50 protein-coding genes, 1 tRNA gene and 1 pseudogene (2 of these 52 cut by a window edge) are annotated in these 57,671 nt (G+C 70.6%); 25 read left to right on the plus strand and 27 right to left on the minus strand.

The annotated features are described in order from the left end of the window. The 6 genes from ABGB12_RS19365 to ABGB12_RS19390 all read right to left on the minus strand — a co-directional run. Positions 1–2,196: the 5' portion of a hypothetical protein gene (locus ABGB12_RS19365; RefSeq protein WP_347679819.1), read on the minus strand. 570 nt of this gene lie to the left of the window's left edge; 2,196 of the gene's 2,766 nt are visible here — the first part of the coding sequence; it begins with the start codon at positions 2,194–2,196; the stop codon falls past the left edge of the window. Beyond that, the gene (locus tag ABGB12_RS19370) at positions 2,193–3,308 is read right to left on the minus strand and encodes an AAA family ATPase (RefSeq protein ID WP_347679821.1); all 1,116 of its coding nucleotides are present in this window, start codon (positions 3,306–3,308) and stop codon (positions 2,193–2,195) included. Before ABGB12_RS19370 ends, ABGB12_RS19365 begins: the two co-directional genes overlap by 4 nt. Positions 3,309–3,318: 10 nt before the next feature. After that, a complete protein-coding gene (locus ABGB12_RS19375) occupies positions 3,319–4,593 on the minus strand; it encodes a VWA domain-containing protein (protein ID WP_347679823.1) in 1,275 nt (424 codons plus the stop codon). Beyond that, on the minus strand, positions 4,590–5,981 hold the full coding sequence (locus tag ABGB12_RS19380; RefSeq protein ID WP_347679825.1) for a hypothetical protein: 1,392 nt from the start codon (positions 5,979–5,981) through the stop codon (positions 4,590–4,592). The genes ABGB12_RS19375 and ABGB12_RS19380 overlap by 4 nt, the downstream gene beginning before the upstream one ends. Beyond that, positions 5,981–6,517 carry a hypothetical protein gene (locus ABGB12_RS19385; RefSeq protein ID WP_347679827.1) on the minus strand — a complete coding sequence of 179 codons (537 nt, stop codon included), beginning with the start codon at positions 6,515–6,517 and terminating at the stop codon, positions 5,981–5,983. Before ABGB12_RS19385 ends, ABGB12_RS19380 begins: the two co-directional genes overlap by 1 nt. A 99-nt stretch (positions 6,518–6,616) precedes the next feature. Continuing rightward, positions 6,617–7,264 carry a TetR family transcriptional regulator gene (locus ABGB12_RS19390; RefSeq protein WP_347679829.1) on the minus strand — a complete coding sequence of 216 codons (648 nt, stop codon included), beginning with the start codon at positions 7,262–7,264 and terminating at the stop codon, positions 6,617–6,619. A gap of 124 nt (positions 7,265–7,388) precedes the next feature. Here ABGB12_RS19390 and ABGB12_RS19395 point away from each other — a divergent pair, with 124 nt between their 5' ends. From ABGB12_RS19395 to ABGB12_RS19405, 3 genes are read left to right on the plus strand one after another with little or no spacing between them, the layout of a single operon-like run. Next, on the plus strand, positions 7,389–8,753 hold the full coding sequence (locus tag ABGB12_RS19395; RefSeq protein WP_347679831.1) for a cytochrome P450: 1,365 nt from the start codon (positions 7,389–7,391) through the stop codon (positions 8,751–8,753). Between the two features lie 3 nt (positions 8,754–8,756). After that, positions 8,757–9,848: a DUF1214 domain-containing protein gene (locus ABGB12_RS19400; RefSeq protein ID WP_347679833.1), complete on the plus strand. Its 1,092-nt coding sequence runs from the start codon at positions 8,757–8,759 to the stop codon at positions 9,846–9,848. Continuing rightward, complete coding sequence (locus tag ABGB12_RS19405; protein WP_347679835.1) at positions 9,845–11,077, plus strand: sulfotransferase; 1,233 nt, start codon at positions 9,845–9,847, stop codon at positions 11,075–11,077. Before ABGB12_RS19400 ends, ABGB12_RS19405 begins: the two co-directional genes overlap by 4 nt. On the opposite strand, the gene ABGB12_RS19410 is transcribed toward ABGB12_RS19405, so the two are convergent. Continuing rightward, a complete protein-coding gene (locus ABGB12_RS19410) occupies positions 11,078–12,172 on the minus strand; it encodes an MFS transporter (RefSeq protein ID WP_347680651.1) in 1,095 nt (364 codons plus the stop codon). 134 nt (positions 12,173–12,306) lie between these two features. On the opposite strand from ABGB12_RS19410, the gene ABGB12_RS19415 reads away from it, so the two are divergent. Next, the gene (locus ABGB12_RS19415; RefSeq protein WP_347679837.1) at positions 12,307–12,927 is read left to right on the plus strand and encodes an L-threonylcarbamoyladenylate synthase; all 621 of its coding nucleotides are present in this window, start codon (positions 12,307–12,309) and stop codon (positions 12,925–12,927) included. Between the two features lie 25 nt (positions 12,928–12,952). Here ABGB12_RS19415 and ABGB12_RS19420 read toward each other — a convergent pair whose 3' ends face one another. Continuing rightward, on the minus strand, positions 12,953–14,590 hold the full coding sequence (locus ABGB12_RS19420; protein WP_347679839.1) for a penicillin-binding transpeptidase domain-containing protein: 1,638 nt from the start codon (positions 14,588–14,590) through the stop codon (positions 12,953–12,955). Between the two features lie 109 nt (positions 14,591–14,699). On the opposite strand from ABGB12_RS19420, the gene ABGB12_RS19425 reads away from it, so the two are divergent. Continuing rightward, entirely contained in the window at positions 14,700–15,638 is a 939-nt protein-coding gene (locus tag ABGB12_RS19425) for a LysR substrate-binding domain-containing protein (protein WP_347679841.1), read from the plus strand. A gap of 91 nt (positions 15,639–15,729) precedes the next feature. Next, complete coding sequence (locus ABGB12_RS19430) at positions 15,730–16,617, plus strand: serine hydrolase (RefSeq protein ID WP_347679843.1); 888 nt, start codon at positions 15,730–15,732, stop codon at positions 16,615–16,617. Positions 16,618–16,656: 39 nt separating this feature from the next. Here the strand turns inward: ABGB12_RS19430 and ABGB12_RS19435 are convergent, their stop codons facing one another. The 5 genes from ABGB12_RS19435 to ABGB12_RS19455 all read right to left on the minus strand — a co-directional run bounded on the left by ABGB12_RS19435 (position 16,657) and on the right by ABGB12_RS19455 (position 24,551). Then, the gene (locus tag ABGB12_RS19435) at positions 16,657–17,508 is read right to left on the minus strand and encodes a formate/nitrite transporter family protein (RefSeq protein ID WP_347679845.1); all 852 of its coding nucleotides are present in this window, start codon (positions 17,506–17,508) and stop codon (positions 16,657–16,659) included. 185 nt (positions 17,509–17,693) lie between these two features. Then, the gene (locus ABGB12_RS19440) at positions 17,694–20,081 is read right to left on the minus strand and encodes a glycosyl hydrolase family 65 protein (protein WP_347679847.1); all 2,388 of its coding nucleotides are present in this window, start codon (positions 20,079–20,081) and stop codon (positions 17,694–17,696) included. 118 nt (positions 20,082–20,199) lie between these two features. After that, on the minus strand, positions 20,200–21,705 hold the full coding sequence (locus tag ABGB12_RS19445; protein ID WP_347679849.1) for a serine/threonine-protein kinase: 1,506 nt from the start codon (positions 21,703–21,705) through the stop codon (positions 20,200–20,202). Between the two features lie 233 nt (positions 21,706–21,938). Further along, positions 21,939–23,468: a DHA2 family efflux MFS transporter permease subunit gene (locus ABGB12_RS19450; RefSeq protein ID WP_347679851.1), complete on the minus strand. Its 1,530-nt coding sequence runs from the start codon at positions 23,466–23,468 to the stop codon at positions 21,939–21,941. Positions 23,469–23,780: 312 nt separating this feature from the next. Beyond that, positions 23,781–24,551: a DUF2249 domain-containing protein gene (locus ABGB12_RS19455; protein WP_347679853.1), complete on the minus strand. Its 771-nt coding sequence runs from the start codon at positions 24,549–24,551 to the stop codon at positions 23,781–23,783. Between the two features lie 81 nt (positions 24,552–24,632). On the opposite strand from ABGB12_RS19455, the gene ABGB12_RS19460 reads away from it, so the two are divergent. From ABGB12_RS19460 to ABGB12_RS19475, 4 genes are read left to right on the plus strand one after another with little or no spacing between them, the layout of a single operon-like run. After that, positions 24,633–25,313, plus strand: a complete 681-nt coding sequence (locus ABGB12_RS19460; RefSeq protein WP_347679855.1) for a helix-turn-helix domain-containing protein — start codon at positions 24,633–24,635, stop codon at positions 25,311–25,313. Next, positions 25,310–25,684 (plus strand): hypothetical protein, encoded by a 375-nt coding sequence (locus ABGB12_RS19465; RefSeq protein ID WP_347679857.1) that lies wholly within the window; start codon positions 25,310–25,312, stop codon positions 25,682–25,684. The genes ABGB12_RS19460 and ABGB12_RS19465 overlap by 4 nt, the downstream gene beginning before the upstream one ends. Further along, positions 25,681–28,221 carry a multicopper oxidase domain-containing protein gene (locus tag ABGB12_RS19470; RefSeq protein ID WP_347679859.1) on the plus strand — a complete coding sequence of 847 codons (2,541 nt, stop codon included), beginning with the start codon at positions 25,681–25,683 and terminating at the stop codon, positions 28,219–28,221. Before ABGB12_RS19465 ends, ABGB12_RS19470 begins: the two co-directional genes overlap by 4 nt. Continuing rightward, complete coding sequence (locus ABGB12_RS19475) at positions 28,218–28,655, plus strand: hypothetical protein (RefSeq protein WP_347679861.1); 438 nt, start codon at positions 28,218–28,220, stop codon at positions 28,653–28,655. The genes ABGB12_RS19470 and ABGB12_RS19475 overlap by 4 nt, the downstream gene beginning before the upstream one ends. Before the next feature lie 26 nt (positions 28,656–28,681). On the opposite strand, the gene ABGB12_RS19480 is transcribed toward ABGB12_RS19475, so the two are convergent. Together ABGB12_RS19480 and ABGB12_RS19485 are read right to left on the minus strand one after the other, a co-directional pair. Then, entirely contained in the window at positions 28,682–30,175 is a 1,494-nt protein-coding gene (locus ABGB12_RS19480) for a protein kinase (protein ID WP_347679863.1), read from the minus strand. Between the two features lie 156 nt (positions 30,176–30,331). Further along, on the minus strand, positions 30,332–31,540 hold the full coding sequence (locus tag ABGB12_RS19485; RefSeq protein WP_347679865.1) for a S8 family peptidase: 1,209 nt from the start codon (positions 31,538–31,540) through the stop codon (positions 30,332–30,334). Between the two features lie 264 nt (positions 31,541–31,804). Between ABGB12_RS19485 and ABGB12_RS19490 the strand changes: the two genes are divergently transcribed. The 5 genes from ABGB12_RS19490 (at position 31,805) to ABGB12_RS19510 (ending at position 34,198) form a co-directional block, all read left to right on the plus strand. Continuing rightward, positions 31,805–32,191: a DUF1330 domain-containing protein gene (locus tag ABGB12_RS19490; protein WP_347679867.1), complete on the plus strand. Its 387-nt coding sequence runs from the start codon at positions 31,805–31,807 to the stop codon at positions 32,189–32,191. Continuing rightward, a complete protein-coding gene (locus ABGB12_RS19495; RefSeq protein ID WP_347679869.1) occupies positions 32,188–32,331 on the plus strand; it encodes a hypothetical protein in 144 nt (47 codons plus the stop codon). The genes ABGB12_RS19490 and ABGB12_RS19495 overlap by 4 nt, the downstream gene beginning before the upstream one ends. 417 nt (positions 32,332–32,748) lie before the next feature. Beyond that, positions 32,749–33,177 (plus strand): hypothetical protein, encoded by a 429-nt coding sequence (locus ABGB12_RS19500; RefSeq protein ID WP_347679871.1) that lies wholly within the window; start codon positions 32,749–32,751, stop codon positions 33,175–33,177. Beyond that, entirely contained in the window at positions 33,171–33,404 is a 234-nt protein-coding gene (locus tag ABGB12_RS19505; RefSeq protein WP_347679873.1) for a helix-turn-helix transcriptional regulator, read from the plus strand. The genes ABGB12_RS19500 and ABGB12_RS19505 overlap by 7 nt, the downstream gene beginning before the upstream one ends. Positions 33,405–33,445: 41 nt before the next feature. Beyond that, positions 33,446–34,198 carry a DUF4386 domain-containing protein gene (locus ABGB12_RS19510; RefSeq protein WP_347679875.1) on the plus strand — a complete coding sequence of 251 codons (753 nt, stop codon included), beginning with the start codon at positions 33,446–33,448 and terminating at the stop codon, positions 34,196–34,198. 70 nt (positions 34,199–34,268) lie between these two features. Here ABGB12_RS19510 and ABGB12_RS19515 read toward each other — a convergent pair whose 3' ends face one another. Next, entirely contained in the window at positions 34,269–35,168 is a 900-nt protein-coding gene (locus ABGB12_RS19515; protein WP_347679877.1) for a LysR family transcriptional regulator, read from the minus strand. Positions 35,169–35,298: 130 nt separating this feature from the next. On the opposite strand from ABGB12_RS19515, the gene ABGB12_RS19520 reads away from it, so the two are divergent. Continuing rightward, positions 35,299–36,180: an NAD-dependent epimerase/dehydratase family protein gene (locus tag ABGB12_RS19520; RefSeq protein WP_347679879.1), complete on the plus strand. Its 882-nt coding sequence runs from the start codon at positions 35,299–35,301 to the stop codon at positions 36,178–36,180. Between the two features lie 562 nt (positions 36,181–36,742). Here ABGB12_RS19520 and ABGB12_RS19525 read toward each other — a convergent pair. The 4 genes from ABGB12_RS19525 to ABGB12_RS19540 form a co-directional block, all read right to left on the minus strand. Continuing rightward, positions 36,743–37,402, minus strand: coding sequence for a response regulator transcription factor (locus ABGB12_RS19525; RefSeq protein WP_347679881.1), 660 nt, complete (start codon positions 37,400–37,402; stop codon positions 36,743–36,745). Further along, a complete protein-coding gene (locus tag ABGB12_RS19530; RefSeq protein ID WP_347679883.1) occupies positions 37,399–38,553 on the minus strand; it encodes a histidine kinase in 1,155 nt (384 codons plus the stop codon). The genes ABGB12_RS19525 and ABGB12_RS19530 overlap by 4 nt, the downstream gene beginning before the upstream one ends. Continuing rightward, a complete protein-coding gene (locus ABGB12_RS19535) occupies positions 38,550–39,383 on the minus strand; it encodes a type II CAAX endopeptidase family protein (RefSeq protein WP_347679884.1) in 834 nt (277 codons plus the stop codon). The genes ABGB12_RS19530 and ABGB12_RS19535 overlap by 4 nt, the downstream gene beginning before the upstream one ends. Before the next feature lie 171 nt (positions 39,384–39,554). Beyond that, positions 39,555–40,454, minus strand: a complete 900-nt coding sequence (locus ABGB12_RS19540; protein WP_347679885.1) for an SDR family oxidoreductase — start codon at positions 40,452–40,454, stop codon at positions 39,555–39,557. A gap of 236 nt (positions 40,455–40,690) precedes the next feature. Here ABGB12_RS19540 and ABGB12_RS19545 point away from each other — a divergent pair, with 236 nt between their 5' ends. Continuing rightward, the gene (locus tag ABGB12_RS19545; protein ID WP_347679886.1) at positions 40,691–41,617 is read left to right on the plus strand and encodes a LysR substrate-binding domain-containing protein; all 927 of its coding nucleotides are present in this window, start codon (positions 40,691–40,693) and stop codon (positions 41,615–41,617) included. 566 nt (positions 41,618–42,183) lie between these two features. Here the strand turns inward: ABGB12_RS19545 and ABGB12_RS19550 are convergent. From ABGB12_RS19550 to ABGB12_RS19565, 4 genes are all read right to left on the minus strand, one after another. Next, entirely contained in the window at positions 42,184–43,959 is a 1,776-nt protein-coding gene (locus ABGB12_RS19550) for an amidohydrolase family protein (protein WP_347679887.1), read from the minus strand. A gap of 93 nt (positions 43,960–44,052) precedes the next feature. Further along, positions 44,053–44,985: an alpha/beta hydrolase gene (locus ABGB12_RS19555; protein WP_347679889.1), complete on the minus strand. Its 933-nt coding sequence runs from the start codon at positions 44,983–44,985 to the stop codon at positions 44,053–44,055. Next, on the minus strand, positions 44,975–45,646 hold the full coding sequence (locus ABGB12_RS19560) for a TetR/AcrR family transcriptional regulator (protein ID WP_347679891.1): 672 nt from the start codon (positions 45,644–45,646) through the stop codon (positions 44,975–44,977). Before ABGB12_RS19560 ends, ABGB12_RS19555 begins: the two co-directional genes overlap by 11 nt. Next, positions 45,646–46,992 carry an NAD(P)-binding domain-containing protein gene (locus tag ABGB12_RS19565; RefSeq protein WP_347679893.1) on the minus strand — a complete coding sequence of 449 codons (1,347 nt, stop codon included), beginning with the start codon at positions 46,990–46,992 and terminating at the stop codon, positions 45,646–45,648. Before ABGB12_RS19565 ends, ABGB12_RS19560 begins: the two co-directional genes overlap by 1 nt. A gap of 102 nt (positions 46,993–47,094) precedes the next feature. On the opposite strand from ABGB12_RS19565, the gene ABGB12_RS19570 reads away from it, so the two are divergent. Both ABGB12_RS19570 and ABGB12_RS19575 read left to right on the plus strand, forming a co-directional pair. Continuing rightward, a complete protein-coding gene (locus ABGB12_RS19570) occupies positions 47,095–47,274 on the plus strand; it encodes a hypothetical protein (RefSeq protein ID WP_347679895.1) in 180 nt (59 codons plus the stop codon). Then, positions 47,271–48,128 carry an SDR family oxidoreductase gene (locus tag ABGB12_RS19575; protein ID WP_347679897.1) on the plus strand — a complete coding sequence of 286 codons (858 nt, stop codon included), beginning with the start codon at positions 47,271–47,273 and terminating at the stop codon, positions 48,126–48,128. The genes ABGB12_RS19570 and ABGB12_RS19575 overlap by 4 nt, the downstream gene beginning before the upstream one ends. Positions 48,129–48,866: 738 nt before the next feature. Here the strand turns inward: ABGB12_RS19575 and rnhA are convergent. Next, a pseudogene (rnhA, locus tag ABGB12_RS19580) lies at positions 48,867–49,292 on the minus strand (ribonuclease HI); the annotation flags it as partial. 171 nt (positions 49,293–49,463) lie between these two features. On the opposite strand from rnhA, the gene ABGB12_RS19585 reads away from it, so the two are divergent. From ABGB12_RS19585 to ABGB12_RS19595, 3 genes are all read left to right on the plus strand, one after another. After that, on the plus strand, positions 49,464–50,381 hold the full coding sequence (locus tag ABGB12_RS19585; protein ID WP_347679899.1) for a DUF5655 domain-containing protein: 918 nt from the start codon (positions 49,464–49,466) through the stop codon (positions 50,379–50,381). Positions 50,382–50,505: 124 nt separating this feature from the next. Next, positions 50,506–50,955 (plus strand): hypothetical protein, encoded by a 450-nt coding sequence (locus ABGB12_RS19590; RefSeq protein WP_347679901.1) that lies wholly within the window; start codon positions 50,506–50,508, stop codon positions 50,953–50,955. Next, positions 50,907–51,869 carry a recombinase family protein gene (locus ABGB12_RS19595; RefSeq protein WP_347679903.1) on the plus strand — a complete coding sequence of 321 codons (963 nt, stop codon included), beginning with the start codon at positions 50,907–50,909 and terminating at the stop codon, positions 51,867–51,869. Before ABGB12_RS19590 ends, ABGB12_RS19595 begins: the two co-directional genes overlap by 49 nt. A gap of 120 nt (positions 51,870–51,989) precedes the next feature. On the opposite strand, the gene ABGB12_RS19600 is transcribed toward ABGB12_RS19595, so the two are convergent. Further along, positions 51,990–52,078: transfer RNA gene (locus ABGB12_RS19600), tRNA-Leu, on the minus strand. A gap of 125 nt (positions 52,079–52,203) precedes the next feature. On the opposite strand from ABGB12_RS19600, the gene ABGB12_RS19605 reads away from it, so the two are divergent. Next, complete coding sequence (locus ABGB12_RS19605) at positions 52,204–53,502, plus strand: M20/M25/M40 family metallo-hydrolase (RefSeq protein ID WP_347679905.1); 1,299 nt, start codon at positions 52,204–52,206, stop codon at positions 53,500–53,502. Between the two features lie 646 nt (positions 53,503–54,148). On the opposite strand, the gene ABGB12_RS19610 is transcribed toward ABGB12_RS19605, so the two are convergent. Then, positions 54,149–54,355, minus strand: a complete 207-nt coding sequence (locus ABGB12_RS19610) for a DUF5703 family protein (protein ID WP_347679907.1) — start codon at positions 54,353–54,355, stop codon at positions 54,149–54,151. A gap of 212 nt (positions 54,356–54,567) precedes the next feature. Here ABGB12_RS19610 and topA point away from each other — a divergent pair, with 212 nt between their 5' ends. Then, positions 54,568–57,210, plus strand: a complete 2,643-nt coding sequence (topA, locus tag ABGB12_RS19615) for a type I DNA topoisomerase (protein ID WP_347679909.1) — start codon at positions 54,568–54,570, stop codon at positions 57,208–57,210. A 28-nt stretch (positions 57,211–57,238) separates the two neighbouring features. Next, positions 57,239–57,671 carry the beginning of a dTMP kinase gene (tmk, locus tag ABGB12_RS19620; RefSeq protein ID WP_347679911.1) on the plus strand. The gene runs 1,556 nt beyond the window's last position, so 433 of the gene's 1,989 nt are visible here — the first part of the coding sequence; it begins with the start codon at positions 57,239–57,241; its stop codon lies off the right edge, out of view.

Consider the following 57,671-nt stretch of genomic DNA (forward strand, 5'->3'; position numbering starts at 1 on the left):
CGTCTTCGCGGGTGCCTCGGGGTGGGACTGGCGGACGGCGAGCTCCAGCTGGGTGTGGTCGCAGCCCAGGGAGAGGGCCAGGCCCTCCATGCCGAACAGGAAGCCGAGCGTGGCGGCCACCTGGCGGACGCCGCCGGCCTCGTCGGCGAAGGCGGTGGGCAGCAGCGTGCAGTAGTGGGCGTATCCGGTGGTGGCGAAGTCCTCGCACCAGCGGGGGAGCCGCGGCCCGGCGGCCCGGTGGTGGGCCAGCAGGCGGCGGATCCGGCGCAGGACCTCGGGGGCGTCGTCCACGGTGCGTTCGGCGGACAGCAGCTCCACGGCACGGGAGCCGAGCTCCTCGGGCAGTCGTCGGCCGGGCAGGAGCCGGATGGCGTCCTCGACGGCCGCCAGCGCGGTGGAGGCGGTGGCCCGGGGGTCCCGGACGGCCCGCCGCAGCCGCTGCTCCAGCACCTGCTCGACGGTGACGCCCTCGTAGCCGAGCTCGACCAGGGCCCGCTGGTCGCGGCCGAGGGCCAGGTCCCAGCTCTCCTGGATGGAGCGTTCACCCAGGCCGCGGGAGCCCATGATCGGACGGACGGTGCCCTGGGGCAGCAGGCGGTGCAGGATCCACAGCAGGTCGGAGCACGGGGCCAGCTCCGGGTCGGTCTTCAGGTCGAGCAGGGCCCGCTTGATCGTCCGGGCCCGAAGGTCGAGGCCGAGCGGTTCCAGCCGGTCGAGCACGTCGCGCGCCAGCGGGGGCAGCGCCTCGTAGCCGACCTGGCCGATCCTGTCGCCGCCCAGGAGGATCTCACACAGGCGGGCCACGTCCCGGCGGCCCGGCACGGTCTCCTTCTCGATGCAGGTGACCGCCGCGTCCTGGAAGTCGTACGGGGTCGGACGGGCGCGGTTGCGCATGCCCGCCAGCAGGACGGACGTCTCGAACACCGCGATGGCGTCGGCCGTGCTGGCCTGGTAGCCGTTGCGGCGGGCCAGGCGGACGATGTCGACGCACCAGCCGAGCAGTTCGGCCTCGTCCAGGTCGTCCTGCGCGGGCGGGCCGGTCAGGAAGCCGGCAAGCCGGTCGGCGGCGGGCTCCGGAGCGGCGAGCGCCGCCGCGAGTGCGGGTGCGAGTGCGGGCGCGGCCTGTTCGCGCGCGTCCTTCTGGCCCTGCAGCCGGAACGGCTTGACGCCGCTGCGCCGCACCGCCTTGCTCCATGTCGCCGTGGCGACCGACACCGAGCCGGGAGCCAGTCCGAACTGCGCCTCGATCGCCGAGTGGCTGGACGGGATGAGTCCGTACTGCCAGCGCGTGCCCGTACGCGGGGTGATCTCGTACGGCGCCGTCGAGGCCAGCCCGAACTGCTCGACCCGGCTCGCCGCGTGGAAGGCCCCGCACACGTACAGGCAGTCGGCCGGATCGACCCCGGACGCGGCGAGGTGCTCGCGCATCCGCGTCCACATGTACCGTTCGCGTTCCTCGTCGCGATGGTCGTCGCGGTCGCGGCGCAGTCGCCGGAACAGGCTGCCGATCATGACCATGACCTGCCGGTAGGTGTCGTGGTCCGCCCCGGACAGCGGCTGCTCCACGTACTGGTCCCACCACTCCGACCAGTGCCGGACCTTGCCGTGGCGCAGCAGGTGCTCCTCCAGTTCGGCGAAGCGGGGACGCAGGTCGCCGAGCTCGATGCCCACGGAGTCGCCGTGCAGGGCGGCCTCCTCGTCGGAGGCGGCGGCGCGCTCGGCGGGCTCCCGGGGCTCCCACTGGAAGACGTGGTCGCTCGACCGGTCGACCGGCACCAGTTCGACGCCCGGCGTGTCGAGCGCGTAGGCGATGGCCTGGTACTCGGCGGACGCCTCGGTGATGGGCGCGACCACGCTGAGCGGAGCCCAGGCGGCGGGGAAGCCGTCGAGGTCGGTCGCGAACGCCTGCAGCGCGACGGGCAGCCGGCAGTTGCGCAGTTCGCCGAGCAGCGGCCCGAGGTCGTCGCACAGCTCCAGGTAGACGACCTTGGGTCGCTTCTCCCGCAGCCTCCGCGCCATGGCCAGCGCGGAGGCGGGGGAGTGGTGGCACACCGGGAAGATCTCGAGTTCCTCGCGCAGTGCCCGGTCGACGTCGTCGACCATGCCCGCGAGGATGCCGGACAGGGCGTCCGGTCCTTCGGCGAACGTGCCGGCGGCGTCGAGCAGCTGTTCACGGAGTTCGGCGAAAGGCTTCATGACAGCTTCGCGATCGCCTCTCGCCCGCCCTCGAGGAAGCCCTTCCACGGGCCGTCCTCGTCCTTCTTGGAGCGGGGTTCGACGACGCCGTGCCAGAACTTGTTGAGGATCGCGAGGTCCTCGGGGCTGCGCCGGGCCAGCGAGCCGACCATCGAGTCGGCGAGTGTCTCGGCGCGCAGCGTGCGGTCGCCGAAGAACTGGCTGTGCAGGATGGCGTCCTCCAGCACGCCGATCTGCTCGGCCGTCGACAGCGCCGACTCCAGGCGTTCGTCGTCGCTGGAGGCCGAGGCCGCGGCCGTCCGCAGGTCGGCGAAGCTCTGCAGCAGGACGTCCAGCAGCGTGGGCGGCACCTCCAGCTCGATCCGGTGGCGGCGCAGCAGCTCACCGGTGCGGAACCGGACGATCTCCGCTTCGCTCTTCTTGCTCGTCACCACCGGGACGCGCACGAAGTTGAACCGTCGCTTCAGCGCGGACGACAGGTCGTTGACGCCCCGGTCCCGGCTGTTGGCCGTGGCGATGATCGAGAATCCGGGCTTGGCGAAGACGATGTTGTCGTCGTTCAGCTCGGGGATCGAGACGTACTTCTCCGACAGGATCGAGATGAGGGCGTCCTGCACGTCGCTGGTGGAGCGGGTGAGCTCCTCGAACCGGCCGATGACGCCCCGCTCCATCGCCGTCATGATCGGCGAGGGGATCATCGACTCGCGCGACTGCCCCTTGGCGATCACCATGGAGACGTTCCACGAGTACTTGATGTGGTCCTCGGTGGTGCCGGCCGTGCCCTGCACGACCAGGGTCGAGTTGCGGCAGATCGCGGCCGACAGCAGCTCGGCGAGCCAGCTCTTGCCGGTGCCGGGGTCGCCGATGAGCAGCAGTCCCCGGTCGGACGCCAGGGTCACGATGCCGCGTTCGACGAAGCCGCGGTCGCCGAACCACTTCTGGGGGATCTCGCGATCCAGTCCGTCGGAACGCTCGGAGCCGAGGATGAACAGCCGGACCATCTTGGGGCTGAGCCGCCAGGAGAACGGCTTGGGCCCGTCGTCGATCGACTCGAGCCAGTCGAGCTCCTCGGCGTACTTCACCTCGGCGGGGGCGCGCAGCATGTCGCTCATGGGGGTCTCCTTAGGCGAGGAAGTTCTTGAGCTCGAAGACGAGCTTGCGGATGTGGCCGGAGATCACGGGCGTGCCGAGATCCTTCAGGCGCTGGCGGTACCAGGGGTCGACGCTCTGGTGGCCGGAGCTGTTCACCGAGCCGACGGGGATGAACTTCACCCCCGAGCGGTGCACGGACGTGAAGTCGTCGATCAGTGCCCGGTTGTCGTAGAAGTCCGAGATCCAGACCAGGACGGTGTTGCGCGGATCGGTGATCTTCGGCCGGGCGAGGGACATCGCGACGGTGCCGTTCGTGCCGCCGCCGAGCGTGGTGCGCAGCAGCACCTCGAACGGGTCGTGGACCCAGGGGGTCAGGTCGAGCGCGCGGGTGTCGTAGGCGATCAGGTGCACGTCGACCTTGGGCAGCCCGGCGAAGATCGACGCCAGGATGGTGCAGTTGACCATCGCGTCGACCATCGACCCGGACTGGTCGACCACCACGATCAGCCTGGCGGGCGTGGTGCGCTTGGCCGTCTGCCGGTAGAAGAGCCGGTCGACGTAGAGCCGCTCGTCCTCGGGGCTCCAGTTGACGAGGTTCTTCCAGATGGTGCGGTCGAGGTCGAGGTTGCGGAACACCCGCTTGGGCGGCACCGAGCGGTCGATCTTGCCGGTGGAGGTCTGCTGGACCTGGGTGCGCAGTACTTCGGCGACCTCGTCGACGAACCGGCGGATCAACGCCTTGGCGTTGGCCAGCGCCACACCCGACAGGTTGGACTTGTCGCGCAGCAGTTGTTCGATGAGCGACATGCTCGGCTTGAGCTGCCGGGCCAGCGCCGGATCGGCCAGCACCTCGCGCAGCCGCATCCTGCGGACGAGATCGCCTTCCAGTTCGGCCAGGACGCCGCTCAGCCCGCCGGCGCACTCGGCGCCCATCGCCTGCTCGAGCCAGCCGCGGTCGCGCTGCCAGTCGGCCAGCCCGGAGGCCGTCACCTCACCCGTTCCGGTGGCGAACACGTTGAGCAGCGCCTTGGAGACCAGGGCGGCCCGGCGCACCTGCTCGCCGGGATCCTCGGCACCGGTCTCCCGCGGCTCCATGAGGCCCTGGAACTCGGGCCCCAGCTCGGGGAAGCGCTGCACCAGGTTGTCGACCGAGATCCCCGGGTCGAGCAGCGCGGGCGGCAGCCCGAGGTCGTCGACGACGGCCACGCTCGCCGCCTCCAGCGACGGCTGCTCCTCGGGGTCGAACAGCCGGGACAGCAGCCGCCAGTAGAGCACCTGCCTGCGGTTGGCGTCGGATTCGCTCACTTGCGCAGCAGCCTTCCCGCTCGTTCGCGCAGCACGGCCACCGAGTCGCCGGACCTGGCCTGGGCCTTCACGACCTTGGGGTCGGTGGGGCCCAGCGCCCAGTCGCCGTTGTGCGCCTCGACCGGCTTGCGTCCGACCGTCGCCCGAACGGCGAGGGGCTGCGCCTTCCAGCGGCCCGCGTCCCAGCGGACCAGCCCGATGCACGCCGAGGACGCGGCGACCAGTTCGGGGGTGAGCGGCCCGCAGGACGGCAGGCGGTCGAGATCGAGGTCGAGTCCGTGTTCGCCCAGTTCCAGCCTGCTTCCCTCCTTGACCGTGTAGTCCTCGATCAGGACGGGTTCGGCGATGCGCACCGGGTGGCGCTCCAGCGGAGGCACGGCGGGGGCGAGCGCCCCGGCGAGCAGGACCCGGGCGGTGGTGAAGGGGTCGGCGGGCTCGCCCGCGGCGGCCGCCTCGTCCTGCCACACCAGATCGCCCCCGGCCAGCAGCGGCATGTCGGAGATCTCCAGGACGCGCCGTTCGGCCAGCGCTCGCAGCAGCACCGGGTGGTCCGCCAGCAGCTTCCACACCGCCGGGCCGGCGATCGTGTCGACCTTCGCGACCGAGACGCTCACCCGCGCCAGCCGGTGCTCCCCGCCGCCGGAGGGCTCCAGGACCGCGTGCACCTGCGCCTGGACCGCGGTGTCGTGCTCGTGCACGTCGACCCCGAGCACCAGCAGCCGCCCCGACACCCGTTCGGCGGGCTCGGCCGCGCAGGCCCGCCCGCCGGCCTGGGACAGCAGCAGCGCGCGCGACCAGAGGTCGGCCCACCGCCGGACGGGAATCCGCTCGGCCGTCGCGACCGGGCACGACGCCCGCAGCTCCGCCGCCAGCCCGTCGAGCAGGACGGCGGGACGCCGCAGCGCCGGCACCGCGAGCAGGGACTCGATCGTCCGGTCGGCGGAGGAGACGAGGTCGTGGTCGACGCCCCGCCAGCCGGTGAGGGCCAGCTCGTGCAGCCAGGCCCGGCACCCGCCGAGGAGGTCCTCCCGCTGCGGGGGAGCGGGCTGAGTCCACCGGCCCCTGGCCCGGCCCAGCGCGGTGTCGAGCCCGTCGAGCAGCGCGTCGTGCACCGCCCCGAGCAGCGCGGCCCGGCCGCCGGCCAGCACCGCGAGGTGCTCCTCCGAGACCGAACCGGCGGTGATCTTCTCGACTGCCTCCCGCGCGGCGGCGCCGAGCGGTGAGGCGGCCAGCGATGCGGCCAGCGCGCCGAGCGCCGCGCCGCGCTCGGCGTCGAGCCGGGTGAAGCCGTGCACCAGGGCGTCGTCGAACCCGGACACCAGGTCGAGCGCCTCGTCCACCCCGGCGGGGGCGGAGCCGAGCAGTCCGGCGAGCTGTACCGCGAGCATCAGCGCGCCACCCCCGTCGAAGGGAACCAGTGCAGTTCGGGAACGGGCATCGTGGTGCCGGGGACCTCCAGGTACGACAGGTGCCGCAGGAACCGGCTGAACACGACCGCCGCGTCCGCGGACTCCGGCGCGCCGTCGAGGGCCCCCACCAGGTCGCCGCCTTCTTCGACCTCGACCCGCAGGTAACGCGCGACCCGCTGCGGCCCGTACTGCAGCACCGCCTCGTCGACGAGCGCCCGCAGGTGCTTGCACGGCGCTCCGCGCAGCCCGCCGCACGGCCGGTTGTTGTTGGTGCGGCAGTTGTAGCCGTGCTCCCCGGCGGAGATCGACGAGACGTACACCCGGCTGATGTCGGAGCCGCTCGACACGACCCCCTGCAACCGCCCGTCCGCCAACTCCACGAAGGGCACTTTCGCCAGTTTGCGCGGCCGCGCCGGCGGTACGACCCGCACCGCGCTCCGCAGCTCCCAGCCGGTCTCGTCCACGTCCAAGCCCACGCCTCCCGCCGTCGACAGGCCGTTCACGGCCTTGATCATGGGCGGCAAGCTACTGCGGGCCTCCGACAAAACCGCGCGGCCTCACGCACAGGCCGTGGAAAGCGGGCCCGGGCCTCGGCCGTGTCCGGCGGAACCGGATCAGCGGAGCCGGTGGTGCAGGGGCGCGGCGAGATCCGTGGTGGTCAGCAGGAGCGCGACGGTGTAGTCGATGAGGTGGTCGCGGTCGATGGACAGGTCGCCGCGCAGCCAGGCGGTGATGAGGTCCCACAGGCCGGAGGTGAGGGTCAGACCGGTCAGCTCCAGGTCGGTGTCCGACAGGGGGAGCGGGTCGAGCACTTCGCGGGTCTGCGCGATGAAGATGGCGGTCAGCGACTGGATGATCTGGCGCCTGCGCTCCTGGAGCAGGGGGCTGGCCGGGAACTCGTGCGCCATGATGTGGGAGATGCGCGGGTCCGCGGTGAGGAAGTCGACGGTGGCGTCGACCGCGGCGCGGATCCGGGACTGCAGGTGGCGGGGGGAGCGCCCGGCGGCGTCCAGGATCGCGGCGGTGCCCCGGGCGGCCTGCTCGTCGACGATCGCCAGCAGCAGGGCGTCGCGGTCGGTGAAGTTCTCGTAGAAGTAGCGGTCGTTGAGGCCTGCCTGAGTGCACACCCCGCGGACGGTGGTGGCGGCCCAGCCCCGGGTGCCCAGCAGCTCCAGGCCCGCTTCGAGCAGCGCGGCGCGGCGGAGGGCCCGGCGCTGCTCTGCGGGCACCCCGCGGTAGGGGCGGGTGCGTGGGGACGTCACAGCTCCTGATTGTGCCTCACCTCTTGACGCGGACCCGAATTTTGGTGATCGTTGGCACCAGATATTTCTGGTGTGCTCGCACACCAGAAATGGATCAAGGCTGAAGCGGGAAAGGCGGTCACCGGTGACCACGGATTACTCCACAGGACCTTCGGGCCTGACCCTCAAGGACGTCGACCTGGGCGACCTCCGCTTCTGGGAGCGGCCGCTGGAGGAGCGGGCGGAGGGATTCGCCGTGCTGCGCGCCCAGCCCGGCCCGCAGTTCTTCACCCTCCCCAAGATGCCGTTCGTCGGACAGCAGCCCGGCTCCTGGGCGCTCGTCCGCCACGCCGACGTGGCCGAGGCCAGCCGCAACCCGGAGATCTTCAGCAGCGAGCCCACCGCCACCCAGCCGATCGACGCGCCGGGCATCGTCGACAGGTACTTCCGCTCGATGATCGACATGGACGACCCGAGGCACGCCAAGATCCGCCGGATCGTGTCCCGCGCGTTCAGCCCCCGCGTGCTGTCCAAGGCCGAGGACGACATCGCGGCCCGCGCCAAGCGCATCGTGGACGAGCTGATCGAGGCCGGCCCCGGCGTGGACTTCGTCGCCAACGCGGCGGTGCGGCTGCCCGTCGAGGTCATCTGCGACATGCTCGGCATCCCGCCGGAGCAGCACGCGAAGGTGGTGAAGCTGAGCAACATCAGCACCGGCTACACCGACCCCGAGTACGTCGGCGCCACCATGGACTACAGCACCGGCACGGGCAAGATGGGCCACCTCGGGATGGCGCGGTCGATGGGCACGATCGCCTCGGCGGGCTGGCAGCTGCACCGGCTGGCGGCCAAGCTCGGCAAGGAGCGCATCGCCAACCCCACCGGAGACCTCACCTCCGCGCTGGTGAACGCCAACGTCGACGGCGAGAAGCTCACCCCGCAGGAGTTCGGCGCGTTCTTCCTGCTGCTGGTGGTCGCCGGCAACGAGACCACCCGCAACGCCCTCGCGCACACCCTGAAGCTGCTCACCGACCACCCCGACCAGCGCGCGCTGCTGATGGAGGACTTCGACGGCCGCATCGCCGGAGCCATCGAAGAGGTCGTCCGCTACGCCAGCCCGGTCATCTTCATGCGCCGCAACGTCACCCGCGACCACGAGATGAACGGCCACCTGTACCGCAAGGGCGACAAGGTGATGCTGTACTACTGGGCCGCCAACCGCGACGAAGCGGTCTTCACCGACCCCGAGAAGTTCGACATCACCCGCTCGCCGAACCCGCACATCGGCTTCGGCGGCCCCGGCCCGCACTTCTGCCTGGGCGCCAACCTGGCCCGCCGGGAGCTCACCGTGATGCTCCGGGAGCTGTACACCCGCCTGCCCGACATCCGTTCCGAAGGCGAACCGGACCGTCTGCTGTCCGGCTTCATCAACGGATACAAGCGGCTGAAGTGCACCTTCACCCCTCCGGCGGCCGTTCCGGCCAGCCGTCCCGCAAGCGAAGGCTCCTGATCGGTGGAGGACGCCGACCGGCCGGAAGTGAAGGCGTGGGAGACGTTCGTCGACGCCTTGCAGACGGCCGGACGGCGCCTGGCCGCTGACACCGAGGGCCTGGACGAGCTGGAACGGGCAGACGGATTCCGCGCGCTGATACGCGGCCTGCACAACCAGCTCGCCCGGTTCGAGGTCGACAGGGAACAGCCGGAACTGGTGCCGTTCAACGGGTGGCGGCAGAAGTTCTTCATGGACAACCCGGACTTCCGCTACTGGGTGGCCGACATCCGCCCCGGCCGGTGCTACCGCCTCACCGGGAACCCGGGTGCGGCCGTCTACGCGTCGATCACGGTCTACGCCGGGTCGGGGCGGGCGGGAGCCGAAGCCGTCGCCCGTCTCGACAGCGACGGGCTCCGCTTCGACGAGGAGGGGAACTTCACCGTCACGCTCGGCGGAACCCGGCCCGAGGAAGGCGACTGGCTGCCACTCCCCGAGAAGACGACCGCCCTGTGGGTCCGGTACTTCCACGACGACGCCGGGGACGAGACGGGCTGGTGCGCCCTCACCCCGATCGATCCCGCCGTATCCGTGCCGCCTCCCATCGACCCGGCCCGCTTCACGCACCACCTCGGCCGCCTCGCCGGGGCCATGTCCTTCCTCCCCGCGGCCTTCGCCATGGCCGCGGACGCCGACCGGGCGCGGCCCAACGAGATCCGCCACTGGTCGGAGATGACCGGCGGCGCCGTCTACACCGAGCCCGGCATCCACTACCTGCGCGGCGGCTGGGAGCTGGGGCCGGGAGAGGCGCTGGTACTCGAAGGCGACGTGGCGCCGTGCCGGTACTGGAACGTCCTGCTCTACAGCCGCTTCCTCAACTCCCTCGACCACCGGCACCGTTCCGTGTCCCGTACCGGCGGCACCGCGAGCATCAAGGACGGGCGGTACCGCTTCGTGCTCGCCGCGCAGGACCCCGGTCCGTCCGCCGGCGACTGGCTGGACACCGAAGGCCGCCCGTTCGGGATCGTCGTCCTGCGCTGGCTGCAACCCGAACACCCACCCGCCCTGCCGTCCGTTCGCCGCTGCCGTATCGAAGACCTGCGGAACGAGAGATGACGACCTGGAAACCCGCCCCGCGAACCCCCGAGGCCGCCGCCGTATACGCCGCCGCGGAAGCGGACCGAGCGGCCCGCCCCGAGCGTTACCGACTCGGTGCCGACACCGCGGAAGAAGTCATCGCCAAGGCGACCAGGGGTGTCGGAGACTCCCTCCTGGACGACCCTTCGGAGTGGCGCGAAGGACTCGAACGGTACCTGGAGTCCGCTTCGGAAGACGGCCGCCTGAACGCCCTCGGCGTGAAGATGGCCTTCAACTCGGCAGTGGCGAGGCTCCGCACCCGCATCCTGACGAAACGTCACCTCGCGGCACACCCGGAGATCATCGGAAGCCCTCTCGTACCGCCGATCTTCATCGTCGGCGGCTGGCGGACGGGCACCACGTTCCTCTTCCGCCTGCTCGCCACGGATCCCAGATTCCGCGCCCCTCTTTCCGCGGAGCTCGGCGCTCCGTGGCGTTTCTCCAACGTGACGGAGAAAGAGCGAGAAGAGCTGCTGGACGCCTCTTCCAGTGCCCAAGAAGCACTGCACTTCCTCAACCCCGCCCTGGCGACCGTCCATGACTTCGGCTCCCGCCTCCCCGAAGAGTGCGTACTGGCCATGGGAACCGACTTCCGCAACTGGGGATTCAGCTCCACCATGCGCCTGGACGGCTACAGCGCCTGGCTGGCCGAGCAGGACTTCTCCGCCTCCTACAGCCACTACCGCAAGGTCCTGCAGACTCTCGATGCGGAAGACGGCCGTCGCTGGGTCCTCAAAGCCCCCGCCCACCTCCCCGAACTCGAGCATCTGGCCGCGGCCTTCCCCGGCGCGTGCATCGTCCACCTGCACCGCGACATCGTCGAGACGGTCGCCTCCGGCGCCAGCCTGTTCTCCGTCTTCCGCTCCACCTACAGCGACGACGTGGACGCCCGTGACGTCGGCCGCTTCCAGACGGACCAGACCGAACGATGGCTGCGACGGGCCCTGGCCTTCCGGGACTCCCCGTCCGCGGCCTCCGTCACCGTCCTGGACGTGCGCTACGAGGACCTGGTCTCGTCGACATCCTCGGTGGTGAAGCAGATCTACGCCGCGGCCGGCCTGGAGGCTCCCCCGGACCCGGACGGCATGATCGAGCGCTACCACGCCGCCCGCCCACGCCAGGCGAAGGGCGTCCACCGCTACACCCCCGGGGAGTTCGGCCTGGACGAAGACGCCATACGCCGACGGTTCGCCTTCTACCGACCCTGATCATCCCCGCCGTCCCCGCAGGACGAGGGCCAGGAGGAGCTGGGGCAGGGCCGCCAGGGCGAACAGCAGCCAGGACGGCGACCACAGGGAGCCGAGACCGTAGGCGGCGAAGACCAGCACGGCGATGACCTCCATGCCCAGGCCCGCCAGCGAGGTGACGGTGGCGCGGGAACGGTCGGAGAGCCGGTCCTGGAGCCGCGCCTCCGTGACGACCATCGCCCACTGGGCGAACCCGAAGGCGACGCCGATCGGCACGAAACCGAGCGGGTGGCGTGCCAGGGCCCCCGCGGCCAGGCAGAGCGCGGCCAAGGCCAGCATGACGGGAAGCCGGGAGCCGCCGCGCCCGGCGAACCACCCGCCGACCGCGTCACCGGCGGCGGGCAGCAGCACCAGCAGGGGCACGAGGGCCAGCGCTGCCCCCGAGGCCTCGGCGGCCAGCAGCGGCAGGTATTCGTCCATCGCCGAGAAGCCCGACACCAGGACGACGGCCAGGAGCAGCCGCCGGACCACCGGGGCCGTCCGCACCAGGGCCAGCCCGTCCCGCAGCACCACCCGCAGCCCCGGCTCCTCGTCCTCTTCGGGGTCCTCCCCGCCGCCTCTGTGCTCGGGAAGGGACCAGGCGACCGCGGCCGTGAACAGCGGAACGATCACGCTGGCGATGCCGAGGGCGAGGAATCCGCCCGCCGCCATGACGGGCGCCGCGACCACTGAGGAGGCCATGGCGGCGGTCGTCCCCAGCGCTCGGGCCCGGCCGAACACGCGCGGATAGGAGTCGCCCGCCCCCAGCCGGGCGAGCTCCTCGTAGACCAGCGCCTCCAGGGCCCCCGAGGCCAGCGCGCCTCCGGCCCCCCACAGCACGAATCCGGCCGCGAACGCCGGATAGGACGGGAGGAACGTCCACAGCCCGTACCCCAGCCCGGTGATCAGCGGGGCGAGGACCAGCAGCCTGCGGCGGGAGAACGCGTCGGCCAGGACCCCGGAGGGGATCTCCAGCAGGAACGAGACGGACGACCACAGGATGAGCAGCGTCGAGATCTGCGCGGTCGACAGTCCGGTCTCGGCGAACAGCAGCGAGTAGACCGGGTACAGGAGGATGAGATCCGTGAGGAACGCGTACGCGTAGACCCTCCGGATGAGCCGACTCTCAGATGAAGATCAATGTCGCCAGGTCATGTCTTCATTCAACCAGGCCCGCCTCACGCCTCGCCACCCTGTCTAAGCTCCTTTACATGGCGAAGTATTTCGATGTGCATCCGGATAATCCGCAGCCCCGAGCGATCCGCCAGGCGGTGGACCTCGTGCGTTCCGGCGGGCTGATCGTGTATCCGACGGACTCGTGCTTCGCGCTCGGGTGCCGTCTGGACAACAAGGAGGGAATCGACAGGATCAGGGAGATCCGCCAGCTCGACAGCGGCCACCACTTCACGCTGGTGTGCAAGGACTTCGCGCAGCTCGGCCAGTTCGTCCAGATCAGCAACGCGCTGTTCCGCTCGATCAAGGCGGCCACCCCCGGTGGCTACACGTTCATCCTCCCGGCGACGAAAGAGGTGCCGCGCAGGCTGCTGCACCCCAAGAAGAAGACGGTCGGCGTCCGGATCCCCGACCACGTCGTGGTGCAGGCCCTGCTGGCCGAACTGGGCGAACCGCTGCTGTCGAGCACCCTGCTCCTGCCCGGCGAGGCCGAGCCCATGACCCAGGGCTGGGAGATCAAGGAGACCCTCGACAACGCGGTCGACGCCGTGCTCGACTCCGGCGAGTGCGGCACCGTCCCGACGACGGTCGTCGACCTGTCCCAGGGCGAACCCGAGATCATCCGCCGAGGCACCGGCGACCCGTCCCTCTTCGAGTAGGACGACGTCTCGCGCGCGCGATCCCTCAGAGGGACCTGAGGAACCGCGCGGCGATGGGGGCGGCGGCCTCGGCGCCGGTGCCGCCGTCCTCGACGATCACGGAGAACGCCAGGTCGCCCCGGTAGCCGATGAACCAGGCGTGGGTCGGCGGGTTCTCGCCGGAGCCGAACTCGGCGGTGCCGGTCTTGCCCGCCGTCCCGGCGGGGAAGTCCACGGCGTGCGCGGTGCCCTCGGTGACGACGGCGGGCATCAGCACGCGCAGCGCCTTGCGGACGTTCGGGTCGAGCGGGTGGTCGGGTTCGGGCTTCTTCCCGCCCGCGTCGAGGGCCTGGGGGGCCAGGGAGGCGGGGACGAGGCGCGGGGAGCGCCAGGTGCCGTCGGCGGCGGCCGCGGCCACCGACGCCATGTTGAGCGGGCTGGTGAGCACCTCGCCCTGGCCGAACGCGGCGGAGGCCAGCGCGGTGTCGTCCTTGACGGCGGGGAAGGAGGCCCGCACCGCCGGAAGACCCGCGATGATCGGAGCGTTGAAGCCGAACTGGGCGGTGACCTGCGCCAGCCGCTTCTCGCCCAGCCTGTCGACGGCCAGGGCGGCGAACGTGGTGTTGCAGGAGTGGGCGAAGGCGTCGCGGAACGGGATGCTGCCGAACTTCTCGTACTCGGCGTTCTTGAAGGTGCGGCCGCCGATCGTCGTCGTGGCGGGGCAGTCCACCGTGCTGCCGGGCTTGAGGCCGCCCGCCACCAAGGCGGCGGCCGTCACGACCTTGAAGGTGGAGCCGGGCGGGTACTGGCCCATGAGCGCGCGGTTGTAGCCGCCGGGCTTGTTGACGACGGCGAGGATCTCGCCGGTCGAGGGCCGGACGACGACCATGGAGGCGTTCTTCTTCGCGGTCGAGAGGGCTTGCCCGGCGGCGAGTTGGACGCGCGGGGCGATCGTGGTCTTCAGCGGCTCGCCGGGCCCGCCGCCGAACAACTGGAGGGCCTTGACCGGCTTGTCCCGCGCGTCGACGATCCGGACGATCGTGGCCGGGGTGCCCGCCAGCCGCTTCTCGTACTGGCGGTTGAGGCCGTCCAGGCCGACGGGGTCGCCCTTGCGGTAGGGGGCGCCGAGTTCGGCGGCGGCCTTGTCGGTGGCGGGGCCGACCGGTCCGAGCAGCTGCTGCACCGAGCCGGAGGAGCTGCCGCGCAGGTCGGAGCCGTCGGCGGCGGTGATCGCCGCGCGGTCGGGGAAGGCGCGGGCGGTGGTGAGCCGCTGCCCGTCCCGCAGGTCGGGGTGGAGTACGGACGGGGCCCAGCGGACCCGCCACTCGTCGTTCTCGCGGACGAAGGAGAAGGTGCCTTCGTAGCTCCACTTCTGGCCCTGGCCGAGGGTGAGCTCGGCCCGGTAGGCGGCCTTGGCGTTCTCGCCTTCGCCGACGCCGGCCAGGTGGAGGCGCTGGTCGACGACGCCGAGGTCGGTCCACGTGCGGGTGAGCCGGGCCGGAAGGTCGGCGGGGCCGCCCGCGGTGAGCGCCGCCATCGCGGCGGCGTCGCGGTGCTGCCAGGAGGCGAGGAACCGCTCCGCGACGGGTTCGGGGCCCTCGTCCCTGACCGCCCAGAACACCCCGGCGCCCACCGCCACGGCGACGGTCGGTACGGCCACGGCTGCCACGACGGTTCGGCGCATCCGCGTCTCCTTCCCCTAGCAGGAGTCACCAGAACAGCAGATGATCCGAAAGATGTCCAAGATCGGTATTGATCATGGATTGATATGGGAATGGATATAGTCCTTGGCTGTGAACCTCGTGGGGCACCTCGAATGCTTCGTCGCGGTCGCCGAGGAGTTGCACTTCGGGCGGGCCGCGGACCGGCTCGGCATGGCCCAGCCGCCGCTCAGCCAGCGCATCCAGCGGCTGGAGAAGGAGCTCGGCACCCGCCTGTTCGACCGGTCGAGCCGCCGTGTCGCGCTCACCGCGTCCGGCAGGCTGCTGCTGGAGGAGGCCCGCGACCTGCTCGACCGGGCCGGCCGGATCCTCACCGTCGCGGAACGGGCGGGCGATCGCGCGACGCTGCGCGTCGGCATCCCCGAGGACCTCGACGGCGCGGTGGTCGCCTCCCTCATCGGCACGTTCCGCGACGTCCGTCCCGACCTGCCCCTGGAACTGCGCCCCGCCCTCACCGAGGACCACCTGCGCGCCCTCGCCGACGGCACGCTCGACGTCGGCGTGCTCCGCCACCCGTGCGACACCTCCGGTCTGGCCCTCGGCCCGATGCTCGGCGAACCCCTCGGGGCCCTGCTCCCCGACGGCTCCCCGCCCGCCGCCGCCCCCGAACTGCGCCTGGCCGACCTCGAGGGACACGACCTCGTGGTGCCCCGCCGCGGGAACTCCTCCGCCGCGCTGGAGGACCTCCTGGCCTCCTGCGCCCGCCACGGCTTCGTCCCGGGCGCCGTCCACGAGTCCCCGCACCCCCAGTTCACCCTGGGCCTGGTCTTGGCCGGCACCGCCGTGGCCCTCGTGCCGCGCACCCCGGCGGCGCCCGGGACGGTGTGGCGCCCCCTCCTCGGCGCCCCGCTCCTGCGGCGGACGTCCTGCGCCTGGCGCGCCGGCGCCCCGCCCGAGGGGCCGATCGCCGATCTCATCGACGTGACCACCCGTGTCCTGCGCACCGAGGCAGCCATGACCCCTGTCCCCCACCGTGTCGTCCTCCGCCCGTCCTCCGGGTTCCTCGCATGACCGGCGCGGTAGCCTCGACCGTGACCGCGGCCAGTCCCCCCAGCTCTTCGTCCCGCCGCGGGCGCACCGCGCTTCCCGGGGGAGGCGCGGCATGACGTCCGTGATCGAGGGGACGTTCCGGGAGGCCGGGGTGGCCGGGTGGCTGCACGCGGTCGATCTGGACTCCGGACGCGAGGTCGGGGTGCGGCCCGACGAGAGCGTGGTGCTCGCGTCGGTGTTCAAGGTGCCGCTGCTGGTGGCGTTCTTCCGCCGCGCGGCGGCGGGCGGGCTCGACCCGGTGGAGCGGGCGGTGCTCCCGCCCGGGGATCGGGTGGCGGGCACGACCGGGACGTCGGTGCTGCTCGACGAGGTGCGCATGTCGCTGCGGGACCTCGCCTGCATGATGATCACGGTCAGCGACAACACGGCGGCCGACGCCGTGCTGGCACGGGTCGGCCTGGAACACGTCAACCGGGCCCTCGTCGAACTCGGCCTGGAGCGGACCCGGGTGACCGGGAGCGCGAGCGACCTCCACGCGTCCCTGATGGCGGACGCGGGCGTCACCGACCCCGCGGAACTGTGGTCGAGACTCGCCGAACCCGGAATGTCCGGCCGCCTGTCGGCCCTCGACCCCGCCCGTTCCAGCCACGGCACCCCCCGCGAACTGACCCGCCTGCTCGCCGCGATCTGGCGCGACGAGGCCGCGCCCCCCGCCGAGTGCGCCCAGATGCGCCGCATGCTCGGCCTCCAGGTCTGGCCCCACCGCCTGGCCTCCGGATTCCCCTACGACGACGTCCTGGTCAGCGGCAAGACCGGCACCCTCCTGAACCTCCGCAACGAGATAGGCGTCGTCGAGTACCCCGACGGCGGCCGCTACGCCCTGGCCGTCTTCACCAGGGCCCGCAGCACCGCCGCCACCCATCCCCGGGCCGACGCGGCCATAGGCACCGCCGCCCGCCTCGCCGTCCAGGAACTCCGGGGCTGGGCCACTTCGAGCTGACCCGAGGTCGCGGAGGGCCCGCTTCGGTCTACGAGCGCGTCACGCGTCCACTTTGACCGGCGCGTCGATCTCCCGGGGGGTCGGGCGGTCCAGGCCCACGCGGGTACGGCCGTGGGTCGCGTACAACGTGAGCCCCACGAACGTCAGACCGCCGACGAGGTTGCCGACCACGGTCGGGAGCTCGTTCCACACCAGGTAGTCCATGAGCGAGAAGTCACCGCCGAGCATCAGGCCGGACGGGAACAGGTACATGTTCACGATCGAGTGCTCGAAGCCCATGTAGAAGAAGAGCAGGATGGGCATCCACATGGCGATCACCTTGCCCGAGACGGACGTCGACATCATCGCGGCGACGACGCCCGTGGAGACCATCCAGTTGCAAAGGACGGCCCGGATGAACAGGGTCAGCATTCCGGCGGCCCCGTGCTCGGCGTAGCCGACCGTCCGGCCCTCGCCGATCGAGCCGATCCTCTGGCCGATCTCGTTCGGCTCCATGGAGAAGCCGACGGTGAAGATCACGGCCATCATGACCGCCACGGTGAGCGCGCCGGCGAAGTTGCCGACGAAGACCAGGCCCCAGTTGCGCAGGACCGAGCGCGGCGTGACGCCCGGCCGCCTGTCGATGAGCGCGAGGGGGGTCAGGGTGAAGACGCCGGTCAGGAGGTCGAACCCGAGCAGGTACAGCAGGCAGAACCCGATCGGGAAGAGCAGTGCGCCGAGCAGGGCCTCGCCCGTCTGCACGGTGACCGTGACCGCGAACGCCGCGGACAGCGCGAGGATGGCGCCGGCCATGTACGCGCGGATCAACGTATCTCGGGTGGACATGAAGGCCTTGGTCTCGCCTGCGTCGATCATCTTCTTGACGAACTCGGGCGGGTTCACGTAGGACACGAGATCACTCTTTCGCCGTGGGGTGGAGGACGCCGTAGGCGTACATAACGGACTCACGGTGAGTTTGGGTACAGAAAGTTTCCGTTGTGTGACACGGCTGGGCGCATCAAGTCACATCGACTTCACACGGCTGACCGGCCTCGGTTAGGGCCGGGAGCCGGCTCCGCCTGGCGGCGGCCGGAGGCTCAGAGCGGGAACCGCACGGTGGAACCGGGCGTCAGCTCGGCGGTCTGGCCGCGGCACTCGATCTCGATCGGCTGCTGCATCCCGGGGCCGGCGGTGACATCCACGCGGTTTCCGCTGATCCGCAGCAGCAGCGGATGCTCCCGGTAGCGCAGGGGCAGGGTGAGCGTACCGAGCGACTCGGGCCAGTACGGGTTGAGCAGCAGCCGGTCCTCCCGCGTCTCCAGCCCGGAGAAGCAGCGTTGAAGGAGGTCCACGCTCCCGGCCATGGCCGCCAGATGGATGCCCTCCGGGGTCGTCCCGCCCTGGATGTCGGTGATGTCGGCCCGCAGCGTGCGGACGAAGAACTCCATGGCCCGCTCGCGGTGCGCCCGCGCCAGGACCCAGGCGTGCACCACCGCGCTCAGCGTCGAGCCGTGGGAGGTCCGGACCAGGTAGTAGTCGATGTTCCTGGGGATGGCGTCGCGGTCCAGCCCGTAGCCGAGGCGGTCGAAGAGCGGGCCGAGCTCGTCGGCCGACAGCAGGTAGAACAGCATCAGCACGTCGGCCTGTTTCGACGCCTTGTAGCGGTTGACGTCGTCGCCCTCGGCTTCGAGGATCCGGTCCAGGCGCTGGATGTCGCCGTACCGGCGCCGGTAGCCCTCCCAGTCCAGCTCCGCCAGGTCCTCATAGCCCTCGAACTGGCTGATGACGCCATCGTGGAACGGCACGAACATGCTCCGGCTGATGTCCCTCCAGCGCGCCAGTTCCCCGTCCTGGAGCCCGACGGTCCGCATGAGCTCGCGGCGGGCCTGCTCCGGGATCAGGGAGAGCGCGTCGATGGCGCGCAGGATCACCCACACCGCCATCACGTTCGTGTAGGCGTTGTTGTCGATCCCGTCCCCGGTCGCGCCCGGATAGTCGGAGTGGAATTCGTCGGGGCCCATCACCCCGCGGATGACGTACCGGCCGCACCTCCGGTCGTAGGAGGCGAGGGAACTCCAGAACCAGGCGATCTCCACCAGCATGCGCGTCCCGTAGTGGGTGAGGAACTCCCGGTCGCCGGTCGCCTGGTAGTAGTGCCACACGTTGTAGGCGACGGCGATCCCGATGTGGTGCTGCCGCCAGGTCGGGTCGGGGAGCCAGCGGCCGGACATCGGGTTGAGGTGCAGCCGCTGGTTCTCCTCACGGCCGTCGCTGCCGGACTGCCAGGGGTACATCGCGCCCCGCAGGCCCGCCGCCCGGGCCGCCTCCCGCGCCTCGGGCAGCCGGCGGTACCGGTAGCGCAGCAGCGCCCGCGTCAGGTCGGGGACGCGCAGGTTCAGCAGGGGGAAGACGAACAGCTCGTCCCACAGGACGTGTCCGCGGTAGGCCTCGCCGTGCAGCCCCCTGGCCGGTACCCCGACGTCGAGGTCGACGGTGTTGGGCGAGAGGGTCTGCAGCAGGTGCAGCAGATGGAGGCGGACCGTGCGCAGCGCGTGCTGTTCGCCCTCGATCCTGACGTCGAACCGTTCCCACAGCTGGGTCCAGGCCAGGCAGTGGTCTTCGAGCAGCGTCCCGAAACGTCCCATCCGGGGCAGCCACCGCGCGGCCTCGGCCGCGGGTTCGCTGACGGCGCGGTCGCGGCCGGTGAAGACGGTCACGATCTTCTCCAGCGTCACGGAGTCGCCCGCGGCGACGTCGACGGCGACGTCATGGCCGATCCAGGAGGGCTCCTCGACGAGACGGCGCTCGGCGTCGCACCGCCGCTCCCCGCGCCACAGGGTGCTGCGGGCCGCCATCGCCACCCGGATCTTGGACTGGCTCGTCTGCGTCTCGAGCAGGCAGGAGTCCTCGCCCAGCTCACGCGTGTCCACTGTCTGGAGGTGGCCGCTCGCCAGATCCCGGTAGCGGTCGACGAGGGTGTTGGCGACCCGGCCGTCGAGCGCGGAGCGCAATTCCAGCCGACCCGACCAGTCCTCGGGCGTGATCGTCACCTCGAGCGCGCACGCGTGCGCGAACCGCATGTCGGCGAAGCGCCGCTGCGTGACCGCCGTGGTGCGTCCCGCACCGTCGCGGTAGCGGAACCGGCGGGTGAGGACCGCCCGCCGCAGATCGAGGCACTGGCGGTATTCCAGGATCTCCGCCGCGTCGATGTCGAACCACGGCCCGCCCTCGACGCGGAACGTCACCGGAAGCCAGTTCGGCAGGTTCACCAGGCTTTCGTTCTCGACGCCCTTCCCGCTGATCTCCGTTTCCAGACGGTTGTAGACGCCGGCCGCGTACGTACCGGGATAGTGCACCCCATCGGCCGAGGACTCCGGCGCAGCCCCCCGGGTGGCCAGATAGCCGTTTCCGACGGTGCACAACGACTCCCGCAGCCCTTCCTCGGCCGGGTCGTAGCCCTCGTAACACCATGTCCACCCGCTCACCGACCCCCACCCCGATCCGCGCGAGCCGAAGAACGCGGTCGCGCTCCTCATTCGTCTTTAGGCCATGCCGCGTAACGTGCGCGCCTTCTGGTGACAAAAGGTGGGGAACGCTTTCCGTTCAGGGGTACGAGACGCAGTTGTTGCCCTCGGCCCGGACGTTCGGGTGGCCTGGGTAGCGCCAGCGGCACACGGCCGAGGCGTCGGTGTTCATCGTCGGCTTGCCGTTGCCCTGACAGGTGAGGGCGCCGTTGTAGTAGAAGTAGACGGGGTATCCGTGAGCCGTGCAGTACTGGGCCATGTCCTGCATGGTGACGGTTCCGACTGTTTTCGGGCTTGACGGGGCGGGCTTGTTCGACGGAGAGGGCTTCTTCGAGGGGGAAGGCTTCTTCGATGGGGCCGGCGTCTCGGCCTCCGGGGATCTGGTACCGCTCGGCTTCTGGGTACTGCCAGGGTTCCGCGCGTCGCCTGGGGACTTCGACGAGCGAGGCGTCTTCGTGGGGGAGGGCGCCGCGCTGAGCCGTCCTGTCGCGGGAGCCGTGGCGTCGGAGGACGCGAGGACGGCATCGGAGGAGATCCGCGGCGACGCGTCGGGTTCCTGCCCTCGCAGGCCCGGGAAGACGAAGTAGGCGGCTCCGGCGAGCACCAGCAGGCACAGGGACGCGGCACTGGCCTGGGCGCGGCGGCGCCTGCTCCTGGCCGGGACCACGGTCTCGTGCGGGGCGGGTCGCTCCTCTTTCTCTCCGCTCCCGGAATCACGGTCAGCGGCTCCGTCCTCGAGGTCCCCGGGAGGGTCTTCGGTGCGTGGGACGGGTGCGGAGAGGGTGCGCAGGCGGTCGGCGACCTCGGCGGCGGTGGGGCGTTCGGCGGGGTCCTTCTCCAGGCAGGCGCGGACGATCGCCTCCAACCGGCTGTCCAGGCCGTCCGTGCGGGGCTCGTCGTGGAGGACGGCGTACATGACGGCGGAGACGGACGCGCCGTCGAAGGCGGTCTTCCCCGTGGCGGCGAAGACCATGGTCGCCCCCCAGGCGAACAGGTCGGCCGCCGAACCGGTCTCCTCGTCCCGGAAGTGTTCGGGCGCGGTGTAGCCGGGGGTGCCCACGGCCTGGCTGCCGGTGAGCGACCGGGTGAGGTCCAGGGCGCGGGCGATGCCGAAGTCGATCACCACCGGGCCGTCCGGGCCGAGGATCACGTTGCCGGGTTTGAAGTCGCGGTGGACCACGCCGGCCTGGTGGATCGCGGCCAGCGCCGTCACGGTGTTGAGCGCCAGCCGTTCCAGGGCGGCTCCGCCACGGGCCCCGGTGGCGCGCACCGACTCCTGCAGGGAGGGCCCGTCGATGAACTCGCTGACGATGTAGGGCTGGCCGTTCACGACGCCGCTGTCGAGAACTTGGGCGGTGCAGAACGGGGCGACTCGTTTGGCGAGTTCCACTTCGTCGAGGAAGCGGGTGCGGGCGATCTCGTGCGTGATCAGGTGGGCGTGCAGGAGCTTGACCGCGACCTGTCGGCCGTTCTCGTCGCCGCCGAGGTAGACGGTGCCCTGGCCGCCGGCGCCGAGCCGGCCTTCGAGCCGGTACGGGCCCACGCTCGCCGGGTCGGCCGGCAGGAGCGGCATCGGCTCGGGCACGTTTCCTCCAAAGGCTCAAAGTGTAATGATCTTATCCATTTCGGAAGGCCGCCCAAGGGATCCACGCGGCTATTCGGCGGTTCCATGTAAATCGTGTTCTGTGCGGCTTCAAGCGTGAAATGGGGGAAGGCGAACGCCGACATTCCGAAATGACGCGGGAGTACGCCCACGCGCTGGAGGCCGACCACGCAGAAGGGGCCCGCCGAACACGGCGGGCCCCTTCTGCATTGCGGCTAATGCATCGGCATGACGTCGACCGGTGCCTCCGGACGCTGCCGGGGCAGCAGCAGCGCGGGGATGAAGGACAGCATGAGCAGGACGAGCGCCCACCAGAAGGTGGCGCCGAACGACTCGGCCAGCTTCGGGGCCAGCTGCGCCCGCACCTCCGGCGGCATGCCCGCCGCGGCGCCGAGGCCGCCACCGCTCGCGCCGGGCAGCCGGTCGGCGAGCTCGGTGGTCAGGATCACCGACATGGTCGCGGTGCCGATCGACCCGGCGACCTGCTGGATGATGTTCAGCGCGGTGCTGGCGCGCGGCACCTCGTCGTGGCCGAGGGTCTGCATGGCCGCCGACATGGTCGGCATCATGGTCAGGCCCATGCCGAGGCCCATGACGAACAGCGCGCCGCCCAGCAGCGTCATCGAGGTGTCGGTGCCGACCTGGGTGAAGCCGAACATGCCCGCGATGACGAACACCAGCCCGGCCAGGACCACCCGGCCGGGGCCGATCTTGTCGGTTAGCTTGCCGCCGATCGGCATCGTGATCATCGCGCCGAGGCCCTGCGGGATCAGCAGCAGGCCGGTGTGGAAGGCGCTCTCACTCCGCACGACCTGGTAGTACAGCGGCATCAGGAGCATCGCGCCGAAGAACGCCAGCTGGAACAGCACCATCGTCCCGGACGCGGCGGCGACCGAGCGGCGGGTGAACAGCCGCAGGTCGATGAGCGGCGCCTCGGCGCGCAGCGCCCGCACCACGAACCCGACGACCAGGACCGCGCCGAGCGCGGTGAACCCGATCACCTCGGCGGAGTCGAACGCGCCCTTCTCCGCGCCGGTCGCCAGGCCGTAGATCAGCGAGGCGAGGCCGGGCGAGAGCAGCAGCAGGCCGATCAGGTCGAGCCGCTCGCCGGGCCGCGCGGTGTCGCGGTCCAGGATCCTCCAGGCCAGGAACAGCGCGACCGCGCCGATCGGCACGTTGATGTAGAAGATCCAGCGCCACGACACGTCGTCGACCAGCCAGCCGCCGAGGATCGGGCCGCTGATCGGGCCGAGCAGCATCGGGATGCCGACGACGCTCATCACCTGGCCGACCCGCTGCGGGCCCGCCTTCTGGGTCAGGATCGTCATGCCCGCGGGCATGATCATGCCGCCGCCCAGGCCCTGGAGCACCCGGAAGGCGATCAGCGACTCGGCCGACCAGGCCATGCCGGCCAGCGCCGAACCGACCACGAACAGCCCGATCGAGACCATGTAGAGCCGCTTGGTGCCGAACCGGCTGGCCGCCCACCCGGTCACCGGGATCACGGTGGCCAGCGCCAGCGTGTAGCCGGTCGCGATCCACTGGATCTGCGACAGCGGCGCGTCGAACTCCTCGGACAGGTCGCGGATGGCGATGTTGACCACGGTGACGTCGAGGATCGACATGATCGCACCGAGGACCACGACCATCGCGACGGCGAGCACGCCGCGGTCGAGGCCTCCTCCGCCGTCGTCCGGTTTGCCGACGGGGGCGGCGTTAGCCTCCGGGGGGGCTGAAGAACTCAACTTATGGATCCCATTCTCGAGCGCCCGGACACGCGGGCCGGACAAGAGTCAGCGCCGGAGGGGCCCGGCGCCTACTGGTCAGCGGCGCGACGGACCGACCCTATTCCGCCGCCGGGAACGTTCCCGCGCCGACGAGCCCGCCTCCCGGCACTCCCAGAGGCGCGACGGTCCGATGCACAACGCCCAATTTAAGGCCAGTGGACGAGGCCCGCTCACGTGGTGGGGCTCTACGGCATGGGACCGCCCGCGGCTCCAACCCACATCGCGTCCTCGGTGAGGACGGTGGCGACGGCCAGGACGGGATCCGAAGGGTCAGGGCCGGCCGATGCGCACCCGCCAGACCTCCGGCCCGGACTCGACGGCCTCCCAGGTGAAGCGGCCGGCGTGCTCGGCGGCGAACTGGTAGCGGAGCGGCTTGGGGTCGTGGTCGTTGACCAGTACGAACGCCGTTCCGGGGGCCAGCGCTTCGAAGGCGGCGAAGATCTGCTCGTGGCGCTGGGCGGGGGCCAGCGCGCGGACGTCCAGTTCGCCGTCGGAGATCTCCGCCACCGCGGTCGGGCCGCCGGGGTCGTCGTGGCCGCCGCAGGTGCAGTGGTGGTGGCCCGGAGCGGCGCCGGTGATCTCGTCGGTTCCGGCGAGGAGCGCGGCCAGGTCGACGCGGGCCTCGACCAGGGCGGGCAGCAGGTCGTCGTTCTCCTTGGCGATGTGCGCCTGGAACACGGCGTCCAGGGCGGCCGCGGCGGCGCCGATCTCGCCGGGGGTGCGGGCTAGGCGCAGCGTCTCGGCCAGGCCGCGAAGCCGGACGTGCTCCTCGGTCATGGCGTTCACCAGCAGAGCGGCGGCGGGCAGCCCGGCCCCGGCCCGGTACAGGGTGTTCTCCTCGGCGATGGCGTGCGGGAGGACCTCCCGGGTGAAGTAGCCGATCAGCTCGTCCCGCGCCGCGGCGGGCGGTGTGAGCTTGTCGACGGCGTGCCGGATCGTCAGGGCGTGATCGGCGACGGTCCGGCCGAGTCGCGCGTGGTGGGCGCGGATCGCGTCGGCCGTGCTCTCCGGGGTCTCCGGGTCCTCCACGGGCATGGTCATCACGGCTTCCTCTCTGATCGGGCCGCCGGGGTTTTCACGGCCTCAGTTGTTTTTACAACGCAGATCGTGCAAAATCAAAACGTGGCTGCCGAAGACATCGACCCCAGAGCGCACCAGGTCCTGGCGGACGTGAGCCGGGTCGCCGTGCTGGAGACCCTGCGGCGGGCCGGGCATCCGCTGACCGTCCCCGAGCTCGCCGAAGCCGTCGGCCTGCACCCCAACACCGTGCGGGCCCATCTGACGCTGCTCACCGAGCACGGCCACGTCACCGCCGAACCCGAGCAGCGAGAACGCCCCGGCCGGCCCCGCGTCCTGTACTCCGCGCCCGCCCCCGCCGACGACGGGCGCCGCGACTACCGGCTGCTGGCCGAGACCCTGATCGGCTACCTGTCGACCCAGGACGGAGACCGGCGCCAGGCCGCGATCGAGGCCGGCCGCGGCTACGGCCGGCGGGCCGTGCGGCACACCGAGAGCGTCGGGGCCATCGAGGACGTCCGCACCGACGCCGACACGGCGATCCACAAGATCGTCGAGCTGCTCGCCGAGGCGGGCTTCGCCCCGCGGGCGACCGCCGACGGCACCCGCATCGAGCTGCACCACTGCCCGTTCCGGGAGCTGGCCGAGACCGACGCCGACGTCGTCTGCGGGGTGCACCTGGGCATCATGCGGGGCGCCCTCGCCGAACTCGGCGCCCCGGTCGAGGCGGTCCGGCTGCTGCCGTTCGTCCAGCCCGACCTCTGCGTCGCCGAGCTGCGGCGATGACCACCGTCGCCGTCCGCCGGCTCCCCGCGCTGCTGGGCGCGGGACCGGCCCTGGCGGCCGGGGTGTGGGGCGGGCCGGCGCTGCTCGGCCTCGGCGTCCCGCTGCCCCGCCAGGCCTTCGCCGCGCAGCACGGGCCGCTGATGGCGCTCGGTTTCCTCGGCACGCTGATCGCCCTGGAACGCGCGGTCGCCCTGGGCCGGACGTGGGGGTACGCCGCCCCCGCGCTCGGCGCGCTCGGCGCCGTCGCCTTGGCCGCCTTCGTCGCGACCGCCGTGGTCACCGCGATCCGGAAGCCCTCGCGCCCCGTCAGGACCCCCCGGGCACAGGCCGCGCGGAGTGCCCGGCCCGCGTCACCGAAGGAGCCGTCATGAGCTCACCAGTACTGGACGTGAAGACACGACCGGAACCGCCTTCGTCCGCGCCGTCGCCCCGGACGGCCTGGCATGCCCGGGCCAACGCGATCGTGCTGGGCTGGCTGGCTCTGACCTTGGTCGCGATGGCGGCGCGCGGCGTGCTGGATCTGCCGCGCTGGCTGCTCGTCCACCTGTTCCTGCTGGGCGCGGTGACCAACGCCATCGTGACCTGGACCGAGCACTTCGCCACCGCGCTGTTGCGCCTGCCGCCCGCCGGGCCGAGGTGGGTCGCGGCCCGGCCGGTGGCGCTGAACGCCGGGATCGCCGGTGTGCTCGGCGGCTCGCCGGCCGGCCTGCCCTGGCTCGCGACGGGCGGTGCGGCGGTCGTGGTGGGGGTCGTCGCCGCGCACGTCGGCCTGCTGGCCGTCCGGTCCCGCCGGGCGCTCGGCGGGCGGTTCGCACACGTGCTCGGCTGGTACGTCTGTTCCGGCGGGGCCCTGGTCGTCGGCGGAACGCTGGGCGGAGTGATGGCCTCCGGCCTGGCCCCGGAGTCCTGGCATGAGCGCATCGAGGCCGCGCACGTCCACGCCAACGTGCTCGGCTGGGTCGGCCTGGCGGTGCTCGGCACGCTGTTCACCCTGTGGCCGACCGTGCTGCGCACCCGGATGGTCGAGGACGTCGGCGCGGTGGCCCGCTGGGCGCTGCGGCTCGCCGTGCCCGGCCTGGCGGTGGCCGTGGGCGGGCTGCTGGTCGGCGCGGGCCCGGCCGCCGCGGCGGGGCTGGCGCTGTTCACCGGGGCGGTGGTGTTCTCGCTGGTCCCCTTCGTCCGTACCGCCCGGCAGCGGCGCCCGCACAACCCGGCGGCGTGGATGCTCGCGGCCGGGACGTGCTGGTTCGTCGTGGTCCTCGCCGCCGACCTCTTCATCGTCGCGACCCGGCCGCCGGACGAGGTCGCCGCCGGGTTCGAGACGCTGCTGCCGTTGATCCTGGCGGGCTTCGTCGCGCAGATCCTGGTCGGGTCGCTGACCTTCCTGCTGCCGGTGGTGCTGGGCGGGGGACCGGCGGGCCTCAAGCGGTCGGCCGCGCTGCTGGAGCGCGGCTGGATCATCCGGCTCGCCCTGGTCAATGCGGCGGTGCCGTTCACCCTGCTGCCCTGGGCGTCACGCGCCGCGTGGGCGGCGGTGGCGGCGGCGTACGCCGGGTTCGTGGCGCTCGCCGCGGTCGCGGTGAGCCGGAAGCTGCGGCCGTCGCCGCCGGTGCTGGGCATCGGGGTGGGCGCCGTGCTGACCGCGCTGGCCGTGGTGTTCGCGGTGAGCGGCCCGACCGGGCCCGCCGTTCGGACGGTCGAGGGCGGCGGCGTCCAGACCGTCCAGGTCACGCTCTCGGGGATGCGGATCAGCCCCGGCACGATCGAGGCACCGCGCGGCACCCGTCTGGTGCTGAAGGTGACCAACCGGGACGCCCAGCCGCACGACCTGCGGCTGGCCACCGGCGAGCAGACGCCGCTGCTGAGCGCGGGCGAGAGCGCCACTCTGACGCTGCCCCCGCTGACCGGCCCGGTCGAAGGCTGGTGCACCGTCGCCGGGCACCGCGCCGCCGGGATGACCATGCAGATCAAGGTCACCGGCGACCCGGCCGCGACGCACTCGGACCACTCACAGCATTCCGGGATGAACGTGATGGACGGTTCGGCGCTGGACCTGGCCGCGGACCCGAGCCCGTCCTGGAAACCGTACGACGCGGCGCTGCGCCCCGCCCCCGGCGGCACCGAGCACAAGGTCGAACTGCACGCCACCGAGGAGAAGCCGGAGGTCGCACCCGGCGTGGAGCAGGAGATGTGGACGTTCGGCGGCGGCGTCCCCGGGCCGGTGCTGCGCGGGAAGGTCGGCGACGTGTTCACCGTGACGTTCGTCAACGACGGCGCGATGGGGCACGGCATCGACTTCCACGCCGGATCGCTGGCCCCCGACGTCCCGATGCGCACCATCCAGCCCGGCGAGCGGCTGACGTACCGGTTCAAGGCCGAACACGCCGGGGCCTGGCTGTACCACTGCTCGACCATGCCGATGCTCCAGCACATCGCCAACGGCATGTACGGCGCGGTGATCATCGACCCGCCCGATCTTCCCGCGGTGGACCGCGAGTACCTGCTGGTGCAGGGCGAGCTCTACCTCGGGACGGTCGACGGCCGGGCGGCCGGGATGCGCGAGGGCAAGGCGGACGCCTGGATGTTCAACGGCATGGCCGCCGGCTACGACCACGCCCCGCTGCCCGCGAAGGCCGGGGAGCGGGTGCGGATCTGGGTGGTGGCCGCGGGACCCGGTTCCGGGACCGCCTTCCACATCGTCGGGGCCCAGTTCGACACGGTCTACAAGGAGGGCGCGTATCTGCTGGAGCGGGGCGGCCCGGGCGGCGCCCAGGCGCTCGACCTGTCCGCCGCGCAGGGCGGCTTCGCCGAGACGGTCTTCCCCGAACCGGGCCGCTACCCCTTCGTCGACCACGACATGCGCCACGGCGAGGCCGGCGCCCACGGCCTCTTCGAGGTGACCCGATGACGCTGTGGACGGCCGTGCGGTTCCTGCACGTGATCTCGGCGGCCCTGTGGGTCGGCGGTCAGCTCACCGTGTCCCTGGTGCTGCTGCCGATAGCCAAGCGCTCACTGCCGGTCAGCACCCGCGCCCAGGTACTCCAGGGCGTGGGCCGCCGGTTCGGCATGTTCACCGGGGCGTTCTTCCTGCCCGTGCAGATCGGCACGGGCATCGCGCTGGCCGTGCACAAGGGCGTCACCTGGGAATCGCTGGCCCACCCCGGCTACGGCCGCATCCTCGCCGCCAAGCTGCTGCTGTTCTGCGCGGTGATGATCGCCGCCACCCTGCACGGCTGGGCCAACCGCCACCACAGGACCTCCTTCGCCCGGAGCATGGCCATCGCTTCCCTGGTCGGCTCGGTCGGCATCGTCCTCCTGGCCACCGCCCTGCCGGCCACCTGATCCGCCGCCTCGGGACGTGCTCCGGGCTACGGGTAGGAGACGCAGGTGGTGCCGTTCGCCCGGACGTTGGGTTCACCGGGAAAACGCCAGCGGCATACGGCCGTGACGTCGGTCGTCGTCGAGCCCTTGCCCTGGCAGGTGAGAGCGCCGTTGAGGTAGAAGTACACCGGGTAGCCGTGGGCCGAGCAGTACTGGGCCATGTCCTTCGTGGTGACGGTGCCGAGCGTTTTCGGGTCCGCCGGGGGCGGCTGGTTCACCGGAGGAGGCTGGTCCGCCGGGGGCGGTTGGCTCGTCGAGGAGGACGGCTTCGGAGAGGACGGCTTCTCGGCGGCAGGGGATTCGGTGCTGCCCGGTCTCGGTGTGCCGTCCGGGTTTCGAGGGCTGTTCCGGTTCTTCGGGGTCTTGGACGCGCGGGGCGTCTTCGTGGGAGAGGGCATCGCGACGGCCTGTTCCCCCTCGGGGACCGCGGGGTCCGACGGCTTGAGGGTCACACTGGGGGAGGTCCCCGACAGCTCGGCGGACTGCTGCGGTCGGAGGGTCGGGACGGCGAAGTAGACGACTCCGACCAGTACCAGCATGGCCAGGGCCGCGGCGCTGATCCGGTTGCGGTGCCGGTGCCCGCCCGGCACCGTCGGGTATCCGCCGGAGCGCTCCCGCTCGTCGTCACGGGGGCCGGGAGAGGGAACGACGCCGTTCTGCCATGCGGGTGCCGGCAGGGCGCGAAGCCGGTCGCCGACCTCGACGGCGGTGGGGCGCTTGGCCGGGTCCTTCTCCAGACAGGCGCGGACGATCGCCTCCAACCGGCCGTCCAGGCCGTCCAGGTGCGGTTCGCCGTGGAGGACCGAGTACATGACGGCGGAGAACGACGCGCCGCCGAAGGCGGTCTTCCCCGTGGCGGCGTAGGCCATGGTCGCTCCCCAGGCGAACAGGTCGGCCGCCGGACCGGTCTCCTCTCCCCGGAGGTGTTCGGGTGCCGTGTAGCCGGGGGTGCCCACGGCCTGGCTGCCGGTGAGCGACTGGCTGAGGTCCAGGGCGCGGGCGATGCCGAAGTCGATCACCACCGGGCCGTCCGGGCCGAGGATCACGTTGCCCGGCTTGAAGTCGCGGTGCACCACGTCGGCCCGGTGGATCGCGGCCAGCGCCGTCACGGTGTTGAGGGCCAGCCGCTCCAGGGCCGCACCGCCGCGGATCCCGGAGTCGCGCACCGAGGCCTGCAGCGACGGGCCGTCGACGTATTCACTGACGAGGTAGGGCCGGCCGTCCAGGACGCCGCTGTCGAGCACCTGGGCCGTGCAGAACGGGGCGACCCGCTTGGCGAGTTCCACTTCGTCGAGGAAGCGGGTGCGGGCGGCCTCCTGGATGATCAGGTGGGCGTGCAGGAGCTTGACCGCCACCCGTCGGCCGTTCTCGTCGCCGCCGAGGTAGACGGTGCCCTGGCCGCCGGCGCCGAGCCGGCCTTCGAGCCGGTAAGGGCCCACGCTCACCGGATCCGTCGGCAGGAGTGGCGACAGTCCGGCCACACGTCCTCCAGAGATCAAGAACCCCATGTTCCTCTTCATTTCCGACGCCGATCCGGTGGGGGTGACCGTCGCGGCGACAGGTGTCCGCCCTGCCGTCCGGGGTGACACGGACGGCAGGGCGGACACCGGGAGTGCGGGGGCCTGCGGCCCTTCGCGTCACAGACCGCCGGTGTTCAGGAGCAGGTTCGGGGTCGGCCCGGGGGTGTTGTTGCCGTTGACCACTCCGGGGGTGGCGTTGTCGGTCAGCCAGGTGCCGATGGTCGTGGAGGGGGCGTCGCCGTATGTGGCCTTGTAGAGGGCGGCCACTCCGGCGACGTAAGGCGCGGCGAATGAGGTGCCGCCCCACGTTCTGTAACCGCCGCCCGCCTTGGGTATGTCGACGTTGGAGCCGGGCGCGTAGATTTCGACGCAGGTGCCCCAGTTGGAGAAGGGAGCCCTGGTGTCCGTGCTGTCGGTCGCCCCGACGGCGAAGGCGCCGAGCGCGTCGGCGGGAGACTGGGTGCAGGCGTCGACGTCGGAGTTGCCGGCGGACGCCGCTACGAAGACCCCTTGGTCCGAGAGTCCGTTGACGGCCATGCGGATCCAGCCGCTGAAGACGGCGTTGAACCAGGGGTCGCTGATGAAATTGCTGGAGATGTTGGCCACCGCCGGCTTTTGGTGGTTATCGGCCACCCAGCTCACCGCATTGATGAACCTGTCGACGGTGAGACCGCTGCCGCAGGCGTTGAGACGAACGGACAACAGGTTGGCCTGCTTGGCCACCCCGTAGCGTTCGCCGCCCACGACTCCGGCGACCCCGGTGCCGTGTGCGAGGCACTCATCGGTGAGGTTTCCGCCGTGGGGGTCGTACACGGTCGAGGCCCGTCCACCGAAGTCGGGATGGCTGGTGTCGATGCCGTCATCGATGATGTAGACGTTCACTCCGGCACCGGTGGAGTTCGCGGTGAAGGTGCCGTCCAGCGGGAGAGCGGCCTGGTCGATGCGGTCGAGCGCCCAGCCGGGATCCGTCTGGACCGCCGACGCCTCCGCCTTCGCGGGCGCGTTTCGAATGATGACGTTCTGGGCGATCTGCACGACCCGGGAGTCGCTGCGGAGAAGTTCGAGCTGCCGGTGCGAGAGCCGCGCCGCGAATCCGTTGGGCGCGTGGGACCACCGGGACATCGTCTGCCTGACGCGGGCGCGTGACAACACGGCGTCCACCGAGGCGCCGTCCTCGACCTTGACCAGGTACTCGCCCGGCCGGGCGATCTCGGCGGGCGCGTACTGTACGTCGATCCGGGGCGCGGGCTCGGCGGAGGCGGGAAGCGCGGTCGCCGCCGCCAGCGCGAGGGCCGCCATGGGCAGCACGAACGAAGACCTTCTCACTGGAATCCTCTCGGGGGGTGGGCCGGAGACACCGGCAGGAGGAGGAGCGTCCGAGCGTCGCAGTTCTCGATGCCACCGTCAAGTAGACATTCTTGTATATGTAAGAACCGTCGCGCCGCCACACGCTGTCGGCGATGAACCGTCCCGCCTCAGGCGCGTGGGCGCGGATTGTGGTGCCGCACAGTCTTCGGCCTCCCCGTTGCGCTGAAAGCAGCGGGATTTCTAGCCTTGGCGTTCCCGAAAGCGTGAGAAAGAGGGCGGCCGGTGGCAGTCAATCCGCGAGAAGAGGACTTGAAGCGCTTCGTGGCGGAAGACCCCGGCGGGCCGGTGGTCATGCTCAACCTGCTGCGCTTCGCCCCGGACGGTGAAGCCTCGTACCAGGAGTACGCGCGGCGCACCGGACCTTTCCTGAAACGCCATGGGGGCAAGGTCCTGTACGCCGGCCAGGGCTCCACGGCGCTGGTCGCCGAGGACGGCCAGGACTGGGACGCCGTTCTCGTCGTGCAGTACCCGAGCCGTGAGGCGTTCCTCCGCATGGTCGCCGACCCGGAGTACCACGAGGTCACGGCGCTGCGGACCGAGGCGCTGTCCGAAGCGGTCCTCCAGGCCACCATCCCCTGGCAGACGTCCGCAAAGGCGTCGCCAGGGTGACCCTCACCGTCGCCGACGAGATCACCCGCACCCTCAAGCGGTTCTCCGGCGTCCGCCGGGTGAAGGTCTACGACCCCTCCGGCCGCACCGAACGCCCCTCGGTCCGGTCCGGCTCCATCCCGGCCTGCCTGGAGCCCTGAGGCGAAGGCCGCCGAGCACGGGCTCGCCGCCGACGGCGAGCCCGGCCATGACCTCGCGCGGCAGTTCCGCACGCGTGACGCCCCGCAGTCCCACCGCGGCCCGGCGCGGTACCCCGCTGGTCAAGCAGGTCTCCCAGCCCCTTGCCGGGCAGCACGGCGCCGATCACCAGCAGCGGTGCCCCCGGACAGATCTTGATCCACGGCACGGCCGCCGACGGACCGCCTTCCGCGTCAGACCGACCGCCTCGCCCACCCGGTCATCTGCGGGGAGAGGCCACACGGCGGACTCCCGGCATGAAGCCGTCGGGCCGGCCTCGCAGCGCCGGTGCCCGCGAGTGGCAATGTCAAATTTTCTAGACATGAGGTCAATCATCGCTTACCTTGGTGATGTCAAAGATTTCTTACATGGAGGCCGGTGTGACCCATGAGGAGAAGCGCGCGTGGATCATGCTGGTCGTCAGCGCGGTCGCGTACGCGACGTATGTGATCATCGTGATGGGCCGGGCCGGGGGGCGTCCGCCGACCGAGGTGCCCTATGCGGCGGCCCTGTTGTGGACGGTCGGCGGGGCGATCGCGGCTTCGATCGCGGCTGAGATCGGGATCGGTGTGGTGAGTCCTCGGGCTTCGCGGGTCAAGGACGTGCGGGATCGGGAGATCGGGCGGCTCGGCGAGCACGTCGGCCAGTCCTTCGTGATCGTGGGGGCGGTCGCGGCGATGCTGATGGCGATGGCCGGGTGGGACCGGTTCTGGATCGCCAACGTGATCTATCTCTGCTTCGTGCTGTCGGCGGTCCTCGGGTCGATCGCCAAGGTCGTCATGTACCGCAGGGGTCTGCCGCAGTGGTGAAGCCGACCCGCATCACGAACTCGATCCGCGCGCTGCGCTTCGCCCGCGGCGAGATGACGCAGGCCCGGCTCGCCGAGCTCATCGGGGTGACCCGCCAGACCGTCATCGCCATCGAGCAGGGGCGCTACTCGCCGTCCCTGGAGATGGCCTTCCGGATCGCCCGGGTCTTCGGCGTTCCGCTCGAGGAGGTGTTCCAGTACCCCGATCCGCCGGACGAGCCGACCTGACGGCGCGGCGCGACCGAAACGATCAGCTTTGGGAGATGGACATGACGACCACCGACACCGGACCAACGCTTCGCAGGGCGGCGACGGCCGCGGGTTTCGGCCTGCTGGGCATGACCGTACTCGCGGCCTGGAGCTTCTCGACCTTCAACGATCTGGTGGTGGACGCGGACGCCGCGAAGACCGCGCGGAACATCGTCGATCACGAGTCGAGGTTCCGGGCGCTCACCGGCGGCTTCCTGATCGTCGCGGTGCTCGACGTGCTCGTCGCCTGGGCCCTCTACGCGCTGCTGACCCCGGTCGGCAGGCACACCGCGACGTTCTGCGCGTGGCTCAGGGTGACGTACGCCGCCGTCTTCGCAGCGGTACTGATCGACCTCCTGGTCGCAGTACGCCTCCTGACCGACGGCGGCTCACCGGACGCGTTCACCGCCCGGCAGTTGGAGGCGCAGGCTCTGACGGCGGTGAACGCCTTCAAGGACGGCTGGGACGCCGCGCTGGCGATCTTCGGCCTTCATCTGCTCGTCCTCGGCCACCTGGTCTACAGATCGCGTTTCATCCCGAGAACGCTCGGCGTCCTGTTGATGATCGCCGGTGCCGGCTACGTCGTCGACGGCGCGGGCTCGATCCTCTTCGCGGACTACGACGCCGACGTCGCGAGGTTCACCTTCGCCGGAGAGGCGCTCCTCATGGTGTGGCTGCTGTGGAGAGGCTCACGTTCACCCGCCTCAGGAAGGCACGAAACCACCATCCGGGATGATTCCCTCGAAGCTTCGGCGACCGGCTCCTCCGCATGATCGGCGCCACCTTCTGGTGGGTGCTTGTCCTGCTCGCGCCGGGACCCTTTTCGCCCGGTCGTGAGAACTCTCAGTAATGGTCGCGCTGGACGACGTGGTCATCGACCAGGTCCATGAAGGCGAGGGTCGCCCGGGTCGGTGCCGAGATGTTGAGCCGGGCCACGGCGAGCGTCCAGGTCGCGGCCGGCGGGTCGAGATCGACAGGCACGACGCGGGCTCCGGCCTCCGCGGCGAGCGGGGGGACGAGGGCCAGGCCGATCCCGGACTCGACGTACGCGGGAATCGCGCTCAGGTCACTGACCTCGACCGCGATGGTCCGGGTGATACCGGCGCGTCGGAAGTCGTTGTCGGACCGGTCCCGGTTGCAGAAACCCGGGGGGAGGTCGATGAAGGCCTCGTCGGCCACGGTCGCCGGGGCCACCCGCTCACGCCCGGCCAGCGCGTGGTCCGCGGGGACGAGCAGGCGGGGCTGGAAAGTGGCGATGGGGTGCAGGTGGACGTCGGGGATGCTCGAAGTCTGAACGCCGACGAACGCGACGTCGAGGGCGTGCGAGCGCACACGCCGCAGGAGTCCCTCGGTGCCCGCGGCGTCGACACTGAGGCTGAGGCGGACTCCGGGGTATCGCTCCCGGAAGTCGCTGACCAGCGCCCGGACGTCGACCGCGGTGAGACCTGAGAGCGTGCCGACACGCAGGCTGCCGGTGATGCCGGCGCGGAGACCGTCCACCGCCGCACGGGCCTGGTCCAGCGCGTCGAGGGCACGTCGCGCCTCCGGCAGCAGCGTCCTTCCGGCCTCGGTGAGGGAGACCCGCGTGGTGCTGCGCTCGAACAGCGGCGTTCCGAGCTGCTTCTCCAGCGCCCGGATGCTCGCCGAGACCGTCGACTGCACCGCATGGGTGCGCTGGGCGGCCCGGGTGAAGCTGAGCTCCTCGGCCACCGCGACGAAGAACTGCAACTGACGTTGTTCCACGAAGCCAGCGTAGAGCAGTCATCGCCGACGGCGATGAACGAGATCGAAGGTATTCGTTTCCCTCGAACACTCGGCGCGTCGATCATGGGAGGAGCACGACTCACCCCTCACTTCCAGGAGTAAGCAGCCCATGAACATCTTCCTGACCGGCGCGACCGGCTACATCGGCTCAGGAGTGCTCTCCGCCCTGGTCCAGGCCGGGCACTCCGTCACGGCCCTCGTCCGCGACGAGAAGAAGGCCGAGGCGGTACGGCGCGACGGCGTCACGCCCGTCGTCGCCGACATGCGCGACCGCGACGTGGTCCGCCGCCTCGCCGTCGAGGCCGACGCCGTCATCGCGACCGCCTCACCGGGTGATGAGACGAGCGCCGCCGCCGACACCGACTTCGCCGAAGCCGTCCTGGAGGGCCTGCGTGCCGGCGGCACCTTCGTGCGCACCGGCGGTCTCTGGGTGCACGGTTCCGGTGACGACATCACCGAGGACACCCCGATCGACGCACCGGGCCTCGTGGCCTGGCGTCAGGAGCTCGACGAACGCGTCCTGGCGGCACCCGGGATCCGTTCCCTGCTGGTCGAGCCCGGCATCGTCTACGGCCGCGGGGGAGGCGTCCCCAACGTCGTGGCGTCCGCCGCGCAGACCGGTGACCCCGCCGCGCTGGTCCTCGTCGGTCCGGGCACGCAGCACTGGACCACCGTCCACGTCGACGACCTGGCAGAGCTCTACGTCGCCGTCCTCGAGCACGGCGAGACGGGCTCGCGCTTCCTGGGCGTCAGCGGCCAGAACCCGACGACCCGCGAGCTGGGCGAGGCCGCCAGCCGCCGCCGTGGTCTCGAAGGCCGCGTAGTGCCCGAGGAAGGCGCCACGACGATCGAGCGGCTCGGCGCGTTCGGCGAGGCGCTCCTGCTCGACCAGCAGGCCACCGGCGAGAAGACCCGCAGGCTTCTCGGCTGGAAGCCGTCCCGGCCGTCGCTGGTCGAAGAGATCGCAGCCGGCGGCTACGACCCGGCCTGACCCGCCGGGGCGGGCCGAGAGCCGGGCTCCGGCCAGGCGCGATGATCACGAACGGTGCCGGTACGGGGCGGAGGACGCTCGATCGACGGTTCCCGGCCTTCACAGTCGCACCGGCGCGTTGGCGAGATAGAGGTGGGCGTCGTAGTCGGCGGCAGCCTACCGAGGCGGTCCGCAACCGGTGGAGTCCTCGATGATCGCGTCCGAGGCCCCATCGGCGACATCTGCCGCATTCGCGTTCCCTGACCCGTGTCGGGCCGGTGCCCGGTCGTTGGACGGGGCATCGGTCACACAGGTTCGAATCCCCGGCGGGAAGCGGTCCGCGTGGCTGCACGATCACAGCGCTCTCCGTCCTCGCCCTGTCGACGAACGGCCCCCTCCGCAGCCCCGCCGACGCCCCGGCATCACGGTCCTGCTCGCCATGCGCCTGCCCGTCGGTGCCATCCTCATCCTCAGCCTGCTCCGTGCCTCCGCCCGCACCCGTCCGCAGGACCGTCTCCAACCGCAGGACCGCTGACGCCGGCGCTCGCCCCTGAGCGGTCCCTCGTGCGGCAGGAGGAGACCTTCAGGTGGCCAGGCCGTTGCGGTAGGCGTAGACCACCGCCTGGACGCGGTCGCGCAGGTCGAGCTTGGTGAGGATGCGTGAGACGTACGTCTTGACGGTCTCCTGGCTGATCACCAGGGTCGCGGCGATCTCGCCGTTGGACATGCCGTCGGCGATGAGGCGCAGGACCTCCAGCTCGCGCGGAGTCAGCGGGATGCCGTCCGGAGTGTCCTCGGCGGGGCGGATCCGCGCCGCGTACCTGCCGACGAGTTTGCGCGTCACCTCGGGGGCCAGCAGCGCGGCGCCCGTCGCGACGGTGCGGATGCCGTGCAGTAGCTGCGCCGGCGGGGCGTCCTTGAGCAGGAAGCCGCTCGCGCCCGCGCGAAGCGCCTCGTACACGTACTCGTCCAGGTTGAACGTCGTCACCACGAGCACCTTGACGGGACGCTCCACCCCGGCGCCGGCCAGCAGGCGGGTCGCTTCGATGCCGTCGAGCACCGGCATGCGCACGTCCATCACCACGATGTCCGGGTCCAGCCGGCGGGCGAGGTCGACCGCGGTGCGGCCGTCCCCGCACTCGCCCACCACCTCCAGGTCGGGCTGCGCGCCGATGATCGTCGAGAACCCGGTGCGGATCAGCGCCTGGTCATCGCAGATCAGGACCCGGACCGGCGCGCTCACGACGGGCTCCCCGCGGGGATGCGGGCCCGCACCACGAAGCCGCCGTCCGTCCGCTGACCGGCGCTGAACTCGCCGCCCAGGGCGTCGACCCGCTCGCGGAGCCCGGAGAGGCCCCGTCCGCTCCCGCCGGGCGAGCCCGACCGCGAGCCGGAGCCGTCGGTGCCGACCTCCACGAGGATCTCCTTCTCGCCGTAGCGCACGCGGACCGAAGTGCGGCTGCCGTGGGCGTACTTGAGGGCGTTCGTCAAGGATTCCTGCACGACCCTATAGGCGACGAACTCGGCGCTGCCCGCTGTTTCCGCGGGCTCGCCCTCCTCGCTGAACTCCACCGGCTGACCGGCCTGGCGCGTCTGGTCCACGAGCGTGTGGAGCTCGCCGACGGACGGCGTCCTGACGTCGGTGTCGTGGTCGGGGGCGAGCAGGTCGAGCAGGTGCCGCAGGTCGGAGATGGCCCGCCGCCCGGTGTCGGTGACGGCGCTCAAGGCCCCGTCGAGGCGGTCGGGCGCGGCGGTCAGGTAGCGCGCCGCCTCGGCCTGGACGACCATCGCCGTCACGTGGTGGGTCACCACGTCGTGGAGCTCTCGGGCGATGCGGGTGCGTTCGGCGGTGCGGGTGGCCTCGGCGATGTGCCGACGCCGTTCGGCCTCGGCGGCCCGGGTGGAGCGCAGCCAGGCCCCGATGCCCCAGGAGAGGACCAGCGCCAGGTAGAACAGCGCGTACTCCTCCGGCGTCTCGTTCGCGCCGAGCCGTTCGAGCGCGACCACCAGCGGCGGGTACGCCGCCGAGAGGAGGACCGCGGCGACGCGGCGGCGATGTTCCAGATAGGCCCCGGCACTGACAAGTGCGATGGGCAGCGCGGTGCTCGCCACTGTGTGGTAGGAACGCAACTGGTCGAGGACGAAACCGGCCGACACCAGGGCCACGCAGACGGCCGGCCAGCGCCGGCGCACCGCGAGCGGAAGACACTGGAGGGCGACCACCACGACGGCGAGGGCGTCGAAGGGCCGGGCGGGCAGGTCGCCGAACTGCGTCCCGCCGCCCTGGAACGAGGGAAGGAACGACGCGGCGGCCAGCAGCAGCGCGAACGGGGAGTCCCGGACCGTGACGTCGCACCGCCGCCACAGATCCGGGACCCGACGGAGATCGATCACTGCGCGAGCCTAGCCACCGCGTCGACCCGGGCGCCGCGCCGCAGAGGGACCAGGTTGCCGCGACGGCGCGCCAGCCACAGGAACACGACCGTCAGCAGCAGCCCGAACCCGACCGCGTACGGGCTGGCCTCCGGCCCGAACTCCCCGCCGGTGAGCAGCGCCGGCCCCGACGTCACCCCGTTCAGCAGCCCTTCGGTCTCGCCGTTGCCGGACACCTCGGTGCCGAAGACGCCTGCCGCGGCGAAGTTCCAGCCGAAGTGCAGCCCGATCGGCACCCACAGCGTGCGGGTCGCGGCGTAGGCGGCGGCGAGCATCCCCCCGGCCTCGATCGCGATCGCGATCGCACCCCACAGGCTCGCGTGCTGGTTGGCCAGATGCGACAGGCCGAACAGCAGCCCGGTCAGCACCAGCGCCGACCACGTGCCGACGCGCTCCTCGACGATCCGGAACAGGATGCCGCGGAAGATCAGTTCCTCCGACACCGCGGCGGCCGCCATGAATCCGAACAGCGCGCCCGCCCCCGCCAGGGAGCCCGGCCCGTCGATCCGATAGCCGCCCATGAACGCGATGTTCGCGATGACGGCCGCGAACATGCCGACCCCGATCAGCACCCCCCGCCCGGTGGCGGCGACGGCGCCTTTCGCAGCCACCTCCACCGGCGCACGGCGCTCGGACCACCGCACCGCCCACGCGTACGCGACCACCAGAAGACCGGCCACCGCGACCCCGAGGACCAGCGTGAGAAGCGCGTTCCCCTCCACCGCCGCCACACCCGCACTACCGGCGAAAGCGACCACGAATACGGTCACGAGCTGCTTCAACAGTCGCACGACGACTCCTTCTCGATCCCCGCGACCGGACCGCCGCGGCTACGTCGAGAACGCTACGAACCAAGCCCCTTCCGAATCATCACCGCACAGTGGACACTCCTCTGTAGCTCGCACGGGGGACAGACACCGTTGCGAATTCGACGATGCGTCGCCGCGAGCGCCCCACCGGACTCACGGTGTGAAGTAGTGGCCTTCGTCGAGGTCGGCGAGCAGATCGGGGTGTTCCGGCCGCCATCCCAGGAGCCGCCGGGTCAGCGAGCCGGACGCCGGGTTGTCCGCTGAGACCGCGAAAGAGAGCCAACCGAAGTGCTCCCTCACCTGCTCCGGCGGAATGTCGACGACGGGGAGCCCCAGGTGGCGGCCGATGGTCTCGGCGATGTCGCGGAAGGCCACGCCCTCGTCGGCGGCCCCGTGCCAGCGTGAGCCCGCCGACGCCGTCTCCAGCGCCAGCCGGTACAGCCGGACCGCGTCCAGGGTGTGGACCGCGGGCCACCGGTTGGCGCCTTCTCCAGGGTGAGCGGACACACCGGTACGCCGGGCGATGTCGATCAGGGTGGGGATGAAGCCGCGGCGATCGAGCGAGCTGTGCACGGTCGGCGCGAGGCGGACGATCGAGGACCTGACCCCGCGCCGGGCCAGCGCGACCGCGGCCTCCTCCGCCGGGACCCGGTGCGCCGCCGGCCCCGCGGGATCGGGCGCGTCCTGCTCGGTGCCGACCCGTCCGGGCGGGAGCACCAGTGTGCCCGACGTGCCCACGAAGGGCTTGCCCGAGCCGGCCAGCGCGTCGCCGATCGCGTTGATCGCGCGGAGGTCGATCGCGGCCGGGTCCACATGCGCCGGTGCGTCGTGGACATAGGCCAGATGGATGACGCCGTCCGCCTCCGCCGCGGCCTCCCGCAGCACGTCCAGGTCGTCCAGGGTGCCGCGCCGGACCTCTGCGCCGACGTCCCGCAGCGCGTCGGCGGAGGCGTCCGAGCGGGCCAGGCCGACGACGGCATGTCCCGCCGCGCGGAGTTCGGGGACGAGGGCGGACCCAATGTGGCCGCTCGCGCCGGTGATGAAGACACGCATGAGTTCACTTCTTTCTCTTCGGTGCCGGGGGTCAGAGCTGGGAGCCGCCGCCGTCCGCGGCGAGTTCGGCAGGGGCCCATGCGCGGCAGCTCACGGGGCCGGGCCGCGGGTCATGGAGCGCAGTGCCGCCTTGCCCCCGGCTGGACGACATCGAGTCAACAGCCATCCGAGCCGGGCGTCTAAGTCCTGTTCCGCACCACGTCATGCGGAATCGGCATAACGCGTAGGGTGGTGGCGTGCCTGAGGAGACCTCGCCCGCTCCGTCGTCCGATCCCTCCCCGGACCTCGATCTGAGGCTGGTGCGGTACTTCACGGTCGTCGCCGAGCACATGAACTTCGCCCGCGCGGCGGCGGCGCTGCACGTCGCACAGCCCTCCCTGAGCCGCCAGATCCAGCGGCTGGAGGACGTCCTCGGGACGCGTCTGTTGGAGCGCACCACCCAGGGCAGCAGTCTCACCGCGGCGGGCGAGGCGTTCCTTCCGCAGGCGCGGGCGCTCCTGCATTCCGCCCGGCAGGCCGTGCTCACCGCGCGTGCCGCCGCGCCGCCGCGCACGATCACCGTCGGATACGTCGAGGACCTCGTCATCACCTCCGCGGTGCGGGACCTGCGCCGCCGCCATCCCGCCGCCAACGTCCGCACCCGCCACCTGGACTGGAACGAGGCCCGCGCCCTTCCCGACCGCCGGGTCGACGCGCTCGTCGCCCGGACGCCCCTTCCGATCCCGACCGACGGCCTGGACGTGACCGTCCTCTACGACGAGCCCCGGGTGCTCCTCGTGCCCGCCTCCCACCGCCTCGCCGGCAAGGAGTCGGTCACCTCGCGCGACTTCGCCGACGAACCCCTCGTGGCCTGCGTCGGCGTGGCCGAGGCGTGGAGCGGGTTCTGGCGGCTCGAACCCCGCTCGGGAGGCGACCCGGCTCCGCTCGGCCCCGTGGTCGTCGACACCTTCGAGGACAAGCTCGAACTAGTCGCCGACAGCCGGGCCATCGCCGTCGTGCCCGCCTATGACCGGCGCTGCACACTCCGAGACGACCTCGTCACCGTCCCCGTCGACGGAATCGAACCCTGCCAGGTGGCCGTCTTCACCCGCGCCGGCGACCGAAACCCGCTCGTCTCCCACTTCCGGGAATCCGCGAAGAGCCTTCTCACCCGCGGCACCTGACGCCCGCCGCCCGGCCGCCCGCGACAGGCTCAGAACAAAGAAGCGGGGCAGATCATGATCTGCCCCGCTTCTTCATAACTTCTTGCGAAGTGTCCGAGGGGAGAGCGCGATCATTTACACATGCCCCCGCCTACCCCATCGGCGACATATGCCGCATTCGTGTTCCCTAACCCGCGTTGGGCCGGTACCCGGTCACCGCGTCGGACATCGGCCACATGGGTGGGAATCCCTGGGGAAACGGTCCGTACGGCTGGACGGCAGCTCTCAGTCGGATGGTCAGGGACGCGTCCAGGGCTTTGGTGAGGAGGGTGAGCGGGGGCCAACTTCGATGTTGGAGATCTGGGGTTGGGCCATGCCGGCGCGGCGGGCGAGTTCGGCCTGGAGAGGCCAAGGGCGCTGCGGCTGTCCGGAATCTCCGAGGCACCTCACATGGGGCCGCCCAGAGAACACCGGGCGGCCCTCGTCGAGTTCCGCCCGGCGCACCTCCGGACGCCACCAACTGCTCGATCGCAGGCAGGACGTGCCCGGGTCCTGGCGTGCCGATCGCACTCGGCCGTAGACGCCGCCTACGCGACGGTGGCCGGGTCGACCTGGCCTTTCGCCTCGCCGGCCCGGAGGAAGCGGCCGGTGCGGCGCCTGCCGAGGTGGTCTGCCGCGGCCCCCTGGCCGAAGACGTACTGCCCCGCGACCAGGACCGCCGTGACCGCAGGGTCATTGCGGTTGACCATCCGTGACAGGTTCCCGAACGGCTCGAACGGCTCCTCGGCGTAGGCGTCGAGGGAGTCATCCAGGCAGGCGGGGTCGACGACGACCAGGTCGGCACGGTCCCCTTGGCGCAGCCGGCCGGCGTCAAGGGCGAACCAGTCGGCCAGTTCCCCGGTCAGCCGGTGGACGGCGTGTTCGAGGGACATGAAGGGGCGGCCTGCCTGCTCGGCGTCATGGACACGGCGCAGGAAGCGTAGACCGACGTTGTAGAACGCCATGTTGCGCAGGTGGGCGCCCGCGTCCGAGAAACCGATCTGGACCCCGGGGTGTGCCGCCACCTTGTCCAGCTGCTCGGGCCGGTGGTTGGAGATCGTGGTGCGCCAGCGGATCGAGGTGCCGTGCTCCAGGACGAGGTCCAGGAAGGCGTCGACGGGATGCTGGTCACCGCGTTCCACCGCGACCTGGCCGAAGGACTTGCTGACCACCGAGGGGTCGGGGCAGGCGACGATCTCGGCGTCGTTGAAGTCCCGATGCCACACGCGGGGGGTGAACCGCTTGGCGTAGTCGCGCTTGAACCACTCGCGGAAGCCCGGGTCGCGGAACAGTTCGTCGCGTTCGGCCTGCTCCCGCAGGTGCAGCGCGGCGGCGCCGGCACCCAGTTCCTCGAAGATCACCAGGTCGATGCCGTCGGCGTACACCTGGAACGGCACCGGCAGGTGCTGCCAGCGGAAGTCGCCGCCGAGGTGGTTCACCGCGCTGGCCACCGACGGCATGAGGTGGATGACCGCGGGGTTGGACTTGACGTCCGCGGCGGATAGCAGGCTCGTCTTGAGCGGTTTGCGGACGGTTCCGATGCTATCGAGAAGGAATTTTCCGATGTCGCTGGGCGACTCGACGTCCGGCGCGGCCTGCAGGATGCGGCCTCGGGCACGCAGGAGTCGTGTGAGCCGGCGCATCTCCTTTCTCTTGGCGTAGGTGGAGGGGAGGGTTCGCGACCGGCACCGTTCCCCGTCGAGTTTGTCGAACAGCAGCCGTTGTGCCGACATCCCCACGAAGCCCGAGTCCAGTGCCTCTCTGAGCATCTCGACCATACGTTCGATTTCCGCGGAAAGGGGCCGCACTTCGTGCTGAGTCGCCCGGGCCAAGCCCATCACCGCGGCGCGGATGTCGGAGTGCCCGATGAAGGCCGCGACGTTGGGTCCCAGCGGTAGCCCCTCCAGCGCCTTGACGTACTCCGCGGCATTCGACCAGGGCCGTCCCGCGGAGAGCACGTCGATGACATGCTCGCGCGGGATGGCCTCGACGCGTCCGAACAAGTCCCCTGCGTCCTCGGGGCCGACATGAACCGTGGACAGGGAGCAGGAGCCGAGCACGATGGTCGTCACCCCGTGCCGCAGGCTCTCGGTCAGCTCCGGGGCGGCGAGGATCTCGGCGTCGTAGTGGGTGTGAATGTCCACGAACCCGGGCAGCACCCACTTGCCGGAAGCGTCGATCACCCGCGGGCAGTCGTCCTCGTCGAGCGGCTCCGAGCTGATCGCGCTGACCTTCCCGCCGACGACACCCACGTGGCGTACGGCGGAGGGGGCTCCCGTCCCGTCGAACCATCGGCCGCCCCGCACCACGACGTCGTACTTCATGTGCCCTCCTCGGTCGCCGTCCTGTTTCCGCAGGTCAGCGGCTTGCTTTGTACACGATGCGCCGGGGTGAACTCGGCTTCTGGACGTTGTCGGTCATTGTGCTTCCGCCGTGGGAAGGGGCGTGGGCATGAGGTGGCGGGTCAGGAAGTGCACCTGGTGGGAGACGACGGCGGTGTGCCAGTCCGCGCCCTGGTAGACGTCGAAGTGGTCGCACGGGTAGTGCCGGACCTCGGCGCGCGCCTTTACCGCGGCCTTGAGAGCGGCATACGGCGGTGCGCTCCGGTCGAAGTCCGCGATCTGGAACAGCACAGGGCAGGCGATCCCCGCGGCGTCCTTGACGGAACGCTGCGAGCCGAGTTCGACGGTGATCGCGGCCCCGATCCGATTGCGCCAGCTCGGCCCGGCGATGGCCAGGTAGCTCTCCTCGGCCCCTTCGAGCGTGAGTGCCGCCATGGAGCCCGGCTTTCCGACCACCGGCATCATCACCTCCTTCGAGCCCACCGCCCGGGCCGCATAGGCGCGTAGGCCGAGCGCGGTGGTCCCCAGCAGCTGCGACTTCGGATGGCTGGACAGCGCGAGCCTGCCGGCCGCGGCCCCGTCCACCAGGGGCGTCAGGGCCACGACCGCGGCTACGTCCTTGCGGCCCGCGGCAACCGACAGCACGTGGCCGCCCGCGAGTGAGACCCCCCACAGCACCAGCCGGTTCGGGTCGACACCGGGCAGACCGGCGGCCGCCGCCATCGCCGCCCGGTAGTCCTCGTGCTGGCGGCGGATGGAGATGATCTGCCGCGGGGTGCCGGAGCTGAGCCCGAAGCCGCGGTAGTCGAACGCGAGCACATCGAGACCCGCCAGGGTCAGAGCCGTCGCGAAGGGTTCCAGCCCGGAGTCCATGGTGCCGGCCAGACCATGCGCCATCACCACGCACGGTCGCCCCTTCTCGGTGGCGAGTTCGTCGTGCGCGGCCCGGAAGAGCCAGCCGCGGCAGTCGACACCGCCCGAACCGAAGCTGATCGTCTCAAAGGTCATCGGGTGACTCCTCGGCTGTGGTGCTTGTGATGTCGTTCGGGACGGTGCCGTAGATCGTGCGCAGCCAGACCGTCGTCAGCGCTTGGATGTGCTGTTCCCTGGAGAGCGGGCCACCGAGGACGACGTGCTCCAACGCACGGTCATTGAGGTCGAGCAACACGGTGGCCAGTGCGGTGGCGCTCACTCCTTCCGGGGCGTTGCCGGCCTCACGCTCGGCCCGGATCATGCTCGCCACCGGCTCCACGAAGGACTGCCGGTCCGCCCCCCAGAGGCTTCTGATCGTCTCGTTGACCGCGCGCGTCTCCAGTACGGCCCGGTAGATGTGGCGGTGCTCGTCCACCGCCTCGAAGAGCCGGCGGATCACGGACTCGATCCGCCACTCGCGGCTGCCCTCACGGTCCGCGAGCATGGCCGCGGCGGGCCGGATGTCGTCGTACAGCTCCCCTACCAGCGAGGCCACGGCGTGCACCTTGTTCTCGAAGTAGAAGTAGAAGGCGGACCGGGTCACGCCCGCGCGGCGGGCGATGTCCGCGATGTTGATCGCCTCCAGGCTGCTCTCCTGGAGGTGCTCCTTCAACGAGGCCAGCAGCGCCTCACGCCGCTGGTCCCCGCGCCCTGGCGGCCTGCGGTCCAGCTTGTCCTCCCGTTTCGCGGTGACCATCAGACCCGGCCCCCCAGGACCGGCGCCCCGGACCTGGCCGCGCGGCGCCGTCCGCGCGGCAGTTCCTTTGTGCGCATCTCGTGCTCGTAGACGAAGTAGTCCACCTGCTGGGTGTGGCGCGGCGAGCCCACCATGTGCGCGGTGAACCGCCGTTCGTCGGCGGTGATCACCGCCTCCATCTCCTCGGTCGGCGGAAGCCGGTAGAACCCGGCACAGTACGCCGCGACCAGCCGGGCCTGGCACTCGACGAACGGGAACAGAGTGGGCGTGGACTGGGCGAAACCGACAAAGGCGAGGTCGTCGATACCCGGCCGGAAGATCCGCTTGTAGAGCGGGATGTGGTTGTCCGGCGCGCTGATGAAGTCCTCGTCGAAGAACGGGAAGGTGATGTTGTAGCCCGTCGCGTAGATGATCACGTCGAACTCATCGGACGTGCCGTCCTGGAAGTGCACGGTGCTCCCGTCGAGCCGGGAGATGTCGCCCTTCGCCGTCACGTCCCCGGAGCCGAGCCGCAGGGGCAGCTCCACCGACTGGGTCGGGTGCGCCTCCAGGAACCGGTGGTTCGGCTTCGGCAGCCCGTACCGCTCCGGCCGGCCCGAGATGAGGGGCTGGCCCAGTTGGGCGATCTTCCGCTGCCAGGAGAGCGGGAGATAGGGGATGGTCTGGTGGAGCTCGTCCGCCGGCCGTCCGGCGATGTACTTCGGCACGATCCAGGCACTGGACCGGGTGGACAGGGTGACCTTGTTGTCCAGCGCCCTGGACGAGACCTCCACGGCGATGTCGGCCGCGCTGTTGCCGATGCCCACGACGAGGATCCGCTTGCCGGACAGTTCGAGCGGCGTCCGCGGGTCGATGTAGGCGTGGGAGTGGATGGACTCGCCCGTGAACTCGCCTGGGAAGTCCGGAAGCCGCGGGTCCCAGTGGTGGCCGTTGGCGACGACCAGGAAATCGAACCTGGTCGTGTCCCCGGACTGCACGTCCAGCTCCCAGCCGCCGTCGTCGAGGCGACGCGCATGCACCACACCGTTCTCGAACCGGATGTTCCGCTTGAGGTCGAACGCCGTGGCGTAGTCCTCGAGGTACTCCTTGATCTGGCTGTGATGCGGGAAGTCCGGATAAGACCTGCCCATCGGGAAGTCCTTGAAGGACAGCCGCTCCTTGGACGTGTCGATGTGCAGCGAGCGGTACGCGCTGCTGTGCCCGTTGGGGTTGCCGAAGGCCCAGTTGCCTCCGATCCGATCGGAGGTCTCGAAGCACACGTACGGCACGCCGTAGTCGCCGAGCATCTTGCCCGTGGTCAGCCCACTGATACCTGCGCCGATCACGGCGATGGTTGGAAGCGGCACAAAAGCTCCTTGCGCGCGATCTGTGACGAACGTGACAAGCGTCACGGTAGCGACTAGTTTTGACACGCGTCAATCAGTATCGACACGCGTTAGGAGATCGCGATGGGTGACTTGCTCAATGCGGTGGTGGTCGGTGGAGCATCCGGGCTCGGCTGGGCCATCGCCCAGGCCCTGGCCGCGAACGGGTATGCCGTCACCGGCGAGGTGCTCGACGTCAACGGCGGTGCTCATCTCCGCCGCTATCCCGACCTGCACACCCACGTGGCGAAGGCGTTCGCGTGAGCGCCTCGCGGTTCGCCGGTGCCTCCGCGATCGTGACGGGAGGGGGCTCCGGCATCGGCGCGGCGATCGGCAGGGCGCTGGTCGAGGCCGGTGCCCACGTCGTGCTCGGCGACCTCGACGAGCAGGCCGCCAAGGCCGCCGCGGCCGAACTGGCCGGCGGTCCCGGAACCGCCTGTGGCGTCGCGCTCGACGTCACCGACGCCGCAGCGGTACGGCGGCTCGTGGAAGAGGTGGCCGCCGAGTACGGCGGGCTCGACCTGATGTTCAACAACGCGGGCATCTTCATCGGCGGCGAGACCGAGCAGATCTCGCCGACACAGTGGAACGCGATCATCGACGTCAACATCCGGGGTGTCGTCCACGGGGTCGCCGCGGCCTACCCGCTGATGATCGATCAGGGGAGAGGCCACATCGTGAACACCGCGTCGATGGGCGGCCTCATGGCGTCCGGTCTGCTCACCGGCTACGTGATGACCAAGCACGCGGTCGTCGGCCTGTCACTGGCACTGCGGTCCGAGGCCGCCGCGCACGGCGTCGGCGTGACCGCCATCTGCCCCGCCGCGGTGGACACTCCGATCCTCGACAAAGGCGCGGTCGGCCGGTTCCACGGCCGCGACTACTTCCTCAAGGGCCAAGGGGTGCGGCGACCGCTCGCCCCGGACGTGCTCGCGCGCCAGGTGCTCGACGCGGTCGCCGACGGTCGCGCCCTGCTCGTGGCCCCGCGCACCGCTCGCATCATGTGGCTGGCCGGGCGGCTGGCCCCCGGTCTCGTACAGCGCATGTCGATCCGCTTCGTCGCCCGGCAACGAGCGATGCAGGCGGCACGCGCGGCCCTCCCGCAGGAGAACCCCTGATGTTGACGTCCGGCGCTCCCAGCAGGAGTCCAGCGACGCCGGTCACGGTCCGATCAGTTCCCGGACGAGCCACGAGCTACGACGGCCGCACAGACCCCCACCAGACGATCCGGGATGCGTTGTCAACGTCCGAGCGGCTGCAGGCGATCATCGAGGAGATGCTGATGCTGATGCTGATCCGCATCGGCACCGGCCCCCGCACCGTCGAACCCCCATGCGTCTGACCTGGAGCGACGGGTTCACGGATTGAGGCTGGTGATGGTCGGGGAGGGTGTTCGCCCTGTCCTGCATCGGTTGCGAAGCCGATACCGGGAAGTGCGGAGTTCAGCGGAGTGCTCACGCATGGGGTAGGCAGCGCTCGCAGGGGGCGTAGCCCTTGGTCTGGGCGACTCTGAGGGGAGTGCGCACCGGGTCGTGGATCTCGTGGCCGCGCCATTCTGCGTATCTGTGGCCGTCGAGGAGGCCGGGGCAGTCGTGCGCTCGGTGCATGCTCCGGCCGCCCGCGGTGATGTAGACGTGGGCGATGAGTCCTTTGGGCAGGGGAGCGCACTGCGTCTCGGCGCACTGTCCGACGATCAGGTCGTGCAGGCATCGCTCCTCGGAGGTCCGCGGCGCCGGGATCTCTTCGACGGCCGACTCGACTTTGGCCGGTCGGGTGGGCGTCTCCTCGGGAACGGCGCGGAGGAGGTCGCGCTGGTAGAGGGTGGCCCGCGGGCCCCAGGTTTTCACGAGCGTGTCGGCCTGGGCCTCTTCTCGGCCTTGGGCGGCGAGTTCATCAGCTCGTTCGTTGTCGGGAATTCCGGAGTGCCCCTTGACCCATTCCCAGGAGATCCCGTGTCGTTCGCCGACGGCTTCCAGCCGTTTCCATAGGTCGGCGTTCTTGACCGGTTGCTTGTCGGAGGTGCGCCAGCCGTTCCGTTTCCATTTGGCGGTCCACTGGGTGACGCCGAGGCGCACATACTGACTGTCGGTACAGACCCGCACGGTGCAGGGACGCTTCAGGCATTCCAGCGCCTGGATGGCCGCCATCAGCTCCATCCGGTTGTTCGTGGTATCGGGCTCGCCCCCGTAGATCTCCCGGACATGTCGCCCGTAGCGCAGCACGGCTCCCCAGCCGCCCACCCCGGGATTGGGGGCGCATCCGCCGTCCGTGTGAATGGTCACGACCCCTGACTCCACACCGCCTCCTGCCGGCCGATCCGAACCGAGAATCTCATGATGACCATTGGTCTGCTTCGCGTCCAGGGACACGACGATCGGAGAAAGCCGCCCGGATTGTCGGACCTGTGCAGCAGACTGCTCGGTCTACCCCCCGATGTGAATGTTGGAGAGTCTGTGAGTGATCTGAAGCTGTTCAGGGTCATCGGTGGCTCGGTGGAGGAGCTTCCTGCGCGGACGTTCGCATTGGAGAAGCATCTTCAGGAGCTGATCGAGCGGAACATGGTGGCGCTGTTCGGGACGCGGTTCCTGGCTTCGGAGTACTCGACGGGCGCGGTTCACGGTGGCCGGATCGATTCGCTGGGCCTGGACGAGAACGGCTCGCCGGTCATCTTCGAGTACAAGCGATCCAGCAACGAGAGCGTCATCAACCAAGGCCTTTTCTACCTGGACTGGCTCATGGACCACCGGGCCGAGTTCGAGAAGCTCGTCACGGATGTGCTCGGTGCGCAGAGAGCCCCGGACGTGGATTGGCGGAACCCGCGGCTGGTGTGCGTCGCCGGTGACTTCACCCGGTACGACGAGCACGCCGTTCGGCAGATCAACCGTTCGATCGACCTGGTGCGCTACCGGGACTTCAATGGAGAGCTGCTCGCACTGGAACTCGTGACGTCCCGTACGGCCGCCGTGCCCGCGGCGTCGCAGTCTCCCGCGGTTTCGGGGCGCACCGGCACCGCGAGGAAGACCGTCAGCGACTACCTGGCGCAGGCCGACGGCCCTCTCAAGGACCTGTACGCCGCACTTGAGTCACTGGTGGAGGGGTTGGGGGACGACGTCACCAAGAAGACCTTGAAGGACTACTTCGCCTTCCGGCGCCTGAAGAACTTCATCTGCGTTGAGGTCCACCCGGCCAAGAGCAGCCTCCTGATCTTCCTCAAGATCGACCCCGCGACCGTCTCCCTGGAAGAGGGATTCACCCGGGACGTCAGCCAGATCGGCCACTTCGGCACCGGAGACCTGGAGGTCCGCATCCGCACTCGCGCCGACCTGGAACGAGCCGAACCCCTCATCCGCCGTTCCTACGAGGTCAGCTGACACGGCGACTCAGCGCGGACGGGCCTGCCGCCACGGACGACAGAGGCGAGCGGACTCGTCGGGGTCCGCTCCAACGCCCGTCTGGGCGCTCAAGGGCTGGGTGGAACGCTCAAAGAGACGGCCAGTGCCGTTGCGCGGGCGGGGTGGGTTGCGGTTTGCGTTCTACGGGCGGGTGTCGACGGAGGACTACCAGGACCCCGTGACGTCCCGGGCGCGCCAGCACGGTCAGGCTGAAGCGTTGGTGGCGGGGTTCGGGCGGATCGTGGCGGAGTTCTTCGATGTAGGGGAGAGCCGGGTGTTGCCGTGGGCGCGGCGCACTCAGGCGGCGGCTTTGGTGCTGGCGATGGCCGATCCTGATCGGGCTTTTGATGCGATCGTGGTGGGGGAGTACGAGCGGGCGTTCTACGGCGCCCAGTTCAGTCTGATGGCCCCGCTGTTCGAGCATTACGGGATCCAGCTGTGGTTGCCGGAGGTAGGAGGCCGGGTCGACTTCCAAGTCGAGGGCCACGAGCAGCTGATGATCTCGTGGGGGTGCAGTCCAAGCGGGAGATCACCCGGATCAGGATGCGGGTGATGACCGCGATGGCCGCCCAGGTGAGAGCCCAGGGCTGGTATCAGGGCGGCCGTCCGCCGTATGGATATCGGCTGACTGATGCCGGGCCGCATCCGAACCGGGTGCATGCGGCATGGGGACGCCGGGCTCATCGACTGGAGCCGGATCCGCAGACCGCGCCGATCGTCCGGTGGATGTTCGCCCAGCGGCTGGCGGGGCAGAGCCTGGCCCGGATCACCCGCGCACTCAACGACATGGGAATCCCGTGCCCGTCCGCGGCCGATCCGGGACGCAACACCCATCGCAGCGGCCAGGGGTGGACGTTGACCACGGTCCGGTCGATCCTGGCCAACCCCCGCTACACCGGCCGCGAGGTGTGGAACCGCCGGCCCTCGGCCCACGACCTGATCGACCCGGGCAACACGGGTCTGGGTCACCGTCAGGCGCAGCGCTGGAGTCTCCCGGAAGACTGGGCGATCTCCGAACGTCCCGTTCATGAGGCGCTGGTGAGCGAAGCCGACTTCGTCGCCGTCCAGGGCGTCCGTACCCGTCGCGGTCATCCCTGCCGGGTGTATCTGCTGGCCGGCCTGCTGCGGTGCGGTCTGTGTGAGCGGCGGTTGGAGTCCTGCTGGGCCAACGGCCGGGCCGCCTACCGCTGCCGTCACGGCCACACCAGCGCCTCCCGCCCGGATCCGCGGCGTCCGAAGAACCTCTACGTGCGTGAAGACCATCTCCTGGCCCGCCTGCCGGCCCTGTACCTGCTTCTGACCACAGACCTGGCCGACCTGCCGGAGGAACAGGTGCCCGGTGCCGAGGACGTCATCGGGTGGCTCCACGCCCGCCGCATCGAGCTCGTCTACGACCCGCGGACGCGCTCTCTACGGGCCGACCTTCCCGGAACGGCGCGGGTCATCGTCGACCAGAAAGCCGGTTAGGCCACCACGAGACGGCAGATGAAAGGAGAAACGCCCGGAAACGAAAACACCCGAGTTCAGCCGGTGCTGACCTCGGGTGACGGTCGACCCTGCCCGAAAACATCCGGACATGTACAACCTTGGTGTCCGAGGGGGGACTTGAACCCCCATGCCCCGCAAAGGGCACTAGCACCTCAAGCTAGCGCGTCTGCCTATTCCGCCACCCGGACGTGGGTGCTGTCCGCGCCCTGGGGCGCGGTGCGTCGTAACTGTACCAAAGGCTGAGGGTGAAGGGCGATTCGATCAGCTGGGAGGATGAGGGGGTGGCCGATCTGGGAGAAGGGGAGGGCCTGGGATGGGGATGGAAGACGAGGTCGTCGAGCTGTGCCGGGAACTGATCCGGATCGACACCAGCAACGCGGGTGACAACGCGGGGCCCGGGGAGCGGGCGGCGGCGGAGTACGTGGCCGAGAAGCTCGAAGGGGCGGGGATCAAGGCGACGATCCTGGAGTCCGACACCAGGCGGGCCAGCGTGATCGCGCGGATCGAGGGGGAGGAGCCGTCCCGGGACGCGCTGCTGCTGCACGGGCACCTGGACGTGGTGCCGGCCCAGGCGTCGGACTGGACACACGACCCGTTCGGCGGGGAGATCGCGGACGGGTGCGTGTGGGGGCGCGGGGCCGTCGACATGAAGGACATGGACGCGATGATCCTGGCGGCCGTCCTCGACCGGGCGCGGACGGGCCGTAAGCCGAAGCGCGACGTCGTCCTGGCCTTCCTCGCCGACGAGGAGGCGGGGGGCGCGTACGGGGCGCACTGGCTGGTCGACAACCACCCCGGGCTCTTCGAGGGGTGCACGGAGGCCATCGGGGAGGTCGGCGGGTTCAGTCTCACGGTGCCGGGGGACAGGCGGCTGTACCTGATCGAGACGGCCGAGAAGGGGCTGGCCTGGATGCGGCTGAAGGCCGTCGGCACGGCGGGCCACGGGTCGATGATCCACGATGACAACGCCGTGACGGAGCTCGCCAAGGCGGTGGCGCGCATCGGCGAGCACAGGTTCCCGGTGCGGTTGACCGACACGGTGCGGCGCTTCCTGGAGCAGGCCTGCGAGGCTTACGGCGTCGAGTTCGACCCCAAGGACCCCGAGGCGTGCCTTCCCCACCTCGGGACGCTGGCGCGGATGATCGGCGCCACGCTGCGCAGCACCCTCAACCCGACGCGCCTGGACGCCGGATACAAGGCGAATGTGATTCCGCAGCACGCGGAGGCGCAGATAGACGGGCGGTTCCTGCCGGGTTATGAGAAGGAGTTCTTCGAGACCGTCGACAAGCTGCTGGGGGAAAAGGTCCAGCGGGAATTCGTGCACTACGACATCGCCGTGGAGACGCCCTACGAGGGCGATCTCGTCGGAGCGATGGAGGAGGCCCTGACCTGGGCCGACCCGGGTGCGATCCCCGTCCCCTACTGCCTGAGCGCGGGCACGGACGCCAAGTCGTTCGCGACGCTGGGAATGCGCTGCTACGGGTTCGCCCCGCTCAAGCTCCCCGCCGACCTTGATTTTTCGGGAATGTTCCACGGCGTCGATGAAAGGGTGCCCGTGGATGGATTGCGGTTCGGAGTCCGGGTTCTCGATCGTCTCCTCGACAACGCGTGACCCTGTTCACGCCCGCACTCGCGCATTGACTGTGCGTGGTGCTAAGGTGACGCTTCGTAGGAGGAAGCTTTGCCTCCGCCGGGTGGGAGCTCGGTCGGCGGATGCCGTGTCCACAGGAGTCGTATGCGCATGTGGGTCAGGAACGGTGCCTCGGCCGTCCTCCTCGCCGCGGGCACCTGCGCCTTCTGCGCCCGAGGGGTGTGCGCGGACACCCCTTCGACCGAACGGCTCCTGGCGCCCGCCACGCGGCCCGGCGAGCTTCCGACGGTGCCGTCGGTGCGGTCCCGCAAGGCGCTGACGGTGCTCGGAGGGGCCCTGCCCGGTCTGCCGGAGCAGGGCCCGCCCGGCCTGCCCGTCCTCTGGCCGGACGAGCGGTCCGGGGCCATGGTGGCGGCCCCGGACGTGCTCTCCGCCGGGGACGGGCAGGCCCGGGTCCTGCCGGCGGGTTCGGCGCTGACCTTCCTCCCGGCGGTCGGAGCCGTGCTCTTCGGCCTGCGCCCCGGACGGGCCCGGCCTCACCCGCGAGGACGGCACTGCCGGCGGCGGGGCAGGTGGAACGGGTGGAACGCCCGGCGGGCCCGTGGCGGCCGACCTCAAGATCGCTTTGCTCGTCCCGGATGCGCGGCCGGGACGAGCAAAGCCTTTTTTACGTGTGGCTGTGCAGCGTGCTCCGCTGCCGGATGATCTTCTTGCGAAGCTGGATCCGCCGCCGCCCGTCCCGGTGGACCCGTACGGTGTGCAGCTCCCAGCCGCCGTACTCGGCGTGCTCGGTCATGATCTGTCGGGCGGTCTCCCTGGTGGTCCCGGCCGGCAGATTCACAATGAGATAGGTGTACTCCACCATCAAGGGCATCATGACAGATGAGAGCCGGGGGATGAACCCTCGGGGAAGGTCTGGAGTCCGTTCGGTCAGGGGGCGTGTCATCCTGTCGAGGGTTTATCGTCGCGTCATGTGCGGGAAGTCCGCACGACGGGGGACCCGTCACAACACGGGTAACGTCGACTGAAGAAGCCCACGGGCGATCAAGTGTCGGATTTGAAGCGATATGGATAGGTCGGAGCGCTGTGCCAGCCAGTAACGGCAGCAAGCCGGGAGGTACCCGCCTGGTGATCGTCGAGTCGCCCGCGAAGGCGAAGAAGATCGCGGGCTACCTCGGCAAGGGCTATGTCGTCGAGTCCAGCATCGGTCACATCCGTGACCTGCCGGCGGACGCCGCGCAGGTGCCCGCGAAGTACAAGACGGAGCCGTGGGGGCGGCTCGGCGTCAACGTGGACCACGAGTTCGAGCCGGTCTACATCGTCAACACCGACAAGAAGCAGCAGGTCGCCAAGCTGAAGAAGCTGCTGAGCGAGGCCGACGAGCTCTTCCTGGCGACGGACGAGGACCGCGAGGGCGAGGCGATCGCCTGGCATCTGCGCGAGGTCCTCAAGCCCAAGGTCCCGGTGCACCGGATGGTCTTCCACGAGATCACCCCGGAGGCGATCCGCGCCGCCGCCGCCAACACCCGCGAGCTGAACCTGCAGCTGGTCGACGCCCAGGAGACCCGCCGGATCCTCGACCGCCTCTACGGCTACGAGGTCAGCCCGGTCCTGTGGAAGAAGGTCATGCCGAAGCTGTCGGCGGGCCGCGTCCAGTCCGTGGCGACCCGGCTGGTGGTCGAGCGGGAGCGGGAGCGCATCGCGTTCGTCCCCGCCCACTACTGGGACGTCAGCGTCGACCTGTCCACCGGACGGCCCGAGGAGCCGAACCGCTTCACCGCCAAGCTGGTGTCCGTCGACGGCACCCGCGTCGCGCAGGGCAAGGACTTCACCTCCAGGGGTGAGCTGAAGGGCTCCGTCCGCAAGCTGGACGAGGAGACGGCCCGGGGCCTGGCGTCCCGGCTGGAGGGCCGTCCGTTCAAGGTCGTCTCCGTCGAGCAGAAGCCGTACACGCGCAAGCCGTACGCGCCGTTCCGGACCACGACCATGCAGCAGGAGGCCAGCCGCAAGCTGGGCTTCTCGCCGAAGTACGCGATGCAGATCGCGCAGAAGCTGTACGAGAACGGCTACATCACCTACATGCGAACCGACAGCATCACGCTGTCGGAGACGGCGATCGCCGCGGCCCGCGCGCAGGCGACGGCCCTGTACGGCGCGCAGTACGTACCGGACAGGCCGCGCGTCTACACCAGCAAGGTCAAGAACGCGCAGGAGGCGCACGAGGCGATCCGCCCGGCCGGCGAGAGGTTCCAGACTCCGGGCGAGACGGGCCTGACGGGCGACCAGTTCCGCCTGTACGAGCTCATCTGGAAGCGGACGATCGCCTCGCAGATGAAGGACGCGGCGGGCCAGTCGGTGTCCGTCCGGATCGCGGGGGAGTCCACCTCCGGGGAGCGGGCCGAGTTCGGCGCGTCCGGCCGCACGATCACCTTCCACGGCTTCCTCAAGGCCTACGTGGAGGGGGCCGACGACCCCGAGAGCAGCACCGACGACCAGGAGTCGCGGCTGCCCGTCCTGGCCGAGAACGACGCCCTGGAGGCGCTGCGGCTGCTCGCCGAGGGCCACTCCACCCGGCCTCCGGCCCGCTACACCGAGGCCTCGTTGATCAAGGAGCTGGAGGAGCGGGAGATCGGCCGCCCGTCCACCTACTCCTCGATCATCGGTACGATCCTCGACCGCGGCTACGTCTTCAAGAAGGGCACCGCGCTCGTCCCGGCGTTCCTGGCGTTCGCGGTGGTCCAGCTGCTGGAGAAGCACTTCGGCAACCTGGTCGACTACGACTTCACCGCCCAGATGGAGGAGTCGCTCGACGCCATCGCCCGCGGCGAGACCGAGCGGGTGCCGTGGCTGCGCCGCTTCTACCACGGTGAGCACGGCCTCAAGGAGCTGGTCAGCGATCTCGGGGAGATCGACGCCAAGGAGATCTCGTCCTTCCCGGTGAAGGACGATCCCGGCACCATGATCCGGGTCGGCCGGTACGGGCCGTACCTGGACCGGGACGGCGTGCGCTGCAACATCCCCGAGGAGCTCGCCCCGGACGAGCTGGACAAGGCCAAGGCCGACGAGCTGTTCGCCCAGCCGAGCGGCGACAGGGTGCTGGGCAGGGATCCGGAGACCGGCTACGAGATCGTGGCCAAGAGCGGACGCTACGGGCCGTACGTCACGGAGATCATTCCGGAGGAGGTCACCACGACCGCTTCCGGCCGCAGGAAGCCGGGGGCGCCCAAGCCGCGCACCGGTTCGCTGTTCAAGTCGATGTCGCTGGACACCGTCACCCTGGAGCAGGCGCTGCAGCTGCTGTCGCTGCCGCGGGTGGTGGGGGAGCTCGACGGGGAGCAGGTCACGGCGCAGAACGGCAGGTTCGGCCCGTATCTGAAGAAGGGCACCGACAGCCGGTCCCTGGGCTCCGAGGAAGAGATCTTCACGGTCACGATCGAGCGGGCGAAGGAGCTGTACTCCCAGCCCAAGCAGCGCGGACGGCGGGCCGCCGCGCCTCCGCTGCGGGAGCTGGGCAACGACCCGGCGTCCGGCAAGCCGGTCACGGTGAAGGAGGGCCGGTTCGGCCCGTATGTCACCGACGGGGAGACGAACGCGTCCCTCCGCAAGGGTGACGAGGTCGAGTCGATCACGATTCAGCGGGCGGCGGAGTTGCTCCAGGAACGGAGAGAGAAAGTAGCGGCAGCGGGTCCCAAACCGGCGCGTAAGAGGACTGCCAAGTCCAAGGCATAGGGATACTCTCGCCGATACCCTGCCTGGCATGAACAATCCAGGCGTTTTCCGGAGCAAGCCGTTCCGTCGGCTGGGGATCGCACTCTCGCTGTCCAGCCTGGGGGACTGGCTGAGCGTGCTCGCGCTCACCGCCTTCGCATGGTCCCTGACGGACGGCTACACGTCCGGGGCGTACGCGGTCGGCGCCGTGCTGATCGCCAAGCTCCTGCCGGTGGTGCTCTTCGGCCCGCTGGCGGGAGTGATCGCCGAGCAGCTCGACCGCCGCTGGACGATGATCGTCATGGACGTGCTGCGGGTCGGGCTGGTCGTGTCCGTCCCGATCGTGGACCGGCTGGAATGGTTGTTCATCGCCGCCTTCCTGGTGGAGCTCGTCACGCTCTTCTGGCGGGCTGCGGGCGAGGCCATGGTCCCCGGAACCGTGCCCCCCAAGGACCTGGAGAGCGCCCGGAGACTGGCCCTCC

It is taken from the genome of Actinocorallia sp. B10E7, from assembly GCF_039871655.1.
Lineage (GTDB): Bacteria > Actinomycetota > Actinomycetes > Streptosporangiales > Streptosporangiaceae > Actinocorallia.

What these genes read in the sequence shown, in the direction of transcription:
- ABGB12_RS19370 (WP_347679821.1), bottom strand. Translation starts at nt 3,308, where the DNA reads ATGAGCGACATGCTGCGCGCCCCCGCCGAGGTGAAGTACGCCGAGGAG.
- ABGB12_RS19380 (WP_347679825.1), bottom strand. Translation starts at nt 5,981, where the DNA reads ATGCTCGCGGTACAGCTCGCCGGACTGCTCGGCTCCGCCCCCGCCGGG.
- ABGB12_RS19385 (WP_347679827.1), bottom strand. Translation starts at nt 6,517, where the DNA reads ATGATCAAGGCCGTGAACGGCCTGTCGACGGCGGGAGGCGTGGGCTTG.
- ABGB12_RS19405 (WP_347679835.1), top strand. Translation starts at nt 9,845, where the DNA reads ATGACGACCTGGAAACCCGCCCCGCGAACCCCCGAGGCCGCCGCCGTA.
- ABGB12_RS19415 (WP_347679837.1), top strand. Translation starts at nt 12,307, where the DNA reads ATGGCGAAGTATTTCGATGTGCATCCGGATAATCCGCAGCCCCGAGCG.
- ABGB12_RS19420 (WP_347679839.1), bottom strand. Translation starts at nt 14,590, where the DNA reads ATGCGCCGAACCGTCGTGGCAGCCGTGGCCGTACCGACCGTCGCCGTG.
- ABGB12_RS19430 (WP_347679843.1), top strand. Translation starts at nt 15,730, where the DNA reads ATGACGTCCGTGATCGAGGGGACGTTCCGGGAGGCCGGGGTGGCCGGG.
- ABGB12_RS19455 (WP_347679853.1), bottom strand. Translation starts at nt 24,551, where the DNA reads ATGACCATGCCCGTGGAGGACCCGGAGACCCCGGAGAGCACGGCCGAC.
- ABGB12_RS19465 (WP_347679857.1), top strand. Translation starts at nt 25,310, where the DNA reads ATGACCACCGTCGCCGTCCGCCGGCTCCCCGCGCTGCTGGGCGCGGGA.
- ABGB12_RS19470 (WP_347679859.1), top strand. Translation starts at nt 25,681, where the DNA reads ATGAGCTCACCAGTACTGGACGTGAAGACACGACCGGAACCGCCTTCG.
- ABGB12_RS19475 (WP_347679861.1), top strand. Translation starts at nt 28,218, where the DNA reads ATGACGCTGTGGACGGCCGTGCGGTTCCTGCACGTGATCTCGGCGGCC.
- ABGB12_RS19510 (WP_347679875.1), top strand. Translation starts at nt 33,446, where the DNA reads ATGACGACCACCGACACCGGACCAACGCTTCGCAGGGCGGCGACGGCC.
- ABGB12_RS19520 (WP_347679879.1), top strand. Translation starts at nt 35,299, where the DNA reads ATGAACATCTTCCTGACCGGCGCGACCGGCTACATCGGCTCAGGAGTG.
- ABGB12_RS19540 (WP_347679885.1), bottom strand. Translation starts at nt 40,454, where the DNA reads ATGCGTGTCTTCATCACCGGCGCGAGCGGCCACATTGGGTCCGCCCTC.
- ABGB12_RS19550 (WP_347679887.1), bottom strand. Translation starts at nt 43,959, where the DNA reads ATGAAGTACGACGTCGTGGTGCGGGGCGGCCGATGGTTCGACGGGACG.
- ABGB12_RS19555 (WP_347679889.1), bottom strand. Translation starts at nt 44,985, where the DNA reads ATGACCTTTGAGACGATCAGCTTCGGTTCGGGCGGTGTCGACTGCCGC.
- ABGB12_RS19560 (WP_347679891.1), bottom strand. Translation starts at nt 45,646, where the DNA reads ATGGTCACCGCGAAACGGGAGGACAAGCTGGACCGCAGGCCGCCAGGG.
- ABGB12_RS19570 (WP_347679895.1), top strand. Translation starts at nt 47,095, where the DNA reads ATGGGTGACTTGCTCAATGCGGTGGTGGTCGGTGGAGCATCCGGGCTC.
- ABGB12_RS19605 (WP_347679905.1), top strand. Translation starts at nt 52,204, where the DNA reads ATGGGGATGGAAGACGAGGTCGTCGAGCTGTGCCGGGAACTGATCCGG.
- ABGB12_RS19610 (WP_347679907.1), bottom strand. Translation starts at nt 54,355, where the DNA reads ATGCCCTTGATGGTGGAGTACACCTATCTCATTGTGAATCTGCCGGCC.